We start from the raw sequence: 57,671 nt of genomic DNA on the forward strand, positions 1-57,671 counted from the left end.
GGCCGGGGCCGGGGCCGGGGCCGGGGCCGGGGCCGGGGCCGGGGCCGGGGCCGGGGCCGGGGCCGGGGCCGGGGCCGGGGCGGCCAATGCTTATCGGCCGCGCAGCGATAAGCAAATCCGAATTGCTTGGTTGGCCTGACTACGCGGCCCGGTTAGCGTTCCAGTGTCGCGACGCCGCCGCATGCCGCTGTAGCGGCTGACCGCGAGCCACGACGCCGGTCGGCCGACCGCATCGCAGCCCGCACCGGCGCGATCGTCCGCTACCGGTTATCCGAATATCGCCCGCTTTACCGGCTTCACCCGCTTCATCCGCCCCAGCACCATGGCCGAATACTTCGACGTCGACCACGCGCGCGCGATCGCCGCACTCGACGCCCGCTTCACTGCCCGTACCGAGTGGCCGACCTGGCTGCTGGTCGTCGCGATCTACGGCGGCTGGCTCGCCGTGCTGCTGCTCGTGCGTGCCGAGCGCCTGTCGCTCGCGGCCGCGACGCCGCCGCTGATCCTGCTCGGCGCGTGGCACATGTCGCTGCAGCACGAACTGCTGCACGGCCATCCGACGCGCTCCGCGTTCGTGAACCGGCTACTCGGCTATCCGCCGCTGACGATCTGGTACCCGTACACGCTCTATCGCGACACGCATCTCGACCATCACCGCGACGAGGACCTGACCGTGCCGGGCGTCGACCCGGAAACGAACTACGTGTCGCGCGAGCAGTGGGCGCGGCTGCCGCGCTGGCGTCGCGCGCTGACGGTTGCGCGCACCACCTTCGTCGGACGTCTCGTGTTCGGGCCGCCGACGAGCATCGCCGCGATGTTCGCCGACGCGTTCGCCGCGTTCAGACGCGGCGACTTCCGCTATCTGCCGATGTGGGCGACGCACGCCGCCTGCGTGGTCGCGCTGCTCGCCTGGCTGCAGTGGTCGATCGGCGTGCCGTGGTGGTACTACCTGCTGGCGGTCACGTGGCCCGCGCTGTCGCTCGCGATGATCCGTTCGCTGTTCGAGCACCGCGCCGCACGGCATCCGAAGGCGCGCATCGCGATCAACGAGGCCGGTTTCGCGATGCGGCTGCTATACCTGAACAACAACTACCACCTCGTGCATCACGACTTGCCGAAGCTGCCGTGGTTCGACCTGCCGCGCGCGTACCGGATGCGGCGCGACGCCTATGCGGAGAAATGCGGTGGCTTCGTGATCCGCGGCGGGTATCGCGAACTGCTGGCGCGCCATGCGTGGACGCCCACCGACACGCCCGTGCACCCGTTCGACCAGGGCACGGCGTCGCTGTCGACGGGCGGCGGTGCGAAGGTCGCCGCCGTCGACGGATATCTTCAGATCAGTACGTAACGCGCGAGCGGGGCCGCGCTTCGCCGTGAAGCCGCCCGATCCGACGACGCGACGACACGCGCGCAAGGCCGCCCCGGCGCGCATTCATTACAAAAAGCCGACAACGCCGAGCTTCATCGGCGAATTGCCAATTCCACCGGCAATGTCCAGAATGACGGCTCGTCCGGGGTTCCAACAATCATTCGCCCCGGCTCAGCCTCCCGGCCGCGCGCCGCACTCCCCTACGACGATGCAACCGAACACCTCGCCGGGCGCGATCCGCTCGATCGGAAACGACTGGTCCGTCTCCGCGGTCACCGCGGGCTTTCTCGCGGTGCTGATTTCCTACGCGGGCCCGCTCGCGATCTTCTTCCAGGCGTCGCAGGCCGCGCATGCGTCCAACGAGATGGTGGCTTCGTGGGTCTGGGCGATCTCGATCGGCGCGGGCGTGTCGGGGCTGTTCGCGAGCTGGAAACTGAAGGTGCCGGTCGTGACCGCGTGGTCGGCGCCCGGCACCGCGCTGCTCGTCGGCCTCTTTCCGCAACTGACGCTGAACCAGGCCGTCGGCGCGTACATCACGGCCGCGCTGATCATCCTCGTGATCGGCATCACCGGCTATTTCGACCGGCTCGTGCGCCATATTCCGCGCGGCATCGCGTGCGGGATGATGGCCGGCATCCTGCTGCCGTTCGGCATGCACGCATTCTCAGCCGCGACCGCGCAGCCGGTGCTCGGCTTCGGGATGATCGCCGCGTACGTGATCTTCAAGCGCCTGCTGCCGCGCTACAGCATCGTGCTCGTGCTGCTGACCGGCGCCGCGCTCGCGACGCTGCTCGGGATGGCGCATCTCGGCAACGTGTCGCCGAGCATCGCGCGGCCGGTCTTCATCGCCCCCGAATGGACGCTCGGCACGACGCTCAGCCTCGCGCTGCCGCTCGTCGTCGTCAGTCTCACCGGCCAGTTCCTGCCGGGGATGACGATCCTGCGCGTGTCGGGCTACCACACGAGCGCGCGGCCGATCATCACGGCAACCAGCGTGATGTCGCTCGCGGTCGCGTGCTTCGGCGGGATCACGATCGTGGTCGCGGCGATCACCGCGGCGCTATGCACCGGCAAGGACGCGCACGAGGATCCGGACCGGCGTTATATCGCGGGCATCGCGAACGGCGTGATCTACCTGATCGGCGGGCTCTTTGCCGGCACCATCGTCACACTGTTCTTCGCGCTGCCGAAGGCGTTCGTCGCGATCCTCGCGGGGCTCGCGCTGATCGGTGCGATCGGCGCGAACGTACACGGGATCTTCGAGGATGAGGCGCATCGCGAAGCATCGGTGATCACGTTCCTCGCGACCGCTTCGGGGATGACGTGGCTCGGGCTCGGATCGGCGTTCTGGGGGATCGTGATCGGGTCGGTCGCGTATGCGGTGTCCGGCAGGGCGCGGCGGCAGGCGTAACGCGCATCCTTTCTGCCGCCACCCCGCTCACCGCGCGTGCGCGCGCACCAGCGTCGCGAGCGCGTCCGCCAGTGTCGTCGTGCCATACACCCGCTCCGACACGCCGACCTCGACATCGATCTGCCCCGCGTTGTGCACGTCGTACAGATCGACGATCAGTTGCGCATGCCGTTCGCTGAGCCCCGCACGCAACAGCGTCGCGGTCCATGCGTCGCGCGGCAGTTCGCGCGCGACGATCTCGCGGTCGGCCGCCACGCCGAGCGTATCCGCGATGTCCCGCACGCTCACACGCTGCGGCCCCTCGATGCTGACGATACGCGGCCCGTTGCCGGTTTCGGCGGAATCGAGCAGCAACCGCGCCGCCGCGACACCCACATCGGGCGCCCAGACCGTCGTAAACTCCTTGTCGACCGGATGGTGAAAGCTCGGCAGCACACCGGTTGCGAGCGCGACGGGCAACACGCGCGTCCAGTTCTGCACGTGCTCGGCCGAGCGCAGCAGCGTGAGCCGCGTCGGGACCGTCTTCACCGCTTCTTCCAGACGATGAAAGAGCCGCGTGATGCCCGTGTTGCCCTCACGCTCCGCACCGTAGTCCGACAACGCGAGCAGCGCCGGCGGCGGATTCGCGGCGAGTGCGCCGGTCACGATGTCGATCGTCCGCTCCATCGTCGCGGCCGGATCGTTGTCGGCGACGGGCACCGGACACAGCATCTGCACGGCTTGCGCGCCGTCGATCGCCATGGCGATCGCACGTGCGTCCGTCAGGTCGGCGATCGCCACTTCGCAGCCGAGTTGCGCGAAGCGTTCGCGATGGCGTGCGTCGCGCAGCACCGCGCGCACGGGATGGCCTGCGTGGCGCAGGGTCGTCACGGTCGACAAGCCGACGTTGCCTGATGCTCCGAAAATCACGAACACGATCCGCTCCTGGGGGATGAAGGTGATGTGATTGTCGGTGCGCATCGCCAACGTGACGCGCACGGACGGATGACGCGAGCAGGAAAGGATGACGGATCAGGCGCGTGCCGGGTTTGTCCGTTGCATGGCAGGAACCGGACGTTGTACGGCTCGGTGTCGAACGCCAGCGGTCGCGGCTCGCATGGTGCCGCCAGCCACGCTCATGCAGTCGAAACGAAGCAGCGTCCGCGCGTGACGAACCGGGCACGCGCCGATCGTCGTCGCGCACGCGCGGACATTGAGCCACCGCGCTCGATCAACGGTCGTCACCGTCATAAGCGAGCCTCAGCCCACCCCGCCCCCCTGACCGCGCGATCTCCGTCGGCGTCGCGCCCAGCACGCGATTCATCCAGTTCGCCATGTGGCTCTGATGCGCAAACCCGGCTTCGAGCGCGATCTGGCTGATGCTGAGCCGGCCTTCGAGCAGCAACGCCTTCGCACGCTCGACCCGGCGCCGCACCACGTACTGATGCACCGGCATCCCGAGCGTCTCGCGAAACAGCACCTTGAAATGCGGCACGCTGATCGACACGAGCGCCGCGAGTTCGGCGAGCGTCATGCGTCGCTCGAGGTTCGCCTCGACATAGTCGATCACGCGGGCCGCCGCCTTCGGCGCAAGCGTACGCCGGCGCTCGCGGAACACCGGCTGGCTGTCGACCAGCCGCGCGACGAGCGCCGTGCACAGGCTCTCCGCATAGAGCGGGTCCGACGCGTCTTCCGCCTCGAGTTCGGCGGCCATCGCCCACGCGATGTGCTGCAGGCGCGGATCGCGCACCTGCAGCCGCCGGCGGATCTGCGCCTGCGATGGCTTCAGCTCGAGTTACTCGAACGTGCGCCGCACGAACGTGTCGCTGAGCGCGATGTGCAGGATCCGGCAGTCGGCGCTGTCGGTCCACCGGCCCGGCAGGCCGGCGGGAATCACGTCGACGTCGCCGTGCGCCTGGATGCGCGACACGCGTTCGCCGTCGCACACGCAATCCGCGCGCACGGGCGAACCGATATGCACGCCGATACGGTGATGCTCGGCGGCCGGAATCCGGTACGTGCCCGCGCGAATCTCCAGCAACGACGCGCCGAAGCCGCGCCAGCCAAGCCCGCGGCTGGAGCGCAGGCTGACCGGCACGCCGTTGTCGGTCGGCGCGGCAAGAATCGGATCGCTCATGGTTCCCCTCCACCAGATCGGGTGTCGAACGCGCATTGTGACGCTTTTCCGCGGTGCTTGCCGGGCCTGAACGCCCGTTCCCGCAGCGCGCGGAACAAGATCATCCGTTTCTGCTCAAACCGATCCGCGCCTGCGCGCCGGCACGCGCCGACACGCCTACGATCGCCTCATCCGACACCTGCGGAGCCCGTCATGCCCGATTGCCGCCCGTTTCGCGCGACGTTCGCCGCGCCGCCGCCGCCCGGGGCCACCCGCGTTGCTTCCCGCCGCGCTTCCCGCGCTGTTTCCCGTCCTCGTTCCGGCAGTATCCGCGCGACACTCGCCGAACGCTGCCTGCGCATGATCGGCTGGTACCGGCTCGAGCGGCTGCTCGCGTCGATTCCCGACAGCAACGACGACTTCGGGATCGTTTAACCGCCGCGACACAGGGCACACGCGCCGCCCGCGTCGGCCTACTTGCGCCGCCGCTCGTGCGGCGCGACGGTCGCGCCGTCGATCACCGGCGCGCCCTGCTTGATCAGGAAATCGCGAAACAGCCCCGTCACCTGCGAGATCCGCCGGTCGGCGAGCGTGACCACATACCATTCGCGCTCGATCGGGTTGCCCGGAAACGGCAACTGCCCGAGCAGCCCGGTGCGCAACTCGAGTGCACACGCGTGCAACGACAGGAACGCGACGCCGAGCCCCGCTTCGGCCATCTGCTTGATCGCCTCGTTGCTCGACAGCTCGGAGCCCACGTGGAAGCGGTAGCCGGCCGTCTTGAACAGGCTCTCGACCGTGGAACGCGTGCCCGCGCCGCGTTCGCGCACGAGCAGGTGCGCGGATTCGAGATCCTTCAGCGCGACACGCTTGCGCTGCATCAGCGGATGGCCGGGCGCCGCGACGAACACCATCGGATGCTTCGCGAACTCGACCGCGTGCGTGCGCAGCTCCTTCGGCGCGCTGCCCATCACGGCGAGATCGATTTCATGCGTCGCGAGCATGCGGATGATGTCGTCGCGATTGCCGACCTTGAAATAGGTCTTCACGTGCGGCCGCGTCGCGGTGAATTTCACGAGCAGCGGCGGGATCAGGTACTCGGCCGTCGTGATCGCGCCGATCCGCAGCGTGCCGCCGAGATCGCCCGTCAGCGCGGCCACTTCGTCGCCGGCCTCGCTCCACAGATGCAGGATCTCGCGCGCATAGCGCGACACGATTTCACCGGCGGCGGTCAGCTGCACGCCGCGCCCCACCCGCTGCAGCAGCGCGGCGCCCACCGCCTCCTCGAGCAGGCGCACCTGCAGCGACACGGCCGGCTGCGTCAGGTTCAACTCCTCGGCCGCGCGCGACACGCTGCCGAGGCGCGCGATCATGTCCAGCGCCTTCAGCTGCCGGAACGTCGCGGTCTTTCCTATAAGTGAATACATATGAGTCGCTTATAAACATTAAATTGTTCGCGTAGGTTCAAAACTATATCGTCGGTTCTTGAGCAATGTCATCCGAATCGTCATCAGCGGGAGCCACAACATGGACACCATCACGCCTACCCCTGCAACGGATCGCGCACCGCGCGTGCCGCGCATCGTGATCGTCGGCGGCGGCGCCGGCGGCCTGCAGCTCGCCACGCGCCTCGGCGACACGGTCGGCCGCCGCGGGCAAGCCGACGTCGTGCTCGTCGACCGCTATCCGACGCACTTCTGGAAGCCGCTGCTGCACGAAGCCGCGTCCGGCCATCGCGATCCGGCCTCGCACACGATCGAATACGCGGCGCAGGCGAAGCGCCACGGCTTCCGCTTCGTGCAGGGCGCGCTGCAGCGGGTCGACCGCGCGGCACGCACGGCGACGATCGCCGCGGTGCAGGACGCGGACGGCACGGAGATCCTGCCGCAGCGCGAGCTCGGCTACGACGACCTGGTGCTGGCCGTCGGCAGCGTGACGAATTTCTTCAACGTGCCGGGCGCCGCGCGCCACGCGTTGCCGCTCGAAAACCTCGACCAGGCCGAGGACTTCCGCCGCAAGTTCCTCGCCGCGTGCACGAAGGCGAACCACCTGGCCGAGCAGCAGCCGGCGCGGCGCGCCGCGCCGATCTGCATCAACGTGATCGGCGCGGGCGCGACGGGCGTCGAACTGGCCGCCGCGCTGCGCCATGCGATCCAGCAGCTGACGACGTATCGCTTCAAGGCGCTGGTGTCCGCACGCGACGTGCACATCCGGCTGATCGAAGGCGGCCCGCGCATCCTGCCTGCGCTCGACGCAAGGCTGTCGGCCAAGATGCACGCGCAACTGCGCACGCTGAACGTCGACGTGCTGACGGACACGCGCGTCGCGGAAGTCGGCGCGGACGCGGTCACGACCGCGGCCGGCGAGCGGCTCGCGAGCGACATCACGATCTGGGCGGCCGGCGTCGCGGGCCCCGCGATGCTGCGGGAACTCGGCGACATCGCGCTCAACCGGTCGAACCAGGTGATCGTGACCGGCACGCTGCAGACGCCCGACGATCCGCACGTGTACGCGTTCGGCGACTGCGCCGCGTGCCCGTCGGCCGACGCGGGCGGCTTCCTGCCGCCGCGCGCGCAGGTCGCGCACCAGCAGGCCGTGTACCTGGGCGAAGCGCTCGCGCGGCGCCTCGCCGGCAAGCCGGTGGCGGGCTTCACGTTCCGCGACGCGGGCACCGTCGTGTCGCTCGGCCAGGCCGGTGCCGTCTATCAGGCCGACCTCGGCATGCGTTCGCGCTCGCTGATCGTCGACGGGCTCGCCGCGATCGGGCTGTACAAGTTCCTGTACCGCAAGCACCTGTTCAGCGTGCACGGACTGAAGCGCGCGCTGTTCCAGTCGCTGAGCCACTGGCTGCAAAGCCGCAACCAGCCGTCGATCAAGCTGCACTGAGCGTCGACGGCCACGCGGCATCGCAAGACGGCGTATCGGGCGCACCTCGCCCGATACGCCGTTTTTTCATGTGCACACATCCGGTGCATTCATATCGCGCATGCGTCGGGTGCGTCACATCGAACGCCATCGATACGATGCCATTCGTCCCGAACGCATGGATCGCGTGCATCCCGCGCCGGTACTGGCTCGCCGCCCGATTCATCAGTCAAACCCTATGAGTCGGCTATAAATATTAATTGGTTGCAATTTCCGGATCGACGCTAAGGTGTCGGGCATTCCCGTCCGCGAACGGACCGTCACGTCTCAGGAGAGGAATCACCGTGGTCATCGAAGCCATCGTCACCCGTCTCGACGCCGCATTCGCGCAGATCGAAGCGACACCGGATTCGCACGAATCGCGCAACCAGCGCGATGCGATCATCCAGTGGCTCGACAGCGCGTCGGAGCAAGGATATCGACTCGGTCTCGTCACGACGCTGCCGGCCGCCCGCCTCAGCGACATGTTCGAAGGCCAGTTCGGCCGCGCGAACCTCGACCGCTTCTCGGTCGTCGTGACCGACGCCAATCAGCAGGACTCCGTAGCAAATCAGCATCCGTTCGACGTCGCGCTGCAAGCGCTGGGCGTGCCGCCCGAGCGCGCGGTGGCCGTCGCGAGCAGCGAACCGGAACGCCGCGAAGCCGAGACGTTCGGCCTGTCGCGTTGCGTGCGCATCACCGACACGATGCGCTCGATCGCATCGGCAGGCGTGCACTGAGCCGAGCACCGCATACGGGCCGGCTCGCGCCGGCCGGTCGCGAGCCGGCGCGATGCCGGCGATTGCCCGACCGAATTCCGACATTCCGCCGTCAAGGCGGCCTGCAACACTTCCAGGCTCGACCGATCCTGCCCGGCGACCGGATGTCGGCGATGGCCGCGAACATGCGATGGGACGTGTATCGCAATGGCTCGCGGCTCATCGTGAAGATGATGCTTTTACAACGAGCGCGAGATGGAATTCCAGGCGGCGTGCGACGGCGCGAAGATCGCCGCGGGCAGTCACTTCTACGACTACGCGGTACGCGGAATTGAAGCGCCGTTACGGGTGTCCGTGACGCGCCGTCAGTCCACCGGGTAATCGAGATCGTGCCAGCGCTTCGCCGATTTCCCGCCGGAGCCGAGGTGACCGCCGGGGAAGCGCATCACCGCAATTGCGTGCAGCGCTTTCGCGTCGAGCGCGGCGTCGCCGCAACTGCGCCTGACCTTGAGATCGCGGACGCGCCCCTGCTCGTCGAGCCAGACACGCACGATCACGCGCCTTCTCGACGCGAGAGTCTGCACACCGCGTGACAACAGGCGATCCATCAGCGACATGAAGTTCTCCCCGATCGTCGAATGCTACGGTTATCGCCGTTGTGCGCGCCGCGTCAATGCCGGGCGGCTGTGCTCATGTGTGCCGGCGCCGCCTTCGGCTTCGCGGCGACGTGCGCCTTCGGCTCGGCGCCGGCCGCATGTCGAACCTTGCCGGTCTTCGCGGGGGCCGCGTGTGCGTTCGGCGCAGGTTTCGCGCCGGCATGCGCCGCGACCGGCGCCTTCGACTGCGACTGTGATTGCGAACGAACGGTTTGCCGCCCCGGCTTCACGGCCGCCGCACTGCTCGCCGCCACGGGCGGATGCTTGACCTGCTGCGCGTACGCGTTGACGTCATGATCGCTCATCCACGATTCCGTGTAGGCCGCCGACGCGGGATGAGCCAGGTTGAGATACGCGACCGATGCGACGAGAAAGGCACGAACATGCGTGCGACGATTGAATGCGGTAATGACGAATGCTCCTTTGCGAACTGACTCGACGCCCTGTATCGGCGCCGTCGTGGCGGCACGATAAAGGAGCGCATTCCGCACCGCAAGCGTCTGCCGGAGATCCAAACGATTCTTGACGTTTGAACGATCGATCCGGTGCGGGCGAGGTCGAACCGGCGCGGCAGCCGCGCGGTCGCTTCGGCATGCACATGTCGTCGCGCACGGGGCCGGAACGCTGAAAGCCAATCGCCCCCGACGACGCCGAACTAGGATTCGCCGACGGTGTCGAACGTGCATCGCCGGAGAGTCACATGAAACGCGCCACCCCGTTCGCCCTCCTGATCCTGCTCGCCGCCACCAGCTTGCCGGCACTCGCCGGCAGTGCCGCGTCGCCGGTCCCGCAGCAAGCGAAAAACTGCGTACCGTCCTCCTCCACGTCCGCCGGCACGGCGCCCGGCTCCCGCGCTGCATCAAAAGCGCCGCCGATTCGCGTGTGCGTCGGCGATCCCGACACGCAGCTGAACCTGCCGTGGTTCCTGACCGACGTCCTCACCGCCGTGGACACGCATCAATCTCCCCGCGACCTGCTCCACAAGATGCGCGACGATTTCTGAAGCGCTGCTGTCGCCGATGCACGCGCTGGAACAACCCGCAGCAAGCGGGTTGGGCCTCGTTCAAGGCGCGCCGATGCCTGGATCGCCGGAAGTGACGCGCGATGCAAATATTTCCCCGCAAGCATCAATCAAGAAATTACGCGATTTTTGAATATCAATATTTCGTAATCGAGGGCTGCACGCCTTATACTTGCCGCGCACCATCCTCGTGCCAAGAGACGGTGTCTTCTGTCCCGGCCGCTCACCGATGCGGCCGGTTTTTTTTCGTGTGCGATACCGATATACATGCGTGGTCGGGGTATGTTACGGAGAAGCGCCTCGAATCCAGCGCCCCGCCGCGATGCCGCTTCGTGCGTTTCGCGAGCGTAGAATCGCTTTGCGTCCCGATATCGGCGCGAGCCGCGGTGCCTCGGCCAGGCACGGCGAACGCATCGCGTCTATCCATCGACCGGTTCGATCTGCATTCTCATGCGCACAACAACAAGTACGACCCGAGGACCTGCCGCGCCCGCACTGCCCCCGAAGCCCGCATTCCAGCGCAGCGGCGCGTGGCCGCACGTCGTTTTCCCGCTTGCCCTGATCGTCTGCATCCTCGTGTTCGTGGTCGCGCTCGTCGTTGCCGGGCGCCTGGCGCGCGACGCGATCGCGCAGCACGAACGCGTCGTCGCGAACGACATCGTGATATCGGTCGACCGCATTCTCGACGGAATTCGCTCGCGTCACCCGGCCGAGCTGGACGCGCTGGTCGGGCGACCCTGCATGACGATCTTCAGGACGCTCGCCGAAGTAGGCACTCACCTGCGCTATCTTCGGGCCGTCGGGCTGGCGAACGACGGTCGCGTCACATGCTCGTCGGCACTGGGCGCGATCGACGTCCCGCTCGCCGCATACATTCACGCGCCCGAGCCGGGGATGACGGCCATCACGCTGCTTCGGCAAACGCCGTTTCAGCATCGCGTTCCGGTGCTGGCGGCGTTTCGTGCGACCGCGCCCGAATCCGGCGTCCTCTATGTGGTCGAAGGCGACTATCTGGCGGACATGCTCGCGCACGGCACCCGCTTCGGGGCGGAAACGGCCACGCTGTCGATCGAAGGCGCCGGAAGCATCGATCAGCATGGCGCGTTCGTGCCGCCGTTCGGCGCGGCGCCGCCCACCGGCAGCACGATCGCGTCGGGCGCCTGGCCGTTCACGGTCTCCGTCACCTCGTCGGAACCCTACGTTTCGCAGGTGCAGCGGCGCTACGGACTGATCTGCGTGACGATCGCGCTGCTGGTCAACGGCCTCGTCGCGGCCGCGTACCTGCTCGCGATGGCGCCGCGCCGGCTGTTGCTGAAGGCCGTTCGCAATGCGCTGAAGCGCAACGAGTTTCATGTCGTCTATCAGACTATCGTCGATGTCGAAACGCGCAGGACCGTCGGCGTCGAGGCGCTGCTGCGCTGGCAGCATCCGAAATGGGGGCCCATCAGTCCGGCGGTGTTCGTCCCGCAGGTGGAATCGAGCACGATCCTGCCGAAGGTGACCGAATTCGTGCTGCGCACGGCCATCTCGGAACTGTCCGCGCTCGCGCCGTCGATGCCGCTGCATGTCGCGATCAACGTCGCGCCGAAGGATCTCGAACGCGCGCGCTTCGTGTCCGTCGTCGAAGACGCGATCCGCCGGCTTCCGCCGGGCTGCACGCTGGTGCTCGAAGTCACCGAGCGCATCCTGCTCGAGAAGAATCCGCGCACCACCGAGATGTTCGCCACGCTGCGCGCGAAAGGCGCGAAGTTCGCGATCGACGACTTCGGCACGCACCACAGCAACCTCGACATGCTGTCGCGCTTTCCGTTCGACTACGTGAAGATCGATCGACAGTTCATCTCCCGGCTGACGACGGGCAACGCGAAACTGATCGAAGGGATCGCCGCCGTCGCGCACCACTACGGCCTGAAGATCATTGCCGAGGGCGTGGAGACGGAGGAGCAGCATCGCGCGCTGCATGCGGTCGGGATTCAGTATGCGCAGGGCTATCTGTACCAGCGACCGCAGCGACCGGAAGACCTGAAGCGGGAATTCGCGCCGATGCCGGCCTAGGGCCCGCGCTGCGGCAACACTGCCGCAGTTGCCGGACGACGCGCTCGCGCACTCGACAGACGAATGCGTACCGCCCGAACGTCATCCGGCCTGCGCGCGACGCCGATTGCTTCACGCGGTCGATGCAACGCGCACCACGTGGCGGATCCGGCGCCGCGTCCTGCCACCCGATGCCAGCGGCGCCGCTTCGGCGGGAACCGCGCGAGAAGCGCTAAAATCCGCCGCCTGGGCATCCACGACGAGCAAGTGTCTTGACTGCGTTCGAGCAGGGTTTCATCCTCACCCGCCACTGGCGGGACACCGCGTCCGGCATCGAGATCGAGTTCTGGCTGGCAACCGAACACGGTCCGCGCCGCGTGCGGCTGCGCCCGCAGGAAGCCGTCGCGTTCGTGCCGGCCGAGCAGCGTGCGCTCGCCGAACGCACGCTGGCCGGCGAGCGCGATGCCGAACTGCGCCCGCTCGCGCTGCGCGACTTCCGCCAGCGCGCGGTGGCCGGCCTCTACTGCCGCCGCTACCGCCATTTGTCCGGACTCCAGAAACGCCTCGCCGCGGCCGGCGTCGACGTCTACGAAGCCGACGTGCAGCCGCCCGACCGCTATACGATGGAGCGCTTCATCACGGCGCCCGTGCAGTTTCGCGGCACGGCCGGCCGCGACGGCACGCTGACCGACGGCGAACTGAAGCCCGCGACCGGCTATCGTCCCGCGCTGCGCTGCGTATCGCTCGACATCGAGACGAGCGTCCACGGCGAGCTGTATTCGATCGCGCTCGAAGGCTGCGGGCAGCGGCAGGTCTACATGCTCGGCCCGCCGAACGGCGACGCGCGCGCCGCGGACTTCAAGCTCGACTACTGCGACAGCCGGCCCGACATGCTTGCGCGGCTCAACGACTGGTTCGACGAACACGATCCCGATGCGGTGATCGGCTGGAACCTCGTGCAGTTCGACCTGCGCATCCTGCATGCGCACGCGGAGCAATACGGCGTGCCGCTGAAGCTCGGGCGCGGCGGCAGCGTGCTCGAGTGGCGCGCGCACGGGCAGCAGCCCGACCATTTCTTCGCGGGCGCGGCCGGCCGCCTGATCCTCGACGGCATCGACATGCTGAAATCGGCGACGTGGACGTTCCCGTCGTTCAGCCTCGAATACGTGTCGCAGTCGCTGCTCGGCGAAGGCAAGTCGATCGACAATCCGTATCAGCGGATGGACGAGATCCAGCGCCGCTTCGACCACGACAAGCCCGCGCTCGCGCACTACAACCTGAAGGACTGCGAACTCGTCACGCGCATCTTCGACAAGGCCGACCTGCTGTCCTTCGCGCTCGAACGCGCGACCGTCACGGGCCTCGCGGCCGATCGCACCGGCGGCTCGGTCGCCGCGTTCACGCACCTGTACCTGCCGCGCATGCACCGGCTCGGCTACGTCGCGCCGAACCTCGGCGACGTGACCGGCCAGAACAGCCCCGGCGGCTTCGTGATGGATTCGCGACCCGGCCTGTACGACTCGGTGCTCGTGTTCGACTACAAGAGCCTTTATCCGTCGATCATCCGCACGTTCCTGATCGATCCGGCCGGGCTGATCGAAGGGCTCGCGCATCCGGGCGACGACACGTCGGTGCCCGGCTTTCTCGGCGCGCGCTTCTCGCGCACCGCGCATTGCCTGCCCGACATCGTGCGGCGCGTGTCGGAAGGCCGCGACGAAGCGAAACGCCAGCGCAACGCGCCGTTGTCGCAGGCGCTGAAGATCATCATGAATTCGTTCTACGGCGTGCTCGGCTCGACGGGCTGCCGGTTCTTCGATCCGCGCCTCGCGTCGTCGATCACGATGCGCGGCCACGAGATCATGCACCGCACGCGCGAGCTGATCGAGGCGCAGGGTTACGAAGTCATCTACGGCGATACCGATTCGACCTTCGTGTGGCTCGGACGCGAACACGACGACGACGCGGCCGGCGCGAAGGGCCGCGCGCTCGTCGAGCACGTGAACCGCTGGTGGCAGGCGCACCTGCGCGATCGCTTCGGGCTGGAAAGCGCGCTCGAACTGCAGTACGAGCGGCATTACCGGCGCTTCCTGATGCCGACCGTGCGCGGCGCGGAAGAAGGCAGCAAGAAGCGCTATGCGGGCCTCGCGCGCGCGGCGGACGGCGGCGAGGACCTCGTGTTCAAGGGGCTCGAAACGGTGCGCACCGACTGGACGCCGCTCGCGCAGGCATTCCAGCGCGAACTCTACCGGCGGGTGTTCAAGCGCGAGCCGTACCAGGATTTCATTCGCGACTACGTGCGGCGCACGCTCGCCGGCGAATACGATGCGCAACTGATCTATCGCAAGCGCGTGCGCCGGCCGTTGAGCGAATATCAGCGCAACGTGCCGCCGCACGTGCGTGCCGCGCGGATCGCCGACGAATTCAACCAGGCGCGCGGCCGGCCGCTGCAGTACCAGCGCGGCGGCTGGATCAGCTACGTGATGACGACGGCCGGCCCGGAACCGCTCGAAACGATGCGCTCGCCGATCGACTACGCGTTCTACGTGAGCCGCCAGCTGCAGCCGGTCGCCGATGCGATCCTGCCGTTCCTGCGCGACGATTTCGAACGCGTGATTTCCGGGCAGGGGCAATTGTTCTGAGCGCGATGCGCGGCGAGCGCGGCTGCCCGCGCCGACCGTCTCGCCACCGGACCCGGCGATGACGGCTAAAATACCGGCCTGCCGCGCCTCCCGCCGCGGCCGGAGGACCTTCATCATGACCGCACGTCGCGGTGCCGCGGTCGCCATCGCGCCCGGTCACGAGACAGCCAGCCTGTCCCAAGCCCAGCAAACCTTCAATACGCTCGTCAAGCACATCGAAAAGCGGCGCGAGCGTCTGGGCGCATGGGAAGCCGTCACGCCGGCCTTCCAGAAGAAATTCGTCGACGGGCTGCTGCCGCTCGAACAGGAAGCGACCGCGCTGCGGATCAGGCTGATCCATCTGCTCGACGATGCGTTCCTGCAGAAGGGCCTGAGCAAGGCCGAGCAGCGCATGCTGTCCGACCTGATCGCCGACATGGCGCGCGACTTGCTGAACGTCAGCGACGACGCGGCGCTGAGGGTCATTTACAACCGCCATCGCGCATCCGACGACGCCGGCAGCGCCGTGGCCGATCCCGAGCCGATGAAGCGGGAGCCGCAGCCGATGCCCGCCACGGAGCCGGCCGACGATCTCGACACGCTGTCACCCGACGAGCTCGCCGAGCGGATGCAGGCCGAACTCGACGCCCAGTTCGAGCGAGACATGGCCGCTCACGCGGCCCGCGAGGCCCAGCGCGCGAAGCGCAAGAAGGCGCCGAAGCAGTCGGCCGCGCAGGCGAAGCGCGAGGCCGAGCAGGCCGAATCGAGCAAGTCGATCCGTGAGATCTATCGCAAGCTGGCCAGCGCGCTGCATCCCGATCGCGAAACCGATCCGCAGGAACAGCAGCGCAAGACCGTGCTGATGCAGCGGGTCAACCACGCGTATGCGAAGGGCAATCTGCTGCAACTGCTGGAACTGCAGCTGGAGATCGAACAGATCGACCGACGCGCGATCGACGGCCTGAGCGAAGCACGGCTCACGCGCTACAACGGCATCCTCGAGGAACAGCTGCGCGAGCTCGATCAGGAGATCCGGCACGTCGAGAACGATTTCCGGCGTACTTACGGCATCGCGTCGTCCGTCAAGATCGCGCCCGATACCGTGATCCGCATGCTCGCGCGCGACATCGCCGGCATGCAGCGCGGCAACCAGGACCTGACCGTCGCGCTGCGCGAGTTCGAGGATCCGGACTACGTCAGGGACTGGTTGAAGGACATGAAACGCCGGCCGGTATCGTCGCGCTTCGACGACGATTCGTTTTGAGCGAAGCCGGCGTGGGCCGGCGCGCGGCGCCCACGCTTCGTCGCATCACGGCGACTCGCCGATCCCGCCCATCAGCGTCATCAGCTGCTCTCGCAGCCACTGGCTGCCCTGATCCTGATCGGCGCTGCGATGCCAGTAGCAGAAATATTCGAGCCCCGGCATCTCGAACGGCAGTTCGAGAATCCGCGCGGGGTAGCGCTGCAGCAGCCGCAGCGGCGCCGTCAGCGCGAGGTCGCCGCGCATCGCGATCAGCGGCGCGACCATGTAGTGCTGCACGCGCATCTGGATGTTGCGGCGCAGCCCGAGCCGCGTCAGTTCGGCATCGACGTGCCCGCTGCCCTTGCGGCGGCTCGACACGTGGATGTGCCCCATCGACAGGTAGTCGTCCAGGGTCAGCGTGTCGCCCTTGAACGGGTGGTCGTCGCGGATCATGCACGCGTAGCGGTCGCGCACGAGCAGCGCCTGGTGCAGGTGCGGGTCGCCGATCAGCGGCGCGTCGATCGCGATGTCGACGGAGCCGTTCGCGAGCGCGGTCGCCACTTCGCGGCGGTCCATCGTGTAGCTGCGCACGTGCATGCCGGGCGCATGCGTCTGCAGCAGTTCGCCGAGGGCCGGCAGCAGCAGCGCTTCGGTCAGGTCGCTCATGCTCAACCGGAACACGCGCGCGGACGAAGCGGGGTCGAACACGTCGCCTTCGTGCGCGCTCGAATCGAGCAGCTGCAGCGCTTCGCGCACGCGGCCGACGATGTTCTCGGCCATCGGCGTCGGCATCATCCCGGCCGGCGTGCTGACGAACAGCGGATCGTTCAGCGTCTTGCGCAGCCGCGCCAGCGCGTTGCTGACGGCCGGCTGCGTGAGGTTCAGCACCTCGGCCGCGCGCGTCAGGTTGCGCTTGTTGTAGATCGCCTCGAATACGACGAACAGGTTCAGATCAATCTTCGAAAGGCGCATCGCCGGATCTCCTTGCCGGCATCTTAATACGGCGTGCGTCTCCCGTTCGCCCACGTCGCCGGCTCGCGCGGTGCGCCGCTCAGCCGCGCGGCGGCCGCGTCAGGTACGGTTCGGTCGAGCCGCGCACGGCGTCCTTGATCTCCATGCGCGCGATCGCCTGCAGGTGCACCTCGTCCGGACCGTCGGCGAAGCGCAGCGCGCGGCCCCAGGTCCACAGGTCGGCGAGCGGCGTGTCGGGGCTCAGGCCCGCCGCGCCGAACACCTGCATCGCGCGGTCGCACACGTTCGTATAGACGGTCGGCACGAGCGCCTTGATCATCGAGATTTCCTTGCGCGCCGCCTTCGCGCCGACCTTGTCGATCATCCACGCGGCCTTCAGCACCAGGAGGCGCGCCTGGTCGATCTCGATGCGCGAACGCGCGATCCATTCGCCGATCGTGCCGTGCCGGTTCAGCGGCTTGCCGAACGCCTCGCGCGACTGCGCGCGGTCGATCATCAGTTCCAGCGCGAGCTCGGCCGCGCCGATCGAACGCATGCAGTGGTGGATGCGGCCCGGCCCGAGACGCGCCTGCGCGAGCGCGAAGCCGCTGCCTTCCTCGCCGAGCAGGTTGCGCGCCGGCACGCGCACGTCGTCGAACGTGATCTCGCAGTGCCCTTCGGGCGCGTAGTGATTGACCACCGTGATGTTGCGCACGATAGTCACGCCCGGCGTGTCGCGCGGCACGAGGATCATGCTCTGCTGCTGGTGCGATTCCGCTTCGGGATCGGTCTTGCCCATCACGATGAAGATCTTGCAGTTCGGGTGCGCGGCGTTCGTGATGAACCACTTGCGGCCGTTGATCACGTACTCGTCGCCCACGCGCTCGATGCGTGTCGTGATGTTGGTCGCGTCCGACGATGCGACGTCGGGCTCCGTCATCGCGAACGCCGAACGGATCTCGCCGCGCAAGAGCGGCAGCAGCCACTGTTCGCGCTGCTCGGGCGTCGCGAACATGTGCAGCAATTCCATGTTGCCGGTGTCCGGCGCGTTGCAGTTGAACACCTCCGACGCCCAGCTCACGCGCCCCATGATCTCGGCGAGCGGCGCGTATTCGAGGTTCGTCAGGGCCGTGCCCGGCTCGTCGGCCTTCAGGTGCGGCAGGAACAGGTTCCACAGGCCTTCGGCCTTCGCGCGCTCCTTCAGCGCCTCCATGAACGACACGGGATACTGCCCCGCATGCACTTCTTCGTTCCACTGACGAATGCGCGGCACGATGTGCGCGTCCATGAACGCGCGCACGCGTTCGCGCAATTCTTCCACTTTCGGGGTGTAGCCAAAGTCCATGATCGACTCCTCGAGATTCCGGTTTCCGTTCGTTCGGTTCAGAAGGCCGAGACACCGCCGTCGACGGCGACGGCCTGCCCGGTCAGATAGGTGTTTTCCTTCGCGCACAGCGTGAGCATCGTCGCGACGATTTCCTCGGGCCGGCCGAGCCGCTTCATCGGCGAGCCCTGCGCGAGAAAGTCCTGGCGCGCGCCGAGGTCGCTGTCGGTGACCATCGGCGTCGCGCTGTAGAACGGGCACACCGCGTTCACGCGAATGCCGTGGCGCGCGTATTCGAGCGCGGCCGTCTTCGTGAGCCCGACCACCGCGTGTTTCGACGCCGCATAGGCGGCCAGCTTCGGCGCGCCGCCGAGCCCGGCCATCGACGCGACGTTCAGGATCACGCCTTCGCGCTGCGCGAGCATCTGGCGAATCTGGTGCTTCATCGCGAAGAACACGCCCTTCGCGTTCACCGCGAAGCTCAGGTCGAGATCGGCTTCGTCGGTATCGATCAGCGCCTTCATCGGCGGGGCGATGCCGGCATTGTTGATGCCGACGTCGAGCCGTTCGAAGCCCGCGACCGCCGCCTGGACCAGCAACGCGACGTCGGCTTCGACGCGCACGTCGCAGCGCTGCGCGATCACGTCGGCGCCGGCTGCGCGCAGCCCCGCGGCCACGCGCTCGAGCGCCGCTTCGTTCAGGTCGCCGAGCGCGAGCCGCCCGCCCATCGCGGCCAGTTCGCTCGCGAGCAGCGCACCGAAGCCGCTCGCGGCGCCGGTGATCATCACGGCCTGCCCGGCATAGCTGTCGATTTTCATCGCGCGCTCAGATCGTCAGGCCGCCGTCGACGACGATGCATTCGCCGTTCGTGTAGCTCGCCGCATCGGACACGAGATACAGCACGGTGCCGGCCATCTCGCGCGGCTCCGCGTGGCGGCGCAGCGGGATCTTCGTCATCCAGGTTTCGTAGATGTCCTTGTCGGCGAACAGCGCGCCCGCGAACTTCGTCTTGGTGAGGCCCGGCAGCAGCGCGTTCACGCGGATGCCGAACGGCCCGCACTCCTTCGCGAACGCCTTCGTCATGTTGACGACCGCGGCCTTCGTGATCGAGTAGATGCCTTGCCGGTCGCCCGGCTGCAGCGCATTCACCGACGCGGTGTTGACGATCGCGCCGCCGCCCTGCGCCTTCATCAGCTTGCCGGCCTCGACCGACATGAAGAAGTAGCCGCGGATGTTCACGTCGACGGTCTTTTCGTACGCGGCGAGATCGGTGTCGAGGATGTGCCCGAAATACGGATTCGCGGCCGCGTTGTTCACGAGGATGTCGAGCCGGCCGTGCTTGCCGCGGATCGTCTCGAACGTCGCGGCGATGTCCTCCAGCCGCCCGACGTGGCACGCCAGCGCTTCCGCGCGGCCGCCCGCCGCGACGATTTCGTCCGCCACCGCCTGGCAGTCGTCGAGCTTGCGGCTCGACACGATCACGTGCGCGCCCTGCTGCGCGAGCAGCTTCGCGATTTCCTCGCCGATGCCGCGGCTCGCGCCCGTCACCAGCGCGATCTTGCCCGTCAGGTCGAACAGATTCGTTGCCATGTTGCTGTGCTCCTCCATTGATGTGTTGTCGTGCCGCCGCGCGGCGCTTCCGTCGCGGTCAGCGCTGCGCGTCGATCACGTCGACGGCCATCTCGGCCAGCCGGCCGGCCATCGCGCCGACGCGCAGCGCCTGCTCGCTCGACGCGTTGCCCTGCAGCGCACGCGCCTTCACGCCCTGCGCGATCGCCGCGAGCCGGAAGAAACTGAACGCGAGATAGAAATGCCAGTCGCGGATCGGCTCGATGCCGCGCAGCTCGCAATAGCGCGCGACGATCGCCGCTTCGTCAGGAATGCCGAGTTCCGCACGATCCTGGCCCGCGAGCCCGCGCACCTGGCCGCCCGACGGCAGGCGCAGGCACATGCAGAAATACGCGAGATCGGCGAGCGGGTTGCCGAGCGTCGACAGTTCCCAGTCGAGCACGGCCTGCACGCGATAGCCGTCGCGCGCGAACATCAGGTTGTCGATCCGGAAATCGCCGTGCACCAGCGCGGGCCGGCCGGTGTCCGCCGGGCACGCCTTCGGCAGCCAGTCGATCAGCGTCTCCATCGCGTCGAGGCGCTCGGTTTCCGCCGCGCGATACTGCTTCGTCCAGACGCCGATCTGGCGCTCGAAGTAGTTGCCCGGGCGGCCGTAGTCGGCAAGGCCCACCGCGTCGACGTCCACGTCGTGCAGCGCGGCCATCGTGCGCAGCAGCGCGTCGTAGCAGGTCGCGCGCTCGGCCTTCGGCAGCTCCGGCAGCGCCGGATCCCAGAAGATCCGGCCGTCCTCGAAGCTCATCACGTAGAACAGGCTGCCGATCACGTCGCGGTCTTCGCAGAGGTGATATGGATGCGCGACCGGCACCGCGGTGCCCGACAGCGCACTCAGCACGCGGAATTCGCGATCGACGGCATGCGCGGATTTCAGCAGCTCGCCGGGCGGCTGGCGGCGCAGCACGTAACGGCCGCTCTTCGCGTGCAGCAGGAAGGTCGGGTTCGACTGGCCGCCGGCAAACTTCTCCATGTCGAGCGGGCCTTCGAAACCCGGCACGTGCGCTTCCAGATAGCGCGTGAGGCGGGCTACGTCGAGGGGCTGGGAAGGCTTCGTCATCGTCGCGATCGTTCGTGGGGTCAGCCGTAGGTGCGCCACGTGTGCCGTTCGGGATCCTCGAGATGCGGGATGCCGTTGAACGACGCGAGGTGGAACGCTTCGGCGTTGAAGAAAAACTGCGAAAGACTGCTGTTGCGGATCTGCAGGTTCAGCGCGATCGCGCTCGACGGCGGTGCGGCGAGCACCTGCTGCACGGTCACCGCGATCGGGCCGCCGGAGCTCACCGCGAGCACGCGCTGGCTGCCGCCGCCGCGGATCGCGGCGCGCGCGTCGGCGACGCGCTGCTGGAAATGCGCCCAGGTTTCGGGGGCGGTGTCGCCGAGCCTGTCGTCGGCCCACAGGTGCAGCACCTGCCGCAGCGCGCGAAAGTGCTCCTTCATCGAGCCGGCCGCAAGCCGCGCGATCTCCGGATAGTCGTTCGCCGCCGCCGCGAACAGCCCGTGGAAGTCGTATTCGTTCAGGCCGGGATGGCGGTCGACCGCCACGCCGTCGCGGCCCATTCCGCGCAGGATCGCGGCGACCGTCTGCGCATGCCGGTTCATCGTGCCGCAGATCACGCGATCGAACGTCAGGCCCTGCCCCGCGAAGTATTCGCCGAGCCAGACGCCCTGCTGCTCGCCGGCCGCGGATAGCCGGTCGTAGTCGTCCGTGCCGAACGACGCCTGCCCGTGCCGTACCAGAAAGAGTTCAGCCATTGCCTGCCCGCCTGAGGGGAAACCGAAGGGTCAGCATAGCGACCGGGTCTGCATTTTTGAAATTTATTTTCTGAATCGGACGCTATTCACCCCATGAATTCCCGGTATCCAAACAGTGCGCTTTCGCCGGGTTGCGCCGACGGCCGTGCACTGCGGCACGGGAATTGCGCCACCAGGCACCGTCATGTCGAACAAATTCAGGAGGGGTGCGATGCTCGGTACAATCCTTATCATCGTTCTGATTCTGCTGCTGATCGGGGCATTTCCAGCGTGGCCGCACAGCCGAAGCTGGGGCTACTGGCCATCGGGCTCCCTCGGGCTGATCGTCGTCGTCGTCGTGATACTCGTGCTGCTGGGCCACATCTGAGTGTGACGACGCGTGCCGGTTCAACAGGCACGCGTCGTTCGGTCCGCGCGCCGTGGCTTCTTTACAAACGCCCGCGATGAACGCCAAGCCGGCAATGGCGAGCCGATAGATCGCTCGGCCGCCTGCTTGGTACGCGCCTTCACGAGCGCGTGCGGCGGCCGGACGGCACCAGCCATTCGCGCTTCGCGCCGTAATACCCGGCGATTCCGAGGAACAGCGTCATCACACCAATCACGATGAGCGCGCTGAACGGCGCGTCGAGCATCACGCACACGAACTCGAGCACGAACGCGGCAACCAGCGGCATCAGCAGCAGCCGGAACGAATAGCCGTCGCGGCCGTGCCCCTGGATCCACCATTTCACCGGCTGGAGTTGCCAGAAGCGGTTGTCCCGGTGGCGTGAAAGCCGTTGTTCCATGTCCGTCCATTCCCGACTGTGCGATTGCGCGGCGTCACTGCATCATGACGGCACCGGCGTCGAAACACGTTCGACCCATGCCGTGCGTCGTGTCCGTGCGCGGCCATCCCGCATCATGCCGCAACCGTTCGTGGAAAACCCGCATGGCGCCCCGAGCCGGCACCCGAACGCGGCGAAACCGAACACCGCAGGTTATCAATTGATCGAAAAGATTCAGTAGACGATGCCTCCTCCGGCGCGCGATGCTGGCCCGGCCAGTGAACGCGGCGTCATTGCAACGACGCGCACGAGAATGGAGTGAGACACATGCCGACCGATCACCGTCAACGACGCCATACGCTGTGGCTGCTGTGCGCGCTTTCGTTCATCCTCTACGTCGACCGCGTGAACCTCGCGACCGCGGCCGGCGCGATCAAGGCCGAACTCGGGCTGTCGAACACCGAACTCGGCATCGCGTTCTCCGCGTTCGCGTATTCGTACGCGATCTGCCAGATCTTCGGCGGCTGGATCGCCGACCGCTTCGGCGCCCGCATCACGCTGATCGGCTGCGGGCTGATCTGGGTTGCGTCGACCTTCATGACCGGGCTCGTGCACAGCCTCGCGCTGCTGTTCGCCGCGCGCCTGCTGCTCGGGATCGGCGAAGGCGCGACGCTGCCCGCGCAGGCCCGCGCGATCACGCACTGGTTCACGCGCGAACGGCGCGGCGTCGTGCAGGGCTTCACGCATTCGTTCTCGCGGCTCGGCAACGCGGTCACGCCGCCGATCGTCGCCGCGCTGATGACGTGGCTGTCGTGGCGCGCGGCGTTCTTCGTGATCGGCGCCGTCACGCTGGTGTGGCTCGTCTGGTGGATCGCCGGCTTTCGCGAGTACCCGCTCGGCGACGGCGGCGACAACCGTACGCGCACCGCTGCCGCCGCCCGGCCGGCACCGGCGCCGGGCCCGACGCCGTGGGGCCCGCTGTTCCGCCGGATGGCGCCGACGATCTTCGTGTACTTCTGCTACGGCTGGACCGCCTGGCTGTTCTTCACGTGGCTGCCGACGTTCTTCCTGAACGGCAAGGGCCTCGACCTGAAGTCCACCGCGCTGTTCGCATCCGGCGTGTTCTTCGCGGGCGTCGTCGGCGACACGCTCGGCGGCTGGCTGTGCGACCGCATCTACCGCAAGACCGGCAACCTCGCGCTGTCGCGCCAGAGCGTGATCGTCGCGAGTTTCACCGGCGCGCTCGCCTGCATGCTGCCGCTCGCGTTCGTGCATTCGACGGCCGGCATCGCGCTGTGCCTGTCCGGGTCGTTCCTGTGCCTCGAACTGACGATCGGGCCGATCTGGGCCGTGCCGAGCGATATCGCGCCGACGCACGCGGGCATCGCGAGCGGGATGATGAATGCGGGTTCCGCGATTGCGGGGATCCTGTCGCCGATCCTGTTCGGCTATCTCGTCGACCACACCGGAAGCTGGACGGTGCCGTTCGTCGGGTCGGTCGCGATGCTGCTGATCGGCATCGTCGCCGCGCTGCGGATCCGGCCGGATCGCGCGCTGTCGGCATCGACGCCGTCGCTCGCCGAAGCGCCGGCCGCGCCGTCGGCACGCTGACGCGGGGTGGCGGCGGTTCGCCGCGCGGTATCGGGCTTGGTCCTGCTCGGCGTGGATTGTCCCGACCTGCCCTGATCGCCGTCATCACGCACCGCGAGCGAAGCTCGCCGGTGCGTGACGCCGCAACGTAGCCGCCCCGCCTTCCATCAATCGCCCGCGCCCTGCCCGCCTTCCCGATGGAACAGCGCCAGAAACTGCTGCGCCGGAATGCTCAGCGGCCGATCCCGCCGCACGAGGCTGCCATACGACGGCAGCTTCTGGTCGAGTTCGTAATCGATGATCGCAACCAGCCCGTGCGCCGCGTTGCGCTGCGCGACGGTCAACGGAATCACGCCGAGCATCCGCGAACGGTCGACGAGGTTCATCGTCGTCAGGATCGACCCCGTTTCGACGAGCCCGCGCGGCATCGGCTGGTGACGCGCGCGGAACTCGCGCTCGACCACCTCGCGCGCCGGGCTGCCGGCCGGCTGCAGGATCCACGTGTAATCGAGCAGCGCGTCGAATTCGACCGGCCCCGCGCCCGCGAGCGGATGGTCGCGGCCCGCGATGATCGCGAGCGCCTCGTCGTCCACCACGCGGAAGTCGCAATCGGTGCCGACGTTGCGGCCGATCACCACCTCGAGCACGCCCTCGCGCAACTGCGGCATCAGCCGGTCGCTGGTATCGACCGCGATGTCGATCGCCAGCAGCGGATAGCGCGCCTTCAGCTGCACCAGCGCCTCGGTGAGCCGCCCCGGCGACGCCGCCATGATGCTGCCGATCGCGAGCCGCCCCGCGCTGCCGAGCTGCAGCTCGCCGAGCTCGCGATTGAGCGCCTCCATGCTGCCGCGAATCCCGCGGAAATAGCCGAGCACGCGCTCGCCGGCCGGGTTCAGCACGAGCCCGCGCCCGACACGATCGAAGAGGCGCTGGCCGAGCGCGCTTTCCAGTTCGGCCAGCATCTTCGTCGCGGCCGGCTGAGTGAGGCCGAGCTGCCCGGCCGCCGCGCGCAGCGTCGAGCATTCATCCACCGCGAGCAGCAGCGCGATCTGCCGCATCCGCAGCCGGTTCAGCAATTGGGGAGTCGAGTCTCGTCGATCGATCGAGCCCATTTCGATTACTCCAGGTTATCGATTCATCAAGAGTTTTCAATTTACCGACTCATTCCGTCTACCTAGCATGAACCCCATACACCAACGGCCACACGCCGCCACCGGAGACACCGCATGAACATGCAACCGCCCGCCGCCCGCCACGGAGACGCCGCATGACGACCGCCGCCGCCGTGCCCGCCGCTGCACTGCCCGCCGCTTCACTGCCCGTCGTCGCGCTGACCCTCGGCGACCCCGCCGGCATCGGCGCCGAACTGATCGCGAAACTGCTCGCGCGGCCCGACGCGACGTCCCGCGCGAACCTCGTGCTGATCGGCGACCGCTGGCTGTGGGAAGCCGGCCAGCGCGTCGCCGGCGTGACGGTCGACGTCGAACCCGTCGCGTCGCTCGCCGCCGTGCGCGGCCGGCCGTCCACCGCGCGCGCCGCGTTCGTCGCGCTCGACACGATCGATCGCGCGCAGGTCACCGTCGGCCAGCCCGGCGCGGCCGGCGGCCGCTCGACGTTGACCGTGCTCGACCGGTGCCTCGACGCCGCGCTCGCCGGCGACATCGACGCGATCTGCTTCGCGCCGCTGAACAAGTACGCGATGAAGCTCGGCGGGCTCCGGCACGACGACGAGCTGCACCACTTCGCCGCCGCGCTCGGCGTGACCGGCTACTTCTGCGAATTCAACACGCTCGGCGAGCTGTGGACCGCGCGCATCTCGTCGCATATTCCGCTGAAGGATGCGGCGGCCCAGCTGAGCGTCGCGCGAATCGAACAGGCATCCGAACTGATCTACCGGTCGCTGCTCGCGAACGGCGTCGCGGCGCCGAAGATCGCGATCGCCGCGTTCAACCCGCACGGCGGCGACGGCGGCAGCTGCGGCCGCGAGGAAGTCGACATCATCGAGCCGGCCGTGCGCAAGCTGCAGTCGCGCGACTGGCCGACCGACGCGCCGTTCCACGGCCCGTTCCCCGCCGACACGATCTTCCTGAAGGCGCAGGCCGGCGACTACCAGGCGATCGTCACGATGTACCACGACCAGGGGCAGATCGCGATCAAGCTGCTCGGCTTCTCGCGCGGCGTGACCGTGCAGGGCGGGCTGCCCGTGCCGATCACGACGCCCGCGCACGGCACCGCGTACGACATCGCGGGCCGCGGCACGGCCGACGTCGGCGCGACCTGGCAGGCGCTGCAGATCGCCTGCCGCATGGGCGCCGCGCGCCGCACCTCCACCGTTTCGGCGTGACGCTCGCGCGCCAGCCGCACACGACACACACACGACAACATCGATTCCAGGAGACACCAACATGAAGATCCGCTCCGTGCGCGCCCGCGTATTCCAGTGGAAAGGCAAGACCGTTCCGCCGCAGGGCAACTTCTGCTCGAACGCGATGGACCTGCTGTACGCGCCGCAGGAAACCATGAGCACGTTCCGCTTCCATGCGTGGACGGTCGTGGAAGTCGAGACCGACGACGGCATCGTCGGCCTCGGCAACGTCGCGCTCGCGCCGCACGTCGCGAAGGCGATCATCGACCAGTACCTCGCGCCGCTCGTGATCGGCCAGGACCCGTGGGACTACGAGTACCTGAACCAGCGGATGTACCGCGCGACCCACGCATGGGGCCGCAAGGGCATCGGCATGGCGGCAATCTCGGCGGTCGACATCGCGATCTGGGACATCCTCGGCAAGAGCGTCGGCAAGCCGGTGTTCAAGCTGCTCGGCGGCCGCACCAAGGAGAAGATCCCCTGCTACTACTCGAAGCTCTACCGCACCGACCTGAAGGCGATGCAGGAGGAAGCGCAGCAATACCTGAAGGAAGGCTTCCGCGCGTTCAAGATGCGCTTCGGCTACGGGCCCGCGCACGGCCAGCAGGGCGTGGTGGAGAACCTGAAGTCGGTCGCGGCGATCCGCGAGGTGATCGGCTACGACAACGACCTGATGCTCGAGTGCTACATGGGCTGGAACCTCGAGTATGCGAAGCGCATCCTGCCGAAGCTCGAGAAGTACCAGCCGCGCTGGCTCGAGGAGCCGGTGATCGCCGACGACATCGACGGCTACGCGGAGCTGAACCGGCTGACGAGCATTCCAATCTCGGGCGGCGAGCACGAGTTTTCGCTGTACGGCTTCAAGCAGCTGCTCGACCGCAAGGCCGTGTCGGTCGTGCAGTACGACACGAACCGCGTCGGCGGGATCACGATGGCGCACAAGATCAACGCGCTGTGCGAGGCGTATAGCGTGCCGGTGATTCCGCATGCGGGCCAGATGCACAACTATCACCTGACGATGAGCACGCTCGCATCGCCGATGAGCGAGTACTTCCCGATGTTCGACGTGGAAGTCGGCAACGAGCTGTTCTATTACATCTTCGACGGCGAGCCGGTGGCCGAGAACGGCTTCCTGCAGCTGCGCGACGACGTCCCGGGCCTCGGTCTCACGCTGAAGACCGAGTTCCTCGACCAGTTCGACATCGTCGAGTGAGGCCGCCCATGCACGCACGCTACAAGGGCGTCTTTCCGGTCGCGCCGACGATCTTCGACGCGCACGGCGCGCTCGACCTCGACGGCCAGCGCCGCTGCCTCGACTTCATGATCGATGCCGGCTCGCAAGGCATCTGCATTCACGCGAACTACTCGGAGCAGTTCGCGCTCGGCGACGACGAACGCGACCTCATCACGCGCACGACGCTCGAGCACGTCGCCGGCCGCGTGCCGGTGATCGTCACGACGTCGCACTTCAGCGCGCGGATCTGCGCGGAACGCAACCGCCGCGCACAGGCACTCGGTGCCGCGATGGTGATGGTGATGCCGCCGTATCACGGCGCGACGTTCCGCGTGCCCGACGCATCGATCCGCGCGTTCTTCCGCGAAATCGCCGACGGCCTCGACATTCCGCTGATGATCCAGGACGCGCCCGCGAGCGGCGTCGCGCTGCCGGCGTCGCTGCTCGCGACGCTCGCGCGCGAGATCGACGCCGTGTCGTACTTCAAGATCGAGACGCCCGGCGCGGCGTCGAAGCTGCGCGAGCTGATCGCGCTCGGCGGCGATGCGATCGAAGGGCCGTGGGACGGCGAGGAAGGCATCACGCTGCTCGCCGACCTCGATGCCGGCGCGACCGGCGCGATGACGGGCGGCGGTTATCCGGACGGCATCCGCCGCATCACCGACGCGTATTTCGCCGGACGCCGCGACGAAGCGTGCGAGCAATACGCGCGCTGGCTGCCGCTGATCAACTACGAGAACCGCCAGTCGGGCTTCCTGACCGCGAAGGCGCTGCTGAAGGAAGGCGGCGTGATCGCGTGCGACCGGCCGCGCGCGCCCTGGCCCGAACTGCATCCGCAGGTGCGTGCTGGCCTGCTCGACGCGGCACGGCGGCTCGATCCGCTCGTGCTGCGCTGGGGCCGCTAGCCATCGTTTCGTACCCGCAACGCGCGTTGCGTTGCGCATCGGCGTGACGGCGGCCCGACAGAAGGCCGCCGCCGCTCATCACATGGATCGGAGACACCATGACTCTGCTGAACCCCGCCACCCCGGCCTATGAAGCCGGCGATGCCATTCCGCGCCGCCGCTGGCTGCGCGTGATTCCGCCGCTGCTGCTCGCCTGCATCGTTTCGTACATGGACCGCGTGAACATCGCGTTCGCGATGCCGGGCGGGATGAACGCCGAACTCGGCATGAACGCGACGATGGCCGGCCTCGCCGGCGGCATCTTCTTCTTCGGCTACCTGTTCCTGCAGATTCCGGGCGGCCGGCGCGCCGCGCTCGGCAGCGGCAAGAAGTTCATCGCGTGGTCGCTCGTGAGCTGGGCCGTGCTGTCGGTGCTGACCGGGCTCGTCACCCATACGTGGCAACTTTTGACGCTGCGCTTCCTGCTCGGCGTGGCGGAAGGCGGGATGCTGCCGGTCGTGCTGACGATGGTCAGCCACTGGTTTCCCGACCGCGAACGCGGCCGCGCGAACGCGATGGTCATCATGTTCGTGCCGCTCGCCGGCATGATCACCGCGCCGCTGTCCGGCTTCATCCTCGCTGCATACGACTGGCGTCACCTGTTCTACAGCGCCGGCGCGCTGTCGCTGCTGTGCCTGTTCGCGTGGCTGATGTTCGCCGACGACAGCCCGGAAACCGCGCGCTGGGTGTCGCCGCGCGAGAAGGCGTACATCCTCGACGCGCTGCGCGACGAACAGGCGCGCAAGCAGGCCGCCGGCACGCCGGCCGCCGCGTCGTTCGGCGCGATACTGCGCAACCCGACGATCTGGCTGCTGATCGCGATCAACTTCTGCTATCAGGTCGGCATCTACGGCTATACGATGTGGTTGCCGACGCTGCTGAAAAACCTCACGCACGGCGGAATGGGCAAGGTCGGCCTGCTCGCGATGCTGCCGTATGTCGCGATGGTGATCGGGATGTTCGCCACGTCGTATTTGTCGGACCGGACCGGCAAGCGGCGCCTGTTCGTGCTGCTGCCGCTCGTCGGCTTTGCCGCGTGCCTCGCGCTGTCGGTGCTCACGCATGCGTCGATGATCGTGTCGTTCGCGTTCCTGATCGGCTGCGGCTTCTTCCTGCAGGCGGCGGCCGGCGTGTTCTGGGCGATTCCGCCGAAGCTGTGCAGCGTCGAGACGGCCGGCAGCGCGCGCGGCCTGATCAACGCGCTCGGCAACCTCGGCGGCTTCTGCGGCCCGTATGCGGTCGGCGTGCTGACCCAGCACGTGAGCGCGGCCGCCGGCGTGTACAGCCTCGCCGTCACGCTCGCGGTGGCCGGCCTGCTCGCGCTGACGCTGCCCAGGCGCTGCGAAGACTGACCGGACACGCGAACGAATCAACGGAGACACACCATGAACGACATCCTGTTGCTGGTGCAGAAATGCGCCCACACCTTCAGCTTCTACGACCTCGAGACGAAAGCCGCGCTCAAGCACATCGTGCTGCCGAACTTCCCGCACGAGTTCACCGTCGACGTGAACGACCGCTTCGCGTACGTCGGCATCTTCGGGATCGAGACCGCGTGGTCGCGCGGCCATGAAGGCGATCACCGGATCGCCGAGATCGACCTCGTCGAGCGCACGCACACGCGCATGCTCGACCTGTGGCCGTACTACCGGCCGCACGGGATGGCGGCCGATCGCGACGGCCGGCTGTACGCGATGAGCGAGGCGCACGACATGCTGCTCGTGTTCGACGCGCCGACCCGGCAGGCCGTGCCGAACATGGCCGTACCGTCCGGCGGCGTGAAGACGCACCTCGTGACGCTCACGCGCGATGCGAGCCGCGCGTACGGCGTGCACCTGCTGTCGAACACGGTCACGCAATTCCATCCGCGCGACGCGACCGTCGCGCCGCGTGCGGTGATGCCCGGCCCGCGTCCCGAAGGCAATGCGCTGTCGAGCGACGAGCGCACGCTGTTCGTCGCGAATCGCGGCGACGACACGCTCGTCGAGATCGACACCGACACGATGACCTGCGGCCGCCGCGTGAAGACCCGCAGCGATCCCAACCGCATCTACCGCACCACCGCGCCGGACGGCCGCGACCTGCTGCTGCTGACCAATTCCGGCGAGCGGTCGATCTCGGTGTTCGATGCACGGCAACTTGAGGAAATCGAACGCGTCGCGCTGCCCGCGAACCCGACCGCGCTGTCGTTCCATCCGTCGCGGCGCGTCGCGTACGTGTCGTTCCAGGACGACTACGTGCGCGAACTCGATCTCGATGCGTGGCGGTTCGTCGGTGCATTGCCGACGCTGCGCGAACCGGATGCGTCGTATGTGCTCGCCGGCACGCGCTGAGCGGCGCGACGACGCACCGCCGCCCGACGCGATGCCGGCGGCGCTCGTCGACGCGCATCACCACCTTTGGCAGCTCGGCGCGGGCGCGCACTACCCGTGGCTGCAGGACCGGTACGATCCGGCGCACTTCATGTTCGGCGACTACGCGGCGCTGTGCCGCGATTTCGGCGTGGACGACTACCGGCACGCCGCGCAACGCGCGCCGCTCGTCGCGAGCGTGCACGTCGAGGCCGAACGGGCGCGCGACGAGGCGCTCGCGGAGACACGCTGGCTGCACGAGGTCGCGGCCGCGCACGGGCTGCCGTCGGCCGTCGTCGCGTGGGTCGACCTGCTGGCCGACGACGCGCACGAGCGGCTCGCCGAACAGGCCGCGTGGCCGCGTGTGCGCGGCGTGCGGTTCAAGCCGCGCACCGCTGCGTCGCCGGACGCGGCCGTCGACGGGCCCGCCACGCTGCGCGACCCGCGCTGGCCGGCCGCGCTGGAACGCCTGGCCGCGCATGGCCTGAGCTGGGACCTGCGCGTGCCGTTCTGGCATCTCGGCGACGCGGCCGCGCTGCTGGCCGATGCGCCCGGCGTCGACGTCGTGCTCGAACATGCCGGGCTGCCGTGGGACCGCTCGCGCGCGGGGCTCGCGCGCTGGCGCAGCGGCATGGAAGCGCTCGCAGCCTCGCCGCGCGTGACCGTCAAGATCTCCGAACTCGGCTTGCGCGATGCGGCGTGGAACGACGCGGACAACGCGCGGATCATCCGCGACACGATCGCGATATTCGGCTGGCAGCGCTGCCTGTTCGCGAGCAATTTTCCGGTGGCGGGGTTGCGGGTGTCGTATCCGGCGCTGCTGCGCACGTTCGCTCGCGCGATGGCAGACCTCGACGATGCGGCGCGCCGTGCGATCTGGCATGACAACGCGATGCGTGTGTACCGGATCGCGTGAGCGGGCTTGACGCATCGGCCGGACGGCCGGAATCGTACGTATCCGGTTGACCGCAGGATGATTCGAAAAGTATACGAAAGCATTGCGCTTCGCGCGTCGATGGCCTTTCGAGTCAACCCATCCGGCATGATCAACCGCAACGGAAACACGGCCGGCTTCGCCGCGGCCGGTACACTTGGCGACATGAGCCACTTTCGCATTACCTATGACGGGCCGGCACTCGAATCGTCCGAAATGGACGTGCGGGAACTCGCGCCCGCCCTTCTCGCCGTCGGCGACTTGCTCGAGGCCTCGGCCAAGGCGCTCTGCGGAGACCAGGTTCGGCCACAGGTGAACGTCCGGGGCAGCTTCAAGACCGGCAGCTTCGGCATCGACTTCACGCTCGCGACCTCGCTCCTCGGCAGAATGCGCGACATGCTGAGCGGCAGCGAAGGCGCGGCACTCGCCAATGCCGTCACGATTCTGACCGCGCTCGGCATTGCCGGTCCGAAAGTCGGAAAGGGCCTGTTCGCGGTACTCAAGTGGTTGCGCGGCCGCCCGATCCAGCGCGTCCGGATGAACGAACGCACCGCCGTGCTGCACGTCGATGGCGAAACGCTCGAGATCGAACTGTCCGTCCTCACCCTGCTGCGGGACGTGAGTGTCCGGGAGGCGACCACCCGTGCGCTCATGCCGCTTTCGCGCGACGGCGTGACGATTTTCTCGGCCGGCACCGACACGGACGTGTTCGAGACCGTCACCCGGGACGAGGTCGACTGGTTCCGCGTACCCGAGCAAGCCGACGTACCGATCCTCGACGAGCATCGCAAGATGGCGTTTTCGATCGTGTCGCTCGCGTTCAAGGACGACAACAAATGGCGTCTCTACGACGGTGCCGCCACGATCCACGCCGCGATCACCGATGCGAATTTCCTGAATTGCGTGGACAACAACCAGATCAGCTTCAGCAAGGGCGACGTACTCGTCTGCAGCGTGCGCGTACAGCAGTGGCAGACCGCCGACGGAGCCAAGACCGAATACGAGGTCACGAACGTCCTCGAGCATCGTCCGGCCGCGCGGCAAATCCAGTTGCCCGGCCTTTGACCGGCATGCCGCGCTCGTGAATCATGCGCTGCATGCCATCGAACCCGCTCTCGAACGCGCTCCGACCATGCCCCCTGCGATCCGCCTGCGCCCGGCGTCTGCCGCCGACCTGCCGTTCCTGCTGAGGCTGCGCCAGCTCACGATGACCGAGCATCTGCAACGCGTCGGCGCACCCACCGACGACGCAGCGCACCACCAGCGCATCGCGACGCATTTCGACGATGCGTTGATCGTCTGCGAAGGCACGGATGCCGATGCCGACTCGATCGGCTTGCTGAAGGTGACGCGCGCCGCCGGGGAATGGCAAGTCCACCAGATCCAGATCCTCCCGTCGCGACAGGGTCGAGGCATCGGCGAAGCCGTGCTGCGCGAACTGCTGAGCGAAGCCGCGCGCGAGCCCGTGCCCGTATCGCTCAGCGTTCTGCACGGCAACCCGGCGCTGCGCCTCTACGAGCGGCTCGGGTTCCGGCTCCTGTCCGAAACGGACAGCAGCGCGAACCTGATATGGCACGCATGACGCCGCGCGGCCCGGCCGGCCGCACACGAGGCGCACCGAATGCCGCCGACGCAGCCCCCCGCCGCACACCTCGCAAAAAAACACGGGCCCTCCCGCCGGGAGGGCCCGCTTGCAGACCGTCCAGCCGGACGATCAGTCGTCGTCGCGGCTCGCCACCTTCTGCGTCACGCCCCTGAGCTTCGGATACGGCTGCGATCCCATCATGCCCTTCCACAACACGCGGTTGAACTGATCCGCCGGCACCTCGTCGGCATCGTCGAAGTCGAACTTCGCCGTCACCTTCGCCCAGTACGCCGCGTCATGCTTCGGCGTGACGTCCGGCCCGGCCGCGTAATGCGGGAGATTCTCGCCCGCCCCGTCGGCCAGGCGCAGCCCGGTGCCCTTCAGCGCCGTCGACGCGACGGCCGTGTAGGTCCACGACGCCGGGCCGTGCACGTCGAACACGTCGGTCATCGGCCGCTGGTACGCGGTATTCAGGTTCATGTGCTGCGTGCCGAGCACGTCCTCGATGGTGCGCAGCGCATTGACCTGGCTGTAGCGCGTCCGGATCACCGCGCCCTGCTTCACGTACGGCCCGACGATGTACGCGGGCCCGCGATGCGAATCCACGTGGTCGGGGCCGTCCTGCACGTCGTCCTCGGTCACGACGATCAGCGTGTCGTTCGCATACGGGCTCTTCGCGACGGCTTCGACCAGCCGGCCGACCGCCAGGTCGTTGTCCGCCTGCTGCGTCTCCGGCGTGTTCACGCCGGCGAGCGCCGTGCCGAACGCCCCCATGTGATCGTGCGACAGGCGCACCAGCGACAGCGTCGGCAGGTTGCCGCCCACGACGTACTGGTCGAACTCGCGTTTCCACTCGTTGAGGCGCCACTGGTCCGGATAGTTCTGGTCGAACCCGCGGAAATACACGTCCGTCATCGACGCGAGCCGCGGGTCGAGCGCCGCAGCCTGGACGACGCCGGCCGCGTGCGGATCGACGATCGGGTTCGCGGCCGTACCGATGCTGCCGACGTTGTTCACGAGGAAGCCGTAGTTGCGTACCGTGCCGCCGCCGGCCAGCACCGCGTCGAAGATGTAGCCGCGCTGGCGGCCGAACGGCGCGTCGGACGACGCATGGTTGCCGGTGCCCGGAAGCAGGTTCGCCGCGCCGCCCGGCAGGGTGGCGGCCGCGTTGCTGTAGTTCGTGGTGCCGGCCGGGCCTGCCGCCGCATCGCGCTGCTGCACCGTCTCCCAGTTCACCGGCACGTTGCGGTTCGTGCCCTCGCTCTCGTACGACAGGCCGCGATTGACCGCCGCGTAGTTGATCTGCTGGGTGATCGTCTCGGTGTTGGTGACGCGCCCCTGCAGCGCCCACGACCAGCCGTCCATGCTGCCGTCGCCCGGGTTCATGAAGTTGTCGAGCGTCACGAACTGGCTCGCCAGGCGATGGAAGTTCGGCGTGATGTTCCGGCCGAACTGGGCGAGCTTCGGATCGCCGTTGGCGCCGTTGCCGATGTCGCCGAGCACCTGGTCGAACGTGCGGTTTTCCTTCACGACGTAGATCACGTGCTTGATGTGGCGGCGCAGGAAGCCCATCACTTCGTTGTCCCTGTCGTTGTCTTCCGGGCGATAGAAGTTGTTGCGCGCGGCCTGCTGCGTCAGCGTCGGCAACTCGTGGGCCGCCGGCACCGGCGCGCTCACGAGCGACGCGCGCTCGAGCTGGAACTGGTATTCGTTCGACGCGCGCGACGCGGCGGCCTGCGCGGGCGTCGCGCCGAACAGGTGGTCCGGGTTCGGGCCGGTGGTGCTCTTGCCGTTCACCACGTACATCCACGTGCCGTCGGCGCTGAACGTCACGTCGTGCGGCTCGAACGCGGTCGGAATCAGGCCGGTGACGCGATACGCGCGCTCCCCGACGAGCGGGATCACGGCAATTTCGTTCGCGCCGGCATTGGTCGCATACAGCGTGCGGCCATCGCGCGACAGCGTGACCGCGTACGTCGCCGCGCCCGTGTGCGCCTGGCCGTGCGCCAGCACGCCGGCCGGCGCGCGCGCGTCGATCCGGGTCACGACCGCGTTGGTGTTCGTGTCGATCACCGCGACCTGGTCGGCGTTGTCCTGCGCGACGAACAGCCTCGATTGCGACGCGTCGAGCGTCATGCCGAGCGCATTGCCGTCCAGCTTGATGCGCTTGAGCAGGCGGCCGCGGGACGGCGACGACACGTCGATCGCGACGATCTCGCGATCGCGATCCGACGACACGTACGCGATGCCGTTGCCCTTCATCGCGACGGCGAACGGGAACGTGCCGCCGGCGTCGCCGCTGCGGCCTTCGTTGCCGGAGAAGAACGGCCGCAGGTCGTGCTCGTAACGCACGTTGCGGGTCGCGGTATCGATCACGCTGATCGAGTCGTTGTAGTTGTTCGCGACGACGAGCGTCTTGCCGTCGGCCGACAGCGCGAGCCCGGCCGCGTTCGGCTGCACGCGGATGCCGACGCCCTTGCCGGCGTGGCCGAGCGCGATCGTCGTCGACAGCGCCCACGCGCCGCCCTGCTGCGCGTAGACGTAGACCGCATCGTCGCTGCCGCCGGTCGCATAGAGCGTGCTCCCGTCATGCGAAAACGCCAGGCCGACGAACGCGTTGGTCTGCTGAAGCACCTGCCTGAGCACCGGGCGCGTCTTGTTCGCGCCCGCGACGTCGTACAGGAAGATGAATTGCGTCGAGGCCGCGGTGTCGACCGAACCGTCCGGCTTGTACAGCGAGTTCTGGCCGGCGGTGATGATCGCCAGCGTCTTGCCGTCCGGGCTCAGTTGCGAGCGCACGGCTTCTCCCGCGACGAAATGCGGATAGGCCGGCAGTCCGGGATTCAGGAATTGCTGGACTGCACCGCGCACGGCGAGCGGCGTGACGAACTGACCGCTCGGCACGCGGGCGGCATCGGCAGCGTCGAAACCGTCCGCATGCGCGTGCGACGCAAGCAACACGGCCGACATGACGGCTCCGAGTCGGAGCGCGCGCTTGACCTGGCTATTTTTCATAGGAATCCTCTGTACTGATGGGGCGATTACCGTCTGACGTGTCCGGCATGATCCTGGCGTTGTCTGCCCATGTCGCACGGCGGCGAGGGCCCTTGCCAGTCGATCGAGTGCATTGCGTCGACGATCGCCGACGTGCCGGCATTACATCGCCGCCCAATGTCAAGCGGATGACCGGCTCCGTTGCGGGCCGGCTTCTTACACATCGTTACAGCGAAGGCATTTCGATGACAGCCATCGCGGTGTCATCGTGGCCGTGAGGGCTCGCTCTCAAGGCGTCCACCGGTAAACGGTGATGCTGTTTCCCTTCACGTTGTTCTTCGTCACCACGTACTCGCCGTTCGCACGACGGTATGCACGCACGCTGTACATCGCATCGATCGCGCTGCTGGTATCCACGGTCGCCGGGCTCGCGTTGACGAGCGTCGTGTCGAGATTGCCGGTGTCGAGATTGAATGCGTCGATGTTCGGCCACAGCGGCCCGCTGCTGCTGAACCAGTAGCCGACGAACAGGTGGTTGCCGGCCGCATCGATCGACTTCGCGCCGCTGTGCGGCAGCGTGATCACCGGGTTCGGCTTCGTCGTGTTGCCCGCGCGCCAGCCGTGATACACCTCGATGCGCGTGCCGATCGACGTCCAGTCGGTACTGCCGACGACGCCCTGCGCGAGCACCATCGTGTCGCTGTCGGCGAGATAGGCGATGCGCGTGAGCGGCTGGATGCTGGCCGGCACCGGCGTCGGCACGCCGGGCCCCCACGACGGCTTGCCGCTCGCATCGAAACCGGTCAGCGGATAGTGATAAATGGCGCCGGTCTTGTCGAGGCCGGCCCATACGCCGCCGTTGCTGTCGAGGCTGAAGCCGGCCGACACGCGCCGGGTCGTGTTGAACGCGGGCCCGGGGATCGATCCGTCCGGAATCGCGACGTAGCCGTTGGCCGCGTTGAAGTGGAAGAAATAATAGACCGGCGGATTCTGCCCCGCCGCGACGAGGATCCGGTTCGCGCCGACCGACGTCAGCAGCCCGAAGTGCTCGTCGCGCTGCGCGTCGCCCATATTGATGCGCGGGTCCGACGGATACGTGAACGGATCGACGGTGTTCGCGACGAAGGCGCCGCCCGCGGTGCCGCTGTAGACGTGCGTGCCGCTGTAGAACAGCGCGCCGTCGGTGACCGGGTCCGGCGCGGCGATGCCTTCGAAGTTCAGCGACTGCAGCGTCCACCGCAGGCTGCCGGTGCTGCCGTACGCGTGAATGTCGGTCGCGCCGTTGCGGCCGAGATCCCAGCTGCCGCCCCACGGGTTGTTGAGCACGTACAGGTTGCCGGCCGTGTCCTTGCCGATGCCGGCCACGCGGGTGAAGCGCTGCGCGCCGACTTGCCCCTTGGTGCCCGTCGTCGTGTCGAGATAGCCGCCGCGCACGCCGAACGTGCCGGCCAGCGCGGGCCGGCCCGCGACGGTATAGCGCTTGATGTTCATGTCGGGGCCTTCGTCGCCGACCATCAGTTGCCCCGTCGCCGCATCGAAACAGAGCGCAGACGGCTGCGACCCGGCGGCCAGCCGGATCGTGTTCAGCAGCGCACCGGCCGGGCTGAATTCGACGACCGCGCCCGCGCTCTTCTGCGCGACCCAGACGTTGCCCGCACCGTCGACGGCGAGCGCGCCCGGCGCCGATACGCCGATGTCGCGCTGCCACACGCCGTCGGTCGTGAACACCCGCACGCGATTGCCGTAGAAGTCGCTCGCATAGAGCAGCGAGCCGGCCGTGGCGAGCCCGGTGACGACGTCGATGCGCGGCTGGTCGGTCGCCGCCGTGACCTGAATCAGCTTGTCGCGGAACCGCGTCGCGCGGTTGTAGCGCCCGACCGCGCCGCTGCCGTACCCGTTGCCGGGCTGCAGCGCGACGAACAGCGACGTCGCGTTGCCCGTGATCGCGCTGCCCTGGAATTCCGAGTGCGTGCCGATCGAGCCGACGCTCTTGCCGTTCTGGTAGATCGCGACGCCGCCCTCGTCCTCGTCCCACATCGACGCGGTGTAGATCACGCCTTCGGGCGCGACCCACATCGAACGCGCGACGTTGCCGACGTGCGCGGCGAGCGTGCCGTAGGTGTTCGCCAGCCAGTCGGTGGTGTTGGCCGCGTATCCGGCCGGCGCAATCGTGGCGATCGCGGCGGCGAGCAGCACGGCCTGAATCGGTTTTCCGGCGACCATGGCTGATGCTCTCCTGAATGGTGGAATCATTCACATGAGGGGGCGGCCGGATGGTTTGAAATCGGCAGTGCGTAAATACTGCCGCTTAAATCATCCGGTGCAGTCGGTATTACATCGCGCGCGCATTCGATAATCGGCTGCAGCGAGAATAGCGTTATATAAATCGAAAAAAATTGCGGACCGCTGGCGCAGACGGCGCGCGCGATTGCGCGAGAGTGAATGACCACTTACGCGCGTACCTTGATATCGAGGAAATCCGGCGTTCGCCGACGGGAATATCACCGCGGGTCGGAATGCGGCGTATCGGGAATGGGAAGGTTTTTCGGCGGATCGGGAAAATCGCCGGAGGCAGGTAAAGGAACAACTGCCGGCGGGTATTGCCGGCAGATGTTGCACCGGCCTGTATCCAGGTCGAATCCAGGCCGGTGCAGATCGTTTCATTTGAAACGGGGAAATCACGCGGACGTTGCCGTCTCCTGCACTTCCGCCTGAGTGATCTCGCCGCCGCCGTCCGGATCCGTGTCGTCGCGCGAATCGCCGAGCTGGCCTTCCCACTTCGCGACCACCGCAGCCGCGATCGAGTTGCCGACCGCGTTGGTCGCCGAGCGCCCCATGTCGAGGAACATGTCGACGCCCATGATCAGCAGCAGTCCGGCTTCCGGCAGATGGAACTGGCCGAGCGTCGCCGCGATCACGACCAGCGATGCGCGCGGCACGCCCGCCATCCCCTTCGACGTCACCATCAGCATCAACAGCATCGTGATCTGCGTGCCGAGCGGCAGGTCGATCCCGTACACCTGCGAGATGAACAGCACCGCGAACGTGCAGTACATCATCGAGCCGTCGAGGTTGAACGAGTACCCGATCGGCAGCACGAAGCTCGAGATCCTGCGATTCACGCCGAACCGGTCGAGCGCGTCGAGCAGCTTCGGATACGCGGCCTCGGAGCTCGCCGTCGCGAACGACAGCAGGAACGGCTCGCGGATCAGGCGGATCAGCGTGAACGCGCGCTTGCCGAGGAACGCCACGCCGGCGAGCGTCAGCACGCCCCACAGCAGCGCCAGCGCCAGGTAGAAGCTCGCCATGAACTTCGCGAACGTGAGCAGGATGCCGAGCCCCTCCGTCGTGATCGTCGACGCCAGCGCCGCGAACACCGCGACCGGCGCGAACCACATCACCGCGCCCGTCACCTTGAGCATGACCTGCGCGAGATCGTCGATCACGCCGGTCAGGCGCTTGCCGGCGTCGCCGAGCGCGGACAGCGCGGTGCCGAAGAAGATCGAGAACACGACGATCTGCAGGATCTCGTTGTTCGCCATCGCCTCGGCGATCGATTTCGGCACCAGGTGGACGACGAAATCCTTCAGCGTGAATGCGCCCGTCTTCAGGTTCAGCGCCGCATCGGCGGCCGGCAGCGGCAGGCTCAGGTGGCTGCCCGGCTTCAGGATCGTCGCGGTGATCAGGCCGAGCAGCAGCGACGTGAACGACGCGATGAAGAACCAGCCGAACGCCTTCACGCCGACGCGGCCGACCGACCCGCTGTCGCCCATCTGCGCGATGCCGACGGTCAGCGTCGCGAACACCAGCGGCGCGATGATCATCTTGATCAGGCGCAGGAACACGTCGGACAGCAGCGACACGTAGCCGGCGACTTCCCTGGCCATTTTCGGGTCGGGAAACGCGCTATGACAGGCGTAGCCCACGGCAATGCCAAGCACCATCGCGATGACGATGTACTTGGTGATGTTGTGCTTCTTCTTCATTAGCAATCCAAATTACAGAACGGGTGTTTCCAACGGCAGGTCGATCGCCGGCATTGAAACGGGATGGAATTCCGCGAGCGCGGTGCGCGCCGTTTTCGAATGCCGGAGCCCGTCCGTGGGCATGGCCACGGCGAACAGGGGAGGCATTCTATCGCAAACGCCGGACAATCTTTCAAATCTGAAAGCTAATGGCGGAAGGCGACGCGGGCAACTAGGCGGAGTGGGCCTTCGCCGGTCTGGGGCTTCGGGCTTCGGGCTTCGGGCTTCGGGCTTCGGGCTTCGGGCTTCGGGCTTCAGGCTTCAGGCTTCAGGCTTCAGGCACCTGCGCGCCCGTTCGGCCTTGAGCGGGGCGTCGGCGAGCCCCCGGCGTGACGCATCACGCCGGCGACGTGCCGGGTCGCGGCATGAACCGGCACAGGCACAGCGGCACCACGACCAGCGCCGCACCGACGAGAAACGTGGCCGACGCGCCGAACCGCGCCCACAGCGCGCCGGCGATGCTGCTCGCGAGCAGCATGCAGATGCCGCTCACCAGGTTGAACACGCCGAACGCGGTCCCGCGCAACGTGGCCGGCGAGGTTTCCGACACCATCGCGGCGAGGATGCCCTGCGTGAAGCCCATGTGCAGCCCCCACACGGCCACGCCGGCGAACATCGAGAGCGTCGACGTGCCGATGCCGAGCAGCAGGTCGGCCGCGATCAGCAGCACCATGCCGGCCGCGAGCAGTACGCGGCGATCGAGCCGGTCCGACAAAATGCCGACCGGCCAGGCGGACGCCGAATAAGCGACGCTCATCGCGACCATCACGCCCGGAATCCACGCCGCATCGAGCCCAGTCTGCTGCGCACGCAGCACCAGGAATGCCTCGCTGAAGCGCGCGAGCGTAAACGTCGCGCCGGCCGCGACGACGAACCAGTAACCGCGGGGAAACTCGCGCAGCGCGTTCCAGCGCAACGGCGAGCGAAAGCGCCGGTCCGGTTTCGACTGCTCCGGCTCACGTACGCCGAAGACGATCAATGCGATCGCGACGAACGCCGGCACCACGGCGAACCACAGCACGGTCCGGATGCGGTCCTCGAACCAGAGCATCAGCACGATCGCGAGCATCGGCCCGAGAAACGCGCCCACGGTATCCATCGACTGACGCAGGCCGAAGCAGGCGCCGCGGATTTCGGGCGGTGCGACGTCGGCCACCAGCGCGTCGCGCGGCGCGCCGCGAATTCCCTTGCCGACGCGGTCGAGCAGACGGGCCGTCACGACCACGGCCGGCGTGGACGCCAGCGGAAACAATGGCTTGGTCAGCGCCGCGAGGCCATAGCCGATCAGCAGCAGCCCCTTGCGACGCCCGAGCCAGTCGCTGATCGCGCCGGAGAACACCTTGACGATCATCGCCGTCGCTTCGGCCGCCCCTTCGAGCACGCCGAGCGCGGCGACGCTCATGCCCATCGTCGACACCAGATAGATCGGCAACAGCGCATGGATCAGTTCGGACGACAGGTCCATGAAGAGGCTCACGAGACCCAGGGCCCACACGGTCCGCGGAATCGCAGGCTTGCCGGCAATCGGGGTTGGAGCGCTCATGATCGATCTGCATCAAGGTTGCGGGCGGTGCGACTTGCCACGGGGTTCCCTGTCCCGACAGGACAGGCGCGCCGCGGCGCGGGAACACGTCAGCGCCGGTAATCGGCACACCGCGCGGCAGGACTCGCGTGACGGTGCCGATTGCCGGCCGTCCGCCACCTCGACACGCGGCGCGGCCGCTGCCCGTTCCGTCAGGCCGCGCACGCCGGCAGTATCCGACCGCTTCGTGACACCGACCGTGACGAGATGCCACGGCCGCCGGAAGATTTCAGGATACAGCGCGCCATGCCAGACCGGCACGCGCGCCGCCCCGGCGGTCACCACCTCGTAGTCGGATCGACAGACTCGCAACACCGAACGGTTCGATGACCGTGCCGGATCAATCCCGACGAACCTCCCCGCGCGACGCGCCCCGCTGGCGCTTCACCCGCCGTCATTGCCTGGCCGCACGCCGTGCTCGTCCGGATCCGGCACGAACGCATCCTTCGGCGTCAGCAAACATCAGACAAAAACCAGAATCCCGGTTATCGCGCAACACTTGTTGACCCTTACTTCCTTTCAAATGATAATGCGTCGCGTTTCGAGATTACGAATCATTACACATGGCAGGTTGGGAAATGAAACACGTGTTGCACCCGGCGCGACGGGCCATTCTGGCCGCCATCGCATGCCAGCCGATCATGGTCGGCGCGGCCTTCGCACAGGAAAACGCAAGTGCGCCGACCGGCACGGCCACCGACGTGTTGCCGGCCGTATCGGTGAGCGCCAGCGCGCTCCGCGATCCGGGCGAAGGCTACAACCCGACGAACGCGGTCAGCGCCACCAGGATCGACGCGCCGCTGCGCGATATCCCGCAGACGGTGAACGTGGTCACGGCCGAAGTGATGCGCGACCAGCATGCGAACTCGCTGCAGGACGTGCTGAAGAACGTCGCGGGCGTCGGGTTCTCGACCGGCGACGGCCAGCGCGACCAGGTCACCATTCGCGGCTTCTCCGCGATTGCCGATCAGTTCGTCGACGGCATTCGCGACGATGCCCTGTATTTCCGGGATCTCTCGAACGTCGACCGGGTGGAAGTGGTCAAGGGCCCGGCTGCCGTTCTTTACGGCCGCGGATCGTCAGGTGGACTGATCAATCGCGTGACGAAAAAACCCGGGATCGACGTGACCAACTTCGGGATCAGCTACGGTTCGTGGGCCGATCGCCGAGTTGAAGCCGACGTCGGGCGCGTCCTCGCGAACGGCGCGGCCGCCTTCCGGATCACCGGGGCACACGAGGAAGCGAAGAGCTATCGCTCGCAACAGTTCCTGAATCGCACGGCGGTCGCGCCGTCGTTCGAGTTTCGCATCGCGCCGAAGACGACGGTCCTGCTGCAGGCGGACTACCTCGAAGATCGTCGCGTGACGGACTTCGGCATTCCGGCCTATCACGGACGACCGGTCGACGTGCCGGCATCCGCGTATTACGGCGCGGCGAACGCCGGCGACGTGGACTATACGCGATCGCGGGTCTATTCGAGTACCGCGACGATCAAGCACGAGTTCAACGACCAATGGTCGATCCGGAACGCCACCCGCTACTATCACTACTCGCTCGACCGGAACAACACGCTGGTCGGCAGCGTCAACGAGGCGGCCCGGACGTTCACGCTGAATCACGGCAACGTCTATCGCGAGGAACACGGCTGGTTCAACCAGACCGATCTCACGCAGAAGGCCACGCTGTACGGCATGAAGCACGAGTTGCTGTACGGGATGGAATTCGGCCAGCAGAACAAGGATCTCGTCAGCTACTCGGCGCCCGTCACCGGCGCGAACGGCAAGCCGATGAATTTCGACCTGTTCGCGCCCGCCCTTCCGACGCTGCCGCTGCACACGTCGACCACGCCGACGGCCAACAACCTCGGCATCTTCAAGACCCTCGGGTTCTACACGCAGGACCTGATCAGCTTCAACGAGCAGTGGAAGGCGCTGCTCGGCATCCGCTACGATCGCTTCGAGCAGGAGACGCTCGACCGCCGTCCGAAGCAGCCGGGCCTGTCGCGCACCGATACGGCGTGGAGCCCGCGCGTGGGTCTCGTCTGGCAGCCCACCCGAACGCAGTCGTACTACGTGTCGTGGAGCCGCTCGTTCCAGCCTTCCGGCGAAGCGTTCTCGCTGGCGGCCAACAATGCCGAACTCGCTCCGGAAACCACGACCAACACCGAGATCGGCGCGAAGTACGACTGGCTCGGCGGCAAGGCCACCACGACGATCTCGGTGTTCCGGCTCGACCGCAGCAACATCAAGGTCGCCAATGCAAGCAACACGGCGCTGATTCCGATCGGCGAGCAGCGGACCGACGGCGTGGAACTCAGCGGGGCTGCAGAACTCGGCCACGGCTGGCGCGTGCTCGCGGGCTATGCCTACCTCGATGCCACCGTCACCCAGTCGACGGCCGCGTTGCAGGGCAAGCGCGCCACCCTGACCCCGCGCCACTCCGGCAACCTGTGGCTCACCAAGAATCTCGGCAGCGGCTTCGGCGTTGGCGGCGGCCTGAACCTCGTCGGCGCGCGCATGGCCGATCCGCAGAACACGGTGACGCTGCCGGGTTACGTGACGGCCGACATGATGGCCTGGTATGCGCACGGGCCGATGTCGCTCCAGTTGAACCTCTACAACCTGTTCAACAAGGGCTACATCGTGTCGGCCCACGGCTCGAACCCGAACCTCAACATGCCGGGGGCGCCGCGCAGCGTCATGGCGACGTTGCGATACGAGATGTAGAAGCGGCGCAGTCCCGACGAGGCGTGCCGGGCGGATCGACGATCCGTCACCGACCGCCGCCTCGGCAATACCGGATCACGAGCGTCCTGATCCGCGTGACGGCACGCGGACGGCGTACATCGTCCGGCAAACGCGTTCGTCGGGCATGCACCGGCGTGGCGGGACCGGTTGATGCAAGCGACGCGGTCGGCACGCGCATCGCCCCGATCCTCCGTCCCGTCCGCCGCGCGTTCGATCTGCTGCGGCCGTACGCGCGACTTCGCGCATACCTCGACCTCAAGCCCGCGTCAGCTTCGCATGCCGCCGCGCGCGGTCGTTCACGATCTGATGGCGCCGGTGATCCGTCATCTTCTTCCAGTCGCGCGCTTCGTCGCGCGTTCGCAGGCATGCCACGCAATAGCCGGTGCGACCGTCGAACGAACACACGTCGACGCAAGGGGACTTGACCGCCATGCTCATCGCCCTCGCGTCGCGGGCACGACTTCGACGGTCACGTGCGACAGGTTCCTGAACCGCTGCAGCACGCCGTGATAGAAGCGCGCATCGCGCTTCGGATCGTCTGTCACCACCGACACGACCGCGCTCATGTGTCCCGGCCCGAGCCGCCACACATGCAGGTCGCCGACCCGGTCGCCCGTGCCTTCGATCGCACCGCGCACGTTGTCCGTCAGGCGGCGATCCGAATTCATGTCGAGCAGGATCCCGCCCGTATCGCGCATCAGGCCGTACGACCAGTTCGCGATCACCAGCGCGCCGATGATGCCGGCCAGCGGATCCATCCAGACCCAGCCGAACGCCCGCGCGAGCAGCAGCCCGACGATCGTCAGGACGGAGACGGCCGCGTCGGCGATCACGTGGATGTACGCGGAGCGCATGTTGTGATCGCGCGCCGCCGCCGCGGACGTGCCGTGGTCGTGCTCCTCGAACGCCAGTTCGTGCTCGCGGCCGTTCAGCCGGACGATCGCGTTGAATTCATGCGGCTCGGGAATGGCTTCGGTCGACTCCAGATAGCCGCCGCGACTTTGCATCGCGAACGCCTGACGGCTGCCGTCCGGGCGGATCGTCGTCACCGACACCGCGCTCGCATCGACGAGCTTCGTCTCGTGCGTCGCAGGCGCGACGCGGAACACCGGCGGGACGCCTTCCTCGAACACCGACACGACGAATACGCCCTGCCGATCGAAGATCTGGCGCGCTTCCGCTTCGTGGTCGTGCGCGTGATCGTCGTGATCGTCATGACCATGCCCGTGATGATGCCCGTGATGATGACCATGACCGTGGCCATGATGGTCGCCGCTCAGCAGCCACACGCTCGCGATGTTGACGAGCAAGCCGGCAACCGCGATCGGAATCGCCTCGCCGAAATGAATCGGGACCGGTGCGAGCAGGCGTGCGACCGCCTCGTACCCGATCAGCAGCGCGATCATCGCGAGCACGATCGCGCTCGTGAAACCCGCGAGATCGCCGAGCTTGCCCGTGCCGAACACGAAGCGCGGGTCGCGCGCATGCTTGCGCGCATAGGTATAGGCGAGCGCGGCGATCAGCATCGCGCCCGCGTGCGTCGACATGTGCAGGCCGTCCGCGATCAGTGCCAGCGAACCGAACAGTGACCCGCCGACGATCTCCGCCACCATCATCGCCGCGCACAGCGCGATGACCATCCAGGTCCGGCGTTCGTTCTGCTCGTGCGCGGCGCCGAGAAAGATGTGGTCGTGCCCTGCGCCGAATGCGTCGTTGCTGAAGCTGTTCATTCCGCCTCCGGTTACTTGAAGTAGCTGTGCACGACTTCGATCAGCTGTTCGGTCGCGCTGCCTTCGTCGTCGTGACCTTCGGCGTCGACCAGATGGCTGCGGATGTGATCCTCGAGCACGACCGCGAGCAGGCCGTTCATTGCGCCGCGACCGCTCGTGATGAGGCGGAGGATTTCGTTGCAACCGCGCTCGTCCTCGAGCGCGCGTTCGATCGCTTCGACCTGCCCTTTGATCCGGCGGACACGGTTCAGCAGCTTCTGCTTTTCCTGGATGGTGTGGCTCATGGTGGTCCCTTCATATACCGGGGGGGACTATATATCAAATCGCGTTTCCATATAGGGGGAGGGGGTATTTTCCCGGAAAAACCAGACGAATGACGCGCGCCTCGCAGGCCGCCCGGCCGCCAGTCACCGCAGCAGCCGCCAAAGTTAACTTGTAGAACTCGTAACGCATGAGTAGCATTTGCTACATGAATCCACTTACGACATGGTCGCTCCTCGTGCTGACCCTTCCCACGCAGAACGCGACGGCTCGCATGCGGTTCTGGCGCGCGCTCAAGGCAAAAGGCTGCGCGGTGCTGCGCGACGGCGTCTACCTGCTGCCCCAGTCGGAAGCGCATGAACGGATGCTGGGCGAGCTCGCGGACGCGATTGCCGACAGCGGCGGCAGCGCTCACCTGTTGCGCGCGCCGAGTCTCGATGCGTCGCAGGAGCGGGAATTCCGCGCGCTCTTCGATCGCGGGGAAGACGACGCCGCCTTTATCCAGGCCCTTGCGGACGCCCGCAAGACCCTCGCCGGACAGTCGGCCTCCGAACTGACGCGCTTGCTGCGCCGCATGCGCAAGGATTTCGACGCCATCCGTGCGATCGACTATTTCCCGGGCGACTCGGCCACCCGCGCCGAAGTCGCGCTGCAGGATTTCGTCGCGCTGGTCGACACCGTGCTGTCGCCGGGCGAACCGCACGCCGCGGACCGCGCGATCCGGCCGCTGGCGATCGGCGAATTTCTGGGCCGCACCTGGGCGACGCGGCAGCGGATGTGGGTCGATCGCGTCGCCAGTGCCTGGCTGATCCGCCGCTTCATCGACGCACGCGCCCGCTTCGTCTGGCTCGCGTCGCCGGCGGATTGCCCGGCCGACGCGCTGGGCTTCGATTTCGACGGCGCGACGTTTACGCATGTCGGCGAGCGCGTGACGTTCGAGGTGCTGCTGGCGAGTTTCGGGCTCGACAACGACCCCGCGCTGATGCGGCTCGGCGACATCGTGCATGCGCTCGACGTGGGCGGCCCCGCGGCGCCCGAAGCGATCGGCTTCGAGGCCGTGATGGCCGGCACGCGCCAGCAGGCAGAGAACGACGACCGGTTGCTCGAGCAGATGGGCGCCGTGCTCGACGCCCTGTACGCACACTTCACGTCGAACGGCAAAAACCAAACCGCGGCCAGATCATGACCACCTCCATCGCCACCACCGAACCGACCTACACACTTGGCCAGCTGGTCGCCTACATGCTGCGTCTCGGCACGTTCGGCTTCGGCGGGCCGGTCGCGCTCGCAGGCTACATGCGTCGCGACCTGGTCGAGCGTCGCGGCTGGATCACGGAAGCCGACTACAAGGAAGGGCTCACGCTGGCCCAGCTCGCACCGGGGCCGATGGCGGCCCAGCTCGCGATCTATCTGGGCTTCGTGCACTACCGCCTGCTCGGTGCGACGCTCGTCGGCTTCGCGTTCGTGCTGCCGTCGTTCCTGATGGTGGTTGCGCTCGGCTTCGCGTACTCACATTTCGGCGGGCTGTCCTGGATGCAGGCCGTCTTCTACGGCGTCGGCGCCGCGGTGGTCGGCATCATCGCGATGAGCGCCTACAAGCTCACGACGAAAACCGTCGGCCACGACAAGCTGCTCTGGGCGATCTTCGTCACGCTTGCCGCCGTGACCTTCATCACGGAATCGGAAATCGCGTGGCTGTTCGTGGTCGCGGGCCTGATCGGCTGGCTGTGGCGTGCGCCGCCCAAGTGGCTGCAGCGCGGCGGGCTGAACGCGGTTGCCGCCGCCAACCTGCCGGCAGCCAGCGGCATATTGAGCGGCATCGACCTGCCGCAGCTCGTTCAGATCGGCGCGTTCTTCATGAAGGCCGGCGCGTTCGTGTTCGGCTCCGGGCTGGCGATCGTGCCGTTCCTTTATGGCGGCGTCGTCACCGAACATCACTGGCTGAACGACAAGCAGTTCGTGGATGCCGTGGCGGTCGCGATGATCACGCCCGGCCCGGTCGTGATCACGGTCGGCTTCATCGGGTATCTCGTGGCGGGCTTCCCGGGCGCACTCGTCGCCGCACTCGGCACGTTCCTGCCTTGCTATCTGTTCACGGTCATCCCCGCACCTTACGTGAAGAAGTACGGGCACCGTCCGGGCGTCAAGGCGTTCGTCGACGGCATCACCGCCGCAGCCGTCGGGGCGATCACCGGCTCCGTCCTCGTCATCGCGAAACGCTCGATCGTCGACCTGCCGACCGCGCTGCTCGCGGTCGCGACCGTGCTGCTGTTGTGGCGTTTCAAGAAGTTGCAGGAGCCGGTCGTCGTCACGGCTGCCGCGCTCGTCGGGCTCGTGGCCTACCCGCTGCTCCATCATTGAGCCGCATTGCCGGGAGGCGGCCGTGACGCATCGGACGACGTTCGTCCGCCATACAGGAGGCGTGCCGTGAAATGGATTACGCGCGAACGGCCGAAGGTCGACCGCATCGCATGTCCGTGGCTGATTGCGCGGTTCATCGACGATGCGCCGGAATTTCTCTACGTCCCGGGTCCGGACGTCCTGCGACTGGCGGACGAAACGGGCGCGGTGCCCTATGACGTGCCGGGCGTCGAGCTGGGCCATCATGGTGAACGCTGCAGCTTCGATGCGTTTCTCGACCGCTACCGGCTCGACGCCCCGGCGCTGCTCAAGCTCGCCGCGATCGTGCGCGGCGCCGATACCGGACGGCTCGATCTCGCGCCGGAATCGGCCGGGCTGTACGCGATCTCGATCGGCCTGTCCGGACACTTCGCCGACGATCACGAGCAACTGCGGCACGGCATGGTGATGTACGACGCGCTCTACGCGTGGTGCCGGCGTGATGCACGTCCCTAGCAGCCGCCGCGCGTCGACGCTCGCCAGCCGGATGCTGCCGGCGGGCGCGGACGAGGCCGCATGGCTCATCCTCGCCAGCCGCGGCATGCGCGGTTTCTGCGATGGATTCATTGCCGTGCTGCTGCCCGCGTATCTGCTGTCGCTCGGGCTGTCGCAACTGGATGTCGGCCTGATCGGTACCACGACGTTGACGGGTTCCGCCATCGCGACGATCGCGGTCGGCATGCTCGCGAGCCGCTTCACGCAGCGCCGCATGCTGACGCTCGCGGCGGCATTGATGGCGGCGACGGGCATCGGCTTCGCGAGCGTCTCCACATTGTGGCCGCTGTTCGTCATCGCCTTCGCCGGCACGCTCAATCCGAGTTCCGGCGACGTCAGCCTGTTTCTGCCGCTCGAACAGTCGCGCCTGGCGCAAGCCGCCGACGGCGACGCTCGCACGGCGCTGTTCGCCCGCTACAGCCTCGTCGGCGCCGTATCGGCAGCGCTCGGATCCCTCGCGGCCGGCCTGCCGATCGCGGTTGCGTCACATACCGGAATCTCGACGCTGGGCGCGATGCGCGGCATGTTTCTGGTCTATGCGGCCACGGGTGTCGTCGTCTGCATGCTGTATCGGCGGCTGCCGCGCCAGGCAGTTCGCGCGGCGCAGGCAGCGCCGCCGCTCGGCCCGTCACGCCCGATCGTCGTGCGGCTGGCGATGCTGTTCAGCGTCGACGCATTCGCGGGCGGTCTCGTCGTCAACTCGCTGCTGTCGCTGTGGTTGATGCAGCGCTTCGGGCTCTCGATCGCCGCGGCCGGCCAGTTCTTCTTCTGGGCGGGCCTGCTCTCGGCCGGCTCGCAGCTCGCGGCCGCGCCGCTGTCGCGCAGGATCGGCCTGCTGAACACGATGGTGTTCACGCATATTCCGTCGAGCGTCTGCCTGATCGGCGCCGCGCTCGCGCCGTCGTTGCCGCTGACGTTGACACTGTTGCTGATGCGAAGCGCGCTGTCGCAAATGGATGTCCCGACCCGAACCGCCTATGTGATGGCGGTCGTCACGCCAGCGGAGCGACCGGCAGCGGCCAGCTTTACATCCGTCCCGCGCAGCCTCGCGGCCGCTGTCGCGCCGACCTTGGCCGGCGGCCTGTTCGGCCTCGGCTGGCTCGGTGCGCCGCTGGTCGCATGCGGCGCGCTGAAGATCGCGTACGACCTTTCGCTGCTCGCAGCGTTTCGCCACGTCGAACCGGACGACGGCCGGGCACGGTAATCGCGGCCACGGCCGAACAGCGAACGAGCGGGGAACCATGCAAAGCGATGCCGCCGCGCCAATGTGGTGGCGGCCGTCGCGGGAGGCAATCATGAAGGATCCTGGACGCTGGCGCTACGGCCTGCCGCTGCTCGTCGCGCTATTAGGCGGGCTCGGCACGTCGGGCCTGCCGATTCACCGGGTCTTCGCCGCGGGCGAAGGCGCCTCGACCGGCGCCCTGCCGCTGAAGCATGTCGCGGACATCGCGTTGCCGGGCCGCGCGACACGACTCGACTACGCAAGCCTGGACCCGAGCCGCAACCTGCTCTTCATCGCTCACCTCGGCGACGGCGAAGTGATCGTTTTCGATACGCATGCATCGCGCGTGACCGCCCGGATCGCGGACGTATCGTCGGTACATGGCGTGCTTGCCGTGCCGGCGCTGTCGCGCATCTACGCGTCTGCGACCGGCTCCGACGAGATCGTCGCGATCGACGCCGCGACGCTGAAAATCGTCGCGCGCATGCCGGGCGGGCATTATCCCGACGGCATGGCCTATGCGGCCGACCTGCACAAGCTGTACGTATCCGATGAATACGGAAAAACGGAGACGGTCATCGATGTCCGCAGCAACCGGCGCGTCGCGACGATCCCGCTCGACGGCGAGGCCGGCAACACGCAGTACGACCCGGTTTCCCGACACATCTTCGTGAACGTTCAGACGCGGCGCCAGCTCGTCGAAATCGATCCGGCGACGGACCGTGTCGTCGACCGGTTCGACTTGCCGGGTGCGAAAGGCAATCACGGGTTGCTGATCGAGCCGCGCGCCGGCCTCGCCTTCATCGCGTGCGAGGACAACGACGCGCTCCTCGTCTTCGATATGCGCGCACGGCACGTCGTCCGGGCATTCGACATCGGCGGCGGCCCGGATGTGCTCGCGTTCGATTCGGCGTCGGACGTGCTGTATGTTGCCGGTGAAGCCGGCATCGTTTCGATGTTCAGCGTCCGGGGCCGGAACGTTGCCAAGATCGGCGAAGGCCGGCTCGGGCCGAACGCGCACGTCGTCGCTGTCGATCCGGGCACGCATCGCTCGTATTTCCCGCTGAAGGATGTCGGCGGCCGGCCGGTGCTGCGCGTGATGGAAGCCGGGAGCGTGGCAAAACAGGCCGGCACGGTGCCGCCGGGTGCAGGAACGTAACGGGCGAGCATGATCGGCGGCATCCGTCGTCACGCAGTATCTCGTCCGGTTCGATTTGACACGATCGGCAGCCTGTCGGTTGTCGGCGCCGCCGCCGCGCGTCAGGCCGAACCGATTCTCGCCGGCACGCCGCCCACGATCCGGTCGCGGCGTTCTCCGTCGAACGAAAACACGTCGCGCTCGGCCAGGTCGATCGTTGCCCGCCGACGGGACGACGAATCGCCCCGCCGGCCATGCGCTCGCCGGACGCATTCACCCGGCTGCCTGTTACCGGTCGTACTCGAAGGCCTCGGTGAAGAGCGTGTCGACCGGATCGGACCAGCTCAAGTTCACGAACGAGAAGTCCGCGCTGCCCGTCCAGCCGGCCACCGACGGGAACGCGACGCCCTGGTCGCCCGGCACGTTGAGCGTGACCGAGGCGCCCGGCTGGACCGGCGACGCCGATGCCGAACCGTTGACGAACGTCGCCGCCGGCTGCCCGGCCGCGGTTGCGCGAATCTGCACGTTGCCGCGTTTGACGAACGGCAGACCCGATTTCGACGTCCAGCCCAGCGGGAAGGTCGCGCCGCCCGCGAACGTGTTGGCGGAGCCCGGCGTCAGCTTGTCGCGCGTGGACTGCGCCAGATCGTGCCACGCGTACTGGCGCAGCGCGTCGGGCGACGGCGACGGCGTACGCAGCCGGACCGTGTAGTGCCGGGCCGGCGTCGACGTGTTGCCGTTCTGGTAGATGTCGATCGTATAGGCGCTGAACGGCTTGATGTCGGCCAGCTCCGCGGTGCTCAGTTGCGGCTTCGCCCATGCGGTATTGTTGCGCGGCGCGTCGCCGGGCCACGTGAACAGGCCCTGGTTGGCCGGGTCCTGCGCGACGCCGGCCAGACGGAAGTTGTTGCGGCACTGCGGGTTCTTCGCCAGTGCGGCGAGTTGCGCCGGCGTCTGCCCGCTTGCGATCTGCGCGCGGATGTTCAGCGTGTCGCAGGTCCCGCTCGACGGCTGGAGAAACACGCCGTTGCGCAAGCCGGGGCCGTTGACGATCGCGAAGTCCACCGCGGTGCCGGCCGCGTCGACGGCACCCACCTGCAGGTTGAGCGAATCGACGAACGCGTTGGTCCCCGTCGACGGATTGGCCGGATTCAGCCAGTCCCACTTCTGTGCGTTCGCATTGACCTTGCTCAGCACCGCGCGCTGATTGCCGACCACGCGCCAGCCGGTATCGCCGTTCGCGAGACTGCCCGCCCGCACCGCGAGCTGTACATGCTGCTGCATGCCGTCGCGAATCCCGTCGCTGCGCGTCCACGCGAGCTTGACCCACATCGTGTCGCTGGCAACGACGCGGATGACTTCCGGCAAGCTGAAGCTCGCGTTGTTCATCGCATCGTCGGCCACGATGCCCGGCGTGCCGCCTGCCGGCGCGCCGAACTCCTGGTCGACCGACATCCCGTTGTTGAGGTACGCGGAAGGCACGCCTGCATTCAGTGCGCCGGACGCGACGTCGTCGACGAAGATCCGGCCGCATGCCGATACGCTGCCGCCCGTGCGCGCAGCGCCGGTCGAACCGGCGAAGCACTGGTTGAGCGCGCTCTGCAATGCCGCCAGATCGCTGGCGCTCGGCAGGTTCGACACCACCGCGCCATTGATGGTCGCGGCGGCCGGCAGGCTGGCCTTGTCGCTCGCCTGCGGCGCGACGCCGGGCGCGAGCTGAAGCTGCACCGGCGTATCGCTGGACGCGCCCGCCACCGAGCTGATCTGGACGCCGCCATCCGGCAGGACGTTGATCTTGATCTGGTCGAGCAGCCGGTCGAGACCCGGCGCGCCCGCCGTCAACGGGCCGGAAATCAGGTCGACGCCCGCATTGCCGGTGGCGGCCAGCAGGTCGGCCAGCGCCGACGAATAGGCTTGCACCGTGCTGGCGACGGCCTGGGCCGTGACCTTGCTTTGCAGCAAACCGGTATCGGCCAGCAGCTTGGTCGGGTTGTCGCCGACGATCGTGGCGGCAATCGCGTTCGTGATCGGCGTGATGTTGATCGTCTGCGTGCCGGCCGTGGCGCTGAGTGCGATCAGCGTGGCCTGCGAGTCGGCGACGTTGCCGTATGCGGACAACGCGAAAGGCGCGGTCAGGCCGGTCACCGTGCATTGAAACGCGCCGGTCGACGCATCGGCCGGGCAGTCGACCGCTTTGCCGGTCGCATCGACCAGTTTCACGGTGGCGGCCTGCATCGCGGCGCCGGCGGCCGCGACCCCGCTGACCGTCTGCGCGGCGGGCGGTGCGGGTGGCGAGGAGGAATCGCTGCCGCCGCCACAAGCCGACAGGACAAGCACTGCAATACCGGATACGACAGGTGTGAGTTTCATTGCGTTTCCCCCGAGCCCCTTCTGGTTGATGCGTGTCACATACATTGCCCGTGCACGCTGAATGGCGAGGATTCTCGCAAAGACGATTTGCTCGATCATCATTCAGGTGAATGAAAATCGGGAAATAACAGGGCATGAAATGCAAATAACCTGTGTTAGCCTGAAAAAAATTCGGTATTCGAAGCAATATCGTCAGACAAAATCAGAATACGAAGATCGCGAAGCGACGGGGTGAACACATGCAACGAGACCAACTCATCGGGGACCTCTATGAGGCCGCGCTGCATCCGGACGGTTTTCTGGAAGTTTTTCACCGGGTATCCGAATCGCTCGGCGCAGACGTATTTCACATGTTCAGTTGGGACGTCGCGCGCAATGCCCCGAAATTCTCGATCTATTCGCCGCGCGCGGAATTCGACGAGATCATCGCGCTCTACGATCAGTATTACGGCGCGCTCGATCCGCGCCGCGGCTTCGTCGAGAACGCACCGCTCGGCGAATTCGTTTGTTGTCAGGATCACCTGACCGAGCGCGACGTCGAACGCAGCGAGTTCTTCCAGGACTATCAGATTCCGTCTGGATTTCGCTACCTGATGGGGATTCGCTTCGCGCGCCCCGGCAGCGACAACATTCTGCTCGGGTTACTGCGCGCGCACGGCCGCACACCCTATTCTTCAGAAGAACGCGCGACCCTGACCGGTATGGCCGGGCATCTGCAGCGCTCGATCAACCTGTGGCAAGACGCGCGAGTGCTGCATCGCGACGCCACGCTCGGCGCCGAACTGATGGAGGAGCTGGGCCTCGCCGTCTTTGCGCTCGACCGGCACGCGCGCGTCCAGTTCGTCAACCAGGCGGCCGAGTCGATGCTGCGCGCCACCACCTGCCTCAAGCTCGAGAACGGGCACCTGAGCGCGACGAGCGCGCCCCAGAACGAGGCACTCAAGGCGGCGCTGGCGCGCGTCGCGAAGACCCGCAAGAGCGAGAGTCTTGCCCTGTCCGGCACGTTGGCCGCGGCGCACGAGATTTTTCTCGGCATCGCGGCATTGTCCGGACAGGCGCTCCATGCCACGTTCGGCGATGCGACGATACTGATCACGGTCAGGCGACGCAGCGGCGCCCCGCTCGTCGTCGCACAACAGCTGCGGCAATCGTTCGGCTTGTCGAGCGCCGAAGCCGCGGTCGCGGAAGCGTTGATCAGCGGCAAGACGCCCGACGAATGTGCGGCGAGCGCCGGCGTGTCGCTTGCGACGGTTCGCAGCCAGTTGCGTGCGATCTATGAAAAGACCCACTCGCGGAATCAGGCTGAAGCGGTCGGTCGGATGCTGTGGGTCCTACCGCAACACAAGCGCACGGATTGATACCTCGAAAACAGCGAGCGGGGCAGCGGTCAAAACGCCTTTGCATTTTTTAAGCTTGCCGGTGGAGGACATCCGCGTTCCTCGAGCAGGATCTTGGCTGAACCCGATGAGAATTCGTCGGAACTCGGTGGTGCTGCTCAATCATTGGCGGCTATACGATGGACGCGATACTTCCTCGTCCCATGCAATTTGCATGGTTCGTTAGCCCCGGCAAGTTTCACGGCCATTGTCGGGGCCTTTTTTGATTTCAGTTCCTGTCCCATTCGCTCGCCGACGCGGCCATGCCGACCTCTGATCGGCTGTCGCGACGCGCGACGGCGAGATGGCTGGTGTGCACACTCGCTGCACACATGCCGGCCATATTCCCGGTGTTTTCAGGGCTGCTCCAATTGCCCCAATGGCGTCCGCTCCAGCAGGACGACGAACAGATGAGCGCTCGGCCACGGCCAGCACGGCGGCCGGGGTGATTTGGTATGGGAGGTATCCGGAATTTCGTGTGTGAGGCGGGTTAAAACTCAGACTCCGATGCTGAGTCGTTCCGGGCAAAGCAATGCAAGCTGCGGCATCACGCTTCTCCAGGCGTGCCGGGAGCCTGTCCACTTGGCAACGACGTTGCGCAAGGCCAACCGGATCGGCACGAGCGCGTGCCGACATTTGCGCCTGCGGCGGATCCAGGCGTGGTGCGCGAGGCTGAGGGGGCGGACAGCACGTCTGGCGCACGGCTGGATCGGCCCGCGACTCACCATCGAACCGATGGAGCGCTGGCGGCGCCATGGCATGGCGTCGAACGGACCGTGAAATTTCACCTCGTCAATGCAATGCGCAAATTGAATTCGGCCAACAAGACCGAGGCCGCGGTCAAGGCGGCAATGCTGGGGCTCTTGTTCTGACGTCATTTGCTTCGTCGCTCGCTCGCTGAATAGCGAAGCAGCGCGTTGGTCCTGCTCACTGGGGCAAGGCGCGTCACAACCGGTAGCCGACGCCAGGCGTTCGAGAATGTCGAGACCCTTGTCTAGCGCGCGAGCGCGATAGCAGTCGATAGCATCGATCGAATCCGGCAAGTCGCAGCCCGATAGCAGGCTGCGGGTCGTTTGCGTCATCGGGCGAGTACTGAAATTTCCGTCGATCGACTCAGCGAGCCGACAGTGTGACCGCAATCTCGGCGGTCAGCGTTTCAGCGCCCGAGTTCGACTGGATGCAGGTGACCGGCGCGGCGCCGCAAGCGTCGATGCCAGTCGCCAGTTTCACGTAGTGTTCGTCGGGACAGAGATTGTTCGCCGGATCGAAGCCGATCCAACCGAGATGGTCGACGTAGACTTCAGCCCACGCATGATCGATTGCCTGGATTCCGTCGTCGCCTATCAGATAGCCGGAAGTGAAGCGCGCGGGAATGCCGAGCCGACGCGCCACCGCGATGAATACATGAGCATGATCGCGACAGGTCCCGTGGGAACTGATCCACGCAGCTTCTGCATCGGTGGCGTCGTCGCAATTCTCCGGCCCGGGTGCGAGACGATCGTGCACGATGTCCATCAACTCGTGTAGTTGCAGAAGACGGTTTTGCGTGCTCTTCAGGGCGGAGGCAAGCTCCATCAGCGAGTCTCCGGGACGCGTGAGAGGCGACTCGCGCAGGAACAGCCACGGATTCGTACGATCGTCTGCAGTGCCGATCACACCATCCTTGTTGTGCGTCGTCACTTCGCCGCGTGAAACGATGACGATCTCCTTGTGATCGTTTGAGTGACACACAAGGTCGACATGGTTGCCAAATCCGTCGATGTACGACAATGCCGGCTGCATGTCGTTTGCAAGCAATTCCCAGTGCCCGACCGTCTGACCGGGATTCGACGACGGTCGCAGTC

General features: G+C 67.2%; 49 protein-coding genes and 3 pseudogenes (1 of these 52 running past the window's edge). 29 read left to right on the forward strand and 23 right to left on the reverse strand.

The genetic code is table 11. The features are described 5' to 3' along the window. The first annotated feature begins 322 nt into the window (after positions 1 to 322). Positions 323 to 1,348: a fatty acid desaturase gene (locus tag DIE04_RS27395; RefSeq protein ID WP_124520944.1), complete on the forward strand. Its 1,026-nt coding sequence runs from the start codon at positions 323 to 325 to the stop codon at positions 1,346 to 1,348. Positions 1,349 to 1,577: 229 nt separating this feature from the next. Then, positions 1,578 to 2,780, forward strand: coding sequence for a benzoate/H(+) symporter BenE family transporter (locus DIE04_RS27400; protein WP_124520946.1), 1,203 nt, complete (start codon positions 1,578 to 1,580; stop codon positions 2,778 to 2,780). 27 nt (positions 2,781 to 2,807) lie between these two features. Here the strand turns inward: DIE04_RS27400 and DIE04_RS27405 are convergent, their stop codons facing one another. Both DIE04_RS27405 and DIE04_RS27410 read right to left on the reverse strand, forming a co-directional pair. Continuing rightward, positions 2,808 to 3,695, reverse strand: coding sequence for an NAD(P)H-binding protein (locus DIE04_RS27405; RefSeq protein WP_124520948.1), 888 nt, complete (start codon positions 3,693 to 3,695; stop codon positions 2,808 to 2,810). A gap of 295 nt (positions 3,696 to 3,990) precedes the next feature. Beyond that, positions 3,991 to 4,896, reverse strand: a pseudogene (locus DIE04_RS27410) (helix-turn-helix domain-containing protein). 192 nt (positions 4,897 to 5,088) lie between these two features. Between DIE04_RS27410 and DIE04_RS27415 the strand changes: the two are divergent. Continuing rightward, positions 5,089 to 5,310, forward strand: coding sequence for a hypothetical protein (locus DIE04_RS27415; RefSeq protein ID WP_185500432.1), 222 nt, complete (start codon positions 5,089 to 5,091; stop codon positions 5,308 to 5,310). 38 nt (positions 5,311 to 5,348) lie between these two features. Here the strand turns inward: DIE04_RS27415 and DIE04_RS27420 are convergent, their stop codons facing one another. Beyond that, positions 5,349 to 6,302, reverse strand: coding sequence for a LysR family transcriptional regulator (locus DIE04_RS27420; protein ID WP_124487108.1), 954 nt, complete (start codon positions 6,300 to 6,302; stop codon positions 5,349 to 5,351). Between the two features lie 100 nt (positions 6,303 to 6,402). Between DIE04_RS27420 and DIE04_RS27425 the strand changes: the two genes are divergently transcribed. From DIE04_RS27425 to DIE04_RS27435, 3 genes and pseudogenes are all read left to right on the forward strand, one after another. Then, on the forward strand, positions 6,403 to 7,761 hold the full coding sequence (locus DIE04_RS27425; RefSeq protein WP_124520950.1) for an NAD(P)/FAD-dependent oxidoreductase: 1,359 nt from the start codon (positions 6,403 to 6,405) through the stop codon (positions 7,759 to 7,761). Between the two features lie 323 nt (positions 7,762 to 8,084). Further along, positions 8,085 to 8,519 carry a hypothetical protein gene (locus DIE04_RS27430; RefSeq protein ID WP_044845476.1) on the forward strand — a complete coding sequence of 145 codons (435 nt, stop codon included), beginning with the start codon at positions 8,085 to 8,087 and terminating at the stop codon, positions 8,517 to 8,519. A gap of 149 nt (positions 8,520 to 8,668) precedes the next feature. Further along, positions 8,669 to 8,879: pseudogene (locus tag DIE04_RS27435) on the forward strand (hypothetical protein); the annotation flags it as partial. On the opposite strand, the gene DIE04_RS27440 reads toward DIE04_RS27435, so the two are convergent. Continuing rightward, entirely contained in the window at positions 8,864 to 9,115 is a 252-nt protein-coding gene (locus tag DIE04_RS27440; protein ID WP_124520952.1) for an energy transducer TonB, read from the reverse strand. The pseudogene DIE04_RS27435 and the gene DIE04_RS27440 sit on opposite strands and share 16 nt — an antisense overlap. A gap of 53 nt (positions 9,116 to 9,168) precedes the next feature. After that, entirely contained in the window at positions 9,169 to 9,459 is a 291-nt protein-coding gene (locus tag DIE04_RS27445; protein WP_124520954.1) for a transcriptional regulator, read from the reverse strand. Positions 9,460 to 9,854: 395 nt separating this feature from the next. Here DIE04_RS27445 and DIE04_RS27450 point away from each other — a divergent pair, with 395 nt between their 5' ends. The 4 genes from DIE04_RS27450 to DIE04_RS27465 all read left to right on the forward strand — a co-directional run bounded on the left by DIE04_RS27450 (position 9,855) and on the right by DIE04_RS27465 (position 16,091). Continuing rightward, entirely contained in the window at positions 9,855 to 10,157 is a 303-nt protein-coding gene (locus tag DIE04_RS27450) for a hypothetical protein (RefSeq protein ID WP_124520956.1), read from the forward strand. Between the two features lie 468 nt (positions 10,158 to 10,625). After that, on the forward strand, positions 10,626 to 12,230 hold the full coding sequence (locus DIE04_RS27455; protein ID WP_124520958.1) for an EAL domain-containing protein: 1,605 nt from the start codon (positions 10,626 to 10,628) through the stop codon (positions 12,228 to 12,230). Positions 12,231 to 12,481: 251 nt separating this feature from the next. Then, a complete protein-coding gene (locus DIE04_RS27460; RefSeq protein ID WP_124487115.1) occupies positions 12,482 to 14,848 on the forward strand; it encodes a DNA polymerase II in 2,367 nt (788 codons plus the stop codon). A gap of 115 nt (positions 14,849 to 14,963) precedes the next feature. Continuing rightward, positions 14,964 to 16,091 (forward strand): molecular chaperone DnaJ, encoded by a 1,128-nt coding sequence (locus DIE04_RS27465; RefSeq protein WP_124520960.1) that lies wholly within the window; start codon positions 14,964 to 14,966, stop codon positions 16,089 to 16,091. A gap of 45 nt (positions 16,092 to 16,136) precedes the next feature. Here the strand turns inward: DIE04_RS27465 and DIE04_RS27470 are convergent, their stop codons facing one another. The 6 genes from DIE04_RS27470 to DIE04_RS27495 all read right to left on the reverse strand — a co-directional run bounded on the left by DIE04_RS27470 (position 16,137) and on the right by DIE04_RS27495 (position 21,720). Then, the gene (locus DIE04_RS27470; protein WP_124520962.1) at positions 16,137 to 17,042 is read right to left on the reverse strand and encodes a LysR family transcriptional regulator; all 906 of its coding nucleotides are present in this window, start codon (positions 17,040 to 17,042) and stop codon (positions 16,137 to 16,139) included. 79 nt (positions 17,043 to 17,121) lie between these two features. Continuing rightward, positions 17,122 to 18,366 carry an acyl-CoA dehydrogenase family protein gene (locus tag DIE04_RS27475; protein ID WP_124520964.1) on the reverse strand — a complete coding sequence of 415 codons (1,245 nt, stop codon included), beginning with the start codon at positions 18,364 to 18,366 and terminating at the stop codon, positions 17,122 to 17,124. A 38-nt stretch (positions 18,367 to 18,404) separates the two neighbouring features. Next, complete coding sequence (locus DIE04_RS27480; RefSeq protein WP_124520966.1) at positions 18,405 to 19,163, reverse strand: SDR family NAD(P)-dependent oxidoreductase; 759 nt, start codon at positions 19,161 to 19,163, stop codon at positions 18,405 to 18,407. A 7-nt stretch (positions 19,164 to 19,170) separates the two neighbouring features. Further along, entirely contained in the window at positions 19,171 to 19,935 is a 765-nt protein-coding gene (locus tag DIE04_RS27485) for an SDR family oxidoreductase (RefSeq protein ID WP_044848813.1), read from the reverse strand. A gap of 58 nt (positions 19,936 to 19,993) precedes the next feature. Then, entirely contained in the window at positions 19,994 to 21,025 is a 1,032-nt protein-coding gene (locus tag DIE04_RS27490) for a phosphotransferase (protein ID WP_124520968.1), read from the reverse strand. A 20-nt stretch (positions 21,026 to 21,045) separates the two neighbouring features. Next, a complete protein-coding gene (locus DIE04_RS27495) occupies positions 21,046 to 21,720 on the reverse strand; it encodes a histidine phosphatase family protein (protein WP_124520970.1) in 675 nt (224 codons plus the stop codon). A 211-nt stretch (positions 21,721 to 21,931) separates the two neighbouring features. Between DIE04_RS27495 and DIE04_RS27500 the strand changes: the two genes are divergently transcribed. After that, positions 21,932 to 22,087, forward strand: coding sequence for a DUF3309 family protein (locus DIE04_RS27500; RefSeq protein ID WP_124520972.1), 156 nt, complete (start codon positions 21,932 to 21,934; stop codon positions 22,085 to 22,087). 139 nt (positions 22,088 to 22,226) lie between these two features. Here the strand turns inward: DIE04_RS27500 and DIE04_RS27505 are convergent, their stop codons facing one another. Next, positions 22,227 to 22,505, reverse strand: coding sequence for a hypothetical protein (locus DIE04_RS27505; RefSeq protein ID WP_185500433.1), 279 nt, complete (start codon positions 22,503 to 22,505; stop codon positions 22,227 to 22,229). Between DIE04_RS27505 and DIE04_RS27510 the strand changes: the two genes are divergently transcribed. Both DIE04_RS27510 and DIE04_RS27515 read left to right on the forward strand, forming a co-directional pair. Beyond that, positions 22,504 to 22,725 carry a hypothetical protein gene (locus DIE04_RS27510; protein WP_124520974.1) on the forward strand — a complete coding sequence of 74 codons (222 nt, stop codon included), beginning with the start codon at positions 22,504 to 22,506 and terminating at the stop codon, positions 22,723 to 22,725. The genes DIE04_RS27505 and DIE04_RS27510 overlap by 2 nt on opposite strands. A gap of 86 nt (positions 22,726 to 22,811) precedes the next feature. Further along, positions 22,812 to 24,095 (forward strand): MFS transporter, encoded by a 1,284-nt coding sequence (locus DIE04_RS27515; RefSeq protein ID WP_124520976.1) that lies wholly within the window; start codon positions 22,812 to 22,814, stop codon positions 24,093 to 24,095. Positions 24,096 to 24,241: 146 nt separating this feature from the next. Here the strand turns inward: DIE04_RS27515 and DIE04_RS27520 are convergent, their stop codons facing one another. Then, positions 24,242 to 25,186, reverse strand: a complete 945-nt coding sequence (locus tag DIE04_RS27520) for a LysR family transcriptional regulator (protein WP_124487121.1) — start codon at positions 25,184 to 25,186, stop codon at positions 24,242 to 24,244. A 155-nt stretch (positions 25,187 to 25,341) separates the two neighbouring features. On the opposite strand from DIE04_RS27520, the gene DIE04_RS27525 reads away from it, so the two are divergent. From DIE04_RS27525 to DIE04_RS27560, 8 genes are all read left to right on the forward strand, one after another. Next, on the forward strand, positions 25,342 to 26,418 hold the full coding sequence (locus tag DIE04_RS27525; protein ID WP_124520978.1) for a 4-hydroxythreonine-4-phosphate dehydrogenase PdxA: 1,077 nt from the start codon (positions 25,342 to 25,344) through the stop codon (positions 26,416 to 26,418). Positions 26,419 to 26,479: 61 nt separating this feature from the next. Further along, positions 26,480 to 27,652, forward strand: coding sequence for an L-rhamnonate dehydratase (locus tag DIE04_RS27530; RefSeq protein ID WP_124487123.1), 1,173 nt, complete (start codon positions 26,480 to 26,482; stop codon positions 27,650 to 27,652). A gap of 8 nt (positions 27,653 to 27,660) precedes the next feature. Then, positions 27,661 to 28,578: a dihydrodipicolinate synthase family protein gene (locus tag DIE04_RS27535; RefSeq protein ID WP_124520979.1), complete on the forward strand. Its 918-nt coding sequence runs from the start codon at positions 27,661 to 27,663 to the stop codon at positions 28,576 to 28,578. A 98-nt stretch (positions 28,579 to 28,676) separates the two neighbouring features. Further along, positions 28,677 to 29,969, forward strand: a complete 1,293-nt coding sequence (locus DIE04_RS27540) for an MFS transporter (RefSeq protein WP_124487125.1) — start codon at positions 28,677 to 28,679, stop codon at positions 29,967 to 29,969. A 33-nt stretch (positions 29,970 to 30,002) separates the two neighbouring features. After that, entirely contained in the window at positions 30,003 to 30,950 is a 948-nt protein-coding gene (locus DIE04_RS27545; protein WP_044847506.1) for a YncE family protein, read from the forward strand. Next, complete coding sequence (locus DIE04_RS27550) at positions 30,928 to 31,884, forward strand: amidohydrolase (RefSeq protein WP_124520980.1); 957 nt, start codon at positions 30,928 to 30,930, stop codon at positions 31,882 to 31,884. The genes DIE04_RS27545 and DIE04_RS27550 overlap by 23 nt, the downstream gene beginning before the upstream one ends. Before the next feature lie 126 nt (positions 31,885 to 32,010). Next, a complete protein-coding gene (locus DIE04_RS27555; protein ID WP_124520981.1) occupies positions 32,011 to 32,967 on the forward strand; it encodes a hypothetical protein in 957 nt (318 codons plus the stop codon). 67 nt (positions 32,968 to 33,034) lie between these two features. Next, complete coding sequence (locus tag DIE04_RS27560; protein WP_124520982.1) at positions 33,035 to 33,484, forward strand: N-acetyltransferase; 450 nt, start codon at positions 33,035 to 33,037, stop codon at positions 33,482 to 33,484. 132 nt (positions 33,485 to 33,616) lie between these two features. Here the strand turns inward: DIE04_RS27560 and DIE04_RS27565 are convergent, their stop codons facing one another. From DIE04_RS27565 to DIE04_RS27580, 4 genes are all read right to left on the reverse strand, one after another. After that, a complete protein-coding gene (locus DIE04_RS27565; RefSeq protein WP_124520983.1) occupies positions 33,617 to 36,502 on the reverse strand; it encodes a beta-propeller fold lactonase family protein in 2,886 nt (961 codons plus the stop codon). 267 nt (positions 36,503 to 36,769) lie between these two features. Then, complete coding sequence (locus DIE04_RS27570) at positions 36,770 to 38,704, reverse strand: SMP-30/gluconolactonase/LRE family protein (protein ID WP_124520985.1); 1,935 nt, start codon at positions 38,702 to 38,704, stop codon at positions 36,770 to 36,772. A 455-nt stretch (positions 38,705 to 39,159) separates the two neighbouring features. After that, positions 39,160 to 40,467, reverse strand: coding sequence for a dicarboxylate/amino acid:cation symporter (locus DIE04_RS27575; protein ID WP_124520987.1), 1,308 nt, complete (start codon positions 40,465 to 40,467; stop codon positions 39,160 to 39,162). Between the two features lie 376 nt (positions 40,468 to 40,843). Continuing rightward, entirely contained in the window at positions 40,844 to 42,049 is a 1,206-nt protein-coding gene (locus DIE04_RS27580) for an MFS transporter (RefSeq protein WP_124520988.1), read from the reverse strand. 617 nt (positions 42,050 to 42,666) lie between these two features. On the opposite strand from DIE04_RS27580, the gene DIE04_RS27585 reads away from it, so the two are divergent. Then, on the forward strand, positions 42,667 to 44,814 hold the full coding sequence (locus DIE04_RS27585; RefSeq protein ID WP_185500434.1) for a TonB-dependent siderophore receptor: 2,148 nt from the start codon (positions 42,667 to 42,669) through the stop codon (positions 44,812 to 44,814). 276 nt (positions 44,815 to 45,090) lie between these two features. Here DIE04_RS27585 and DIE04_RS27590 read toward each other — a convergent pair whose 3' ends face one another. From DIE04_RS27590 to DIE04_RS27600, 3 genes are read right to left on the reverse strand one after another with little or no spacing between them, the layout of a single operon-like run. After that, positions 45,091 to 45,267: a DUF1289 domain-containing protein gene (locus tag DIE04_RS27590; RefSeq protein WP_185500436.1), complete on the reverse strand. Its 177-nt coding sequence runs from the start codon at positions 45,265 to 45,267 to the stop codon at positions 45,091 to 45,093. Positions 45,268 to 45,269: 2 nt separating this feature from the next. Next, complete coding sequence (dmeF, locus tag DIE04_RS27595) at positions 45,270 to 46,565, reverse strand: CDF family Co(II)/Ni(II) efflux transporter DmeF (protein ID WP_124520990.1); 1,296 nt, start codon at positions 46,563 to 46,565, stop codon at positions 45,270 to 45,272. Between the two features lie 11 nt (positions 46,566 to 46,576). Then, positions 46,577 to 46,849 carry a metal/formaldehyde-sensitive transcriptional repressor gene (locus DIE04_RS27600; RefSeq protein WP_044847515.1) on the reverse strand — a complete coding sequence of 91 codons (273 nt, stop codon included), beginning with the start codon at positions 46,847 to 46,849 and terminating at the stop codon, positions 46,577 to 46,579. A gap of 185 nt (positions 46,850 to 47,034) precedes the next feature. Between DIE04_RS27600 and DIE04_RS27605 the strand changes: the two genes are divergently transcribed. The 5 genes from DIE04_RS27605 (at position 47,035) to DIE04_RS27625 (ending at position 52,102) form a co-directional block, all read left to right on the forward strand. Next, a complete protein-coding gene (locus DIE04_RS27605) occupies positions 47,035 to 48,012 on the forward strand; it encodes a chromate resistance protein ChrB domain-containing protein (protein ID WP_185500435.1) in 978 nt (325 codons plus the stop codon). After that, complete coding sequence (locus DIE04_RS27610) at positions 48,009 to 49,187, forward strand: chromate transporter (protein ID WP_124520992.1); 1,179 nt, start codon at positions 48,009 to 48,011, stop codon at positions 49,185 to 49,187. Before DIE04_RS27605 ends, DIE04_RS27610 begins: the two co-directional genes overlap by 4 nt. 66 nt (positions 49,188 to 49,253) lie before the next feature. Beyond that, positions 49,254 to 49,682, forward strand: coding sequence for a chromate resistance protein ChrB domain-containing protein (locus tag DIE04_RS27615; RefSeq protein ID WP_044847518.1), 429 nt, complete (start codon positions 49,254 to 49,256; stop codon positions 49,680 to 49,682). Next, the gene (locus DIE04_RS27620) at positions 49,669 to 50,925 is read left to right on the forward strand and encodes an MFS transporter (protein WP_124520993.1); all 1,257 of its coding nucleotides are present in this window, start codon (positions 49,669 to 49,671) and stop codon (positions 50,923 to 50,925) included. Before DIE04_RS27615 ends, DIE04_RS27620 begins: the two co-directional genes overlap by 14 nt. 91 nt (positions 50,926 to 51,016) lie before the next feature. Beyond that, the gene (locus DIE04_RS27625; RefSeq protein WP_124520995.1) at positions 51,017 to 52,102 is read left to right on the forward strand and encodes a YncE family protein; all 1,086 of its coding nucleotides are present in this window, start codon (positions 51,017 to 51,019) and stop codon (positions 52,100 to 52,102) included. Positions 52,103 to 52,369: 267 nt separating this feature from the next. Here the strand turns inward: DIE04_RS27625 and DIE04_RS27635 are convergent, their stop codons facing one another. Next, a complete protein-coding gene (locus DIE04_RS27635) occupies positions 52,370 to 54,451 on the reverse strand; it encodes a hypothetical protein (RefSeq protein WP_124487135.1) in 2,082 nt (693 codons plus the stop codon). A gap of 239 nt (positions 54,452 to 54,690) precedes the next feature. Here DIE04_RS27635 and DIE04_RS27640 point away from each other — a divergent pair, with 239 nt between their 5' ends. Next, complete coding sequence (locus DIE04_RS27640) at positions 54,691 to 55,809, forward strand: helix-turn-helix transcriptional regulator (protein ID WP_124520996.1); 1,119 nt, start codon at positions 54,691 to 54,693, stop codon at positions 55,807 to 55,809. Between the two features lie 515 nt (positions 55,810 to 56,324). On the opposite strand, the pseudogene DIE04_RS27645 reads toward DIE04_RS27640, so the two are convergent. Beyond that, positions 56,325 to 56,453, reverse strand: a pseudogene (locus tag DIE04_RS27645) (IS256 family transposase); the annotation flags it as partial. A 174-nt stretch (positions 56,454 to 56,627) separates the two neighbouring features. On the opposite strand from DIE04_RS27645, the gene DIE04_RS27650 reads away from it, so the two are divergent. Continuing rightward, positions 56,628 to 56,699: a hypothetical protein gene (locus DIE04_RS27650; protein ID WP_409333463.1), complete on the forward strand. Its 72-nt coding sequence runs from the start codon at positions 56,628 to 56,630 to the stop codon at positions 56,697 to 56,699. A 241-nt stretch (positions 56,700 to 56,940) separates the two neighbouring features. On the opposite strand, the gene DIE04_RS27655 is transcribed toward DIE04_RS27650, so the two are convergent. After that, a protein-coding gene (locus DIE04_RS27655; RefSeq protein WP_124520997.1) for a transglutaminase family protein crosses the window boundary here: on the reverse strand, positions 56,941 to 57,671 show its 3' portion. The gene runs 73 nt beyond the window's last position; the window shows 731 of its 804 coding nt (coding positions 74–804); its start codon lies off the right edge, out of view — the gene reads right to left on this strand; its stop codon occupies positions 56,941 to 56,943.

Source organism: Burkholderia sp. Bp8994, assembly GCF_003853805.1.
Lineage (GTDB): Bacteria > Pseudomonadota > Gammaproteobacteria > Burkholderiales > Burkholderiaceae > Burkholderia.

Coding starts and splice junctions, on each gene's coding strand:
- DIE04_RS27425 (WP_124520950.1), top strand. CDS start 6,403: ATGGACACCATCACGCCTACCCCTGCAACGGATCGCGCACCGCGCGTG.
- DIE04_RS27620 (WP_124520993.1), top strand. CDS start 49,669: ATGCACGTCCCTAGCAGCCGCCGCGCGTCGACGCTCGCCAGCCGGATG.
- DIE04_RS27530 (WP_124487123.1), top strand. CDS start 26,480: ATGAAGATCCGCTCCGTGCGCGCCCGCGTATTCCAGTGGAAAGGCAAG.
- DIE04_RS27510 (WP_124520974.1), top strand. CDS start 22,504: ATGTCCGTCCATTCCCGACTGTGCGATTGCGCGGCGTCACTGCATCAT.
- DIE04_RS27585 (WP_185500434.1), top strand. CDS start 42,667: ATGAAACACGTGTTGCACCCGGCGCGACGGGCCATTCTGGCCGCCATC.
- DIE04_RS27505 (WP_185500433.1), bottom strand. CDS start 22,505: ATGGAACAACGGCTTTCACGCCACCGGGACAACCGCTTCTGGCAACTC.
- DIE04_RS27515 (WP_124520976.1), top strand. CDS start 22,812: ATGCCGACCGATCACCGTCAACGACGCCATACGCTGTGGCTGCTGTGC.
- dmeF (WP_124520990.1), bottom strand. CDS start 46,565: ATGAACAGCTTCAGCAACGACGCATTCGGCGCAGGGCACGACCACATC.
- DIE04_RS27475 (WP_124520964.1), bottom strand. CDS start 18,366: ATGGACTTTGGCTACACCCCGAAAGTGGAAGAATTGCGCGAACGCGTG.
- DIE04_RS27490 (WP_124520968.1), bottom strand. CDS start 21,025: ATGACGAAGCCTTCCCAGCCCCTCGACGTAGCCCGCCTCACGCGCTAT.
- DIE04_RS27625 (WP_124520995.1), top strand. CDS start 51,017: ATGAAGGATCCTGGACGCTGGCGCTACGGCCTGCCGCTGCTCGTCGCG.
- DIE04_RS27440 (WP_124520952.1), bottom strand. CDS start 9,115: ATGTCGCTGATGGATCGCCTGTTGTCACGCGGTGTGCAGACTCTCGCG.
- DIE04_RS27610 (WP_124520992.1), top strand. CDS start 48,009: ATGACCACCTCCATCGCCACCACCGAACCGACCTACACACTTGGCCAG.
- DIE04_RS27525 (WP_124520978.1), top strand. CDS start 25,342: ATGACGACCGCCGCCGCCGTGCCCGCCGCTGCACTGCCCGCCGCTTCA.
- DIE04_RS27445 (WP_124520954.1), bottom strand. CDS start 9,459: ATGAGCGATCATGACGTCAACGCGTACGCGCAGCAGGTCAAGCATCCG.
- DIE04_RS27635 (WP_124487135.1), bottom strand. CDS start 54,451: ATGAAACTCACACCTGTCGTATCCGGTATTGCAGTGCTTGTCCTGTCG.
- DIE04_RS27560 (WP_124520982.1), top strand. CDS start 33,035: ATGCCCCCTGCGATCCGCCTGCGCCCGGCGTCTGCCGCCGACCTGCCG.
- DIE04_RS27590 (WP_185500436.1), bottom strand. CDS start 45,267: ATGGCGGTCAAGTCCCCTTGCGTCGACGTGTGTTCGTTCGACGGTCGC.
- DIE04_RS27545 (WP_044847506.1), top strand. CDS start 30,003: ATGAACGACATCCTGTTGCTGGTGCAGAAATGCGCCCACACCTTCAGC.
- DIE04_RS27465 (WP_124520960.1), top strand. CDS start 14,964: ATGACCGCACGTCGCGGTGCCGCGGTCGCCATCGCGCCCGGTCACGAG.
- DIE04_RS27415 (WP_185500432.1), top strand. CDS start 5,089: ATGCCCGATTGCCGCCCGTTTCGCGCGACGTTCGCCGCGCCGCCGCCG.
- DIE04_RS27470 (WP_124520962.1), bottom strand. CDS start 17,042: ATGCGCCTTTCGAAGATTGATCTGAACCTGTTCGTCGTATTCGAGGCG.
- DIE04_RS27570 (WP_124520985.1), bottom strand. CDS start 38,704: ATGGTCGCCGGAAAACCGATTCAGGCCGTGCTGCTCGCCGCCGCGATC.
- DIE04_RS27395 (WP_124520944.1), top strand. CDS start 323: ATGGCCGAATACTTCGACGTCGACCACGCGCGCGCGATCGCCGCACTC.
- DIE04_RS27605 (WP_185500435.1), top strand. CDS start 47,035: ATGAATCCACTTACGACATGGTCGCTCCTCGTGCTGACCCTTCCCACG.
- DIE04_RS27495 (WP_124520970.1), bottom strand. CDS start 21,720: ATGGCTGAACTCTTTCTGGTACGGCACGGGCAGGCGTCGTTCGGCACG.
- DIE04_RS27400 (WP_124520946.1), top strand. CDS start 1,578: ATGCAACCGAACACCTCGCCGGGCGCGATCCGCTCGATCGGAAACGAC.
- DIE04_RS27600 (WP_044847515.1), bottom strand. CDS start 46,849: ATGAGCCACACCATCCAGGAAAAGCAGAAGCTGCTGAACCGTGTCCGC.
- DIE04_RS27540 (WP_124487125.1), top strand. CDS start 28,677: ATGACTCTGCTGAACCCCGCCACCCCGGCCTATGAAGCCGGCGATGCC.
- DIE04_RS27420 (WP_124487108.1), bottom strand. CDS start 6,302: ATGTATTCACTTATAGGAAAGACCGCGACGTTCCGGCAGCTGAAGGCG.
- DIE04_RS27640 (WP_124520996.1), top strand. CDS start 54,691: ATGCAACGAGACCAACTCATCGGGGACCTCTATGAGGCCGCGCTGCAT.
- DIE04_RS27575 (WP_124520987.1), bottom strand. CDS start 40,467: ATGAAGAAGAAGCACAACATCACCAAGTACATCGTCATCGCGATGGTG.
- DIE04_RS27485 (WP_044848813.1), bottom strand. CDS start 19,935: ATGGCAACGAATCTGTTCGACCTGACGGGCAAGATCGCGCTGGTGACG.
- DIE04_RS27550 (WP_124520980.1), top strand. CDS start 30,928: ATGTGCTCGCCGGCACGCGCTGAGCGGCGCGACGACGCACCGCCGCCC.
- DIE04_RS27500 (WP_124520972.1), top strand. CDS start 21,932: ATGCTCGGTACAATCCTTATCATCGTTCTGATTCTGCTGCTGATCGGG.
- DIE04_RS27520 (WP_124487121.1), bottom strand. CDS start 25,186: ATGGGCTCGATCGATCGACGAGACTCGACTCCCCAATTGCTGAACCGG.
- DIE04_RS27450 (WP_124520956.1), top strand. CDS start 9,855: ATGAAACGCGCCACCCCGTTCGCCCTCCTGATCCTGCTCGCCGCCACC.
- DIE04_RS27565 (WP_124520983.1), bottom strand. CDS start 36,502: ATGAAAAATAGCCAGGTCAAGCGCGCGCTCCGACTCGGAGCCGTCATG.
- DIE04_RS27455 (WP_124520958.1), top strand. CDS start 10,626: ATGCGCACAACAACAAGTACGACCCGAGGACCTGCCGCGCCCGCACTG.
- DIE04_RS27535 (WP_124520979.1), top strand. CDS start 27,661: ATGCACGCACGCTACAAGGGCGTCTTTCCGGTCGCGCCGACGATCTTC.
- DIE04_RS27555 (WP_124520981.1), top strand. CDS start 32,011: ATGATCAACCGCAACGGAAACACGGCCGGCTTCGCCGCGGCCGGTACA.
- DIE04_RS27580 (WP_124520988.1), bottom strand. CDS start 42,049: ATGAGCGCTCCAACCCCGATTGCCGGCAAGCCTGCGATTCCGCGGACC.
- DIE04_RS27480 (WP_124520966.1), bottom strand. CDS start 19,163: ATGAAAATCGACAGCTATGCCGGGCAGGCCGTGATGATCACCGGCGCC.